This is a genomic window from Streptomyces sp. NPDC048172, assembly GCF_043202595.1.
Lineage (GTDB): Bacteria > Actinomycetota > Actinomycetes > Streptomycetales > Streptomycetaceae > Streptomyces.
This window is the reverse complement of sequence record NZ_JBIDAT010000008.1, coordinates 208631-263955: the sequence shown is the minus strand read 5'-3', so window position 1 is coordinate 263955 and position 55325 is coordinate 208631. Positions and strand designations below refer to the sequence as shown.

The window sequence follows — 55325 nt, the reverse complement described above, 5'->3', positions numbered from 1 at the left end:
TGACCCGGATGCGCCCGGCCATCCACGCCGCCTCGGGCGTCGACCTGGACCCGGCCGCCATGGAGTACGACGGCCGGGGCAGGCTCACGTCACCGTGCTGGTACGTACGCGCGGCCCGGCGGAGCTAAGCGAGCGGCAGCCCCTCCAGCAGGTCCGGAATCCCGATGGGCAGTTCGCGGACGCGGATCCCCGTGGCGTGGAAGACCGCGTTCGCGACGGCGGCGGAGACCCCGAGCGGGCCCAGCTCCCCGATGCCCTTGGCGCCGAGGGGGCTGGCGTACGCGTCGTGGTCGTCGACGAAGAGCACGTCCACCTCGGGGACGTCGGCGGTGACCGGCACCGCGTACCCCGCCAGGTTCTTGCTGGCGAACCGGCCGAACTCGGCGTCGAAGCGGGAGCGTTCGAGCAGCGCGTGGCCGATGCCCCAGGTGAGGCCGCCGGTCATCTGGCCGCGCGCGGCGAGGGGGTTGATGATGCGGCCCGCCGCGTACGCGCCGAGGCAGCGGGCCACCCGGGCCCGGCCGAGCAGCGCGTCGACGCGGACCTCGACGAAGACCGCGCCGTACGCGTGCACGGACATCGTGTCCTTGCGGCCCAGCCCGTCGCCGCCCTCCTGCGGCCCCCAGGTGGCCTCGGCCTCGGCCTCCTCGGCGCCGCCCGCCAGCTTCTCCTTCACCGCGCGCGCCGCGAGCAGCACGGCAGAGCCGAGGCCCATCGTCGCGGAGGACCCGGCCGTCATGCCGGTCGCCGGAAGCCGGGTGTCGCCGAGCACGACCTCGACGTCCTCGGGCCGTACGTCCAGCACCTCGGCGGCGACGGTGGCGAGCACTCCGGGCTGCCCGGTGCCGATCTCCTCGGTCCCGGCCTCGACGCGGACGCGCCCGTCCGCGGTGCGCACGACCCGCGCGGAGGACGGCATGCGGTGCGTCTCCAGGCTGACCGTGGCCATCCCCAGCCCGACCAGCTCGTCACCCTCACGGGTGGCGCGCGGTCCGGGCGCGCGCCGGGCCCAGCCGAACCGTTCGGCGCCGCGCTTCAGGCACTCCCGCAGCCCGTGGCTGGAGAACGGGGCGCCGGTGAGCGCGTCGCGCTCGGGCAGGTTGCGCAGCCGGAACGCGAGGGGGTCGAGGCCCACCGCGTACGCCAGTTCGTCCACGGCCGACTCCAGCGCGAAGAGCCCCGGGCCCTCGTGCGGCGAGCGCATCGGCGTCGGGGTCGCGCGGTCGGTGTGCCGGATGCGGCGGCGCAGCTCGATGTGCGGGCTGGCGTAGAGCGAGGCGCAGGCGTCGGTGGTGGCCTCGGCGTACTGGTCGTACCGCGAGGTCGCGTTGACGCTGTGGTGCCGCAGCGCGGTGAGCCTGCCGTCGGCGTCGGCGCCGAGTGTCACGGTCTGCCGGGTCTCCGGCTGGTGCCCGCAGGAGGTGAACATCTGCGCGCGGGTGAGCGGCAGCCGTACGGCCCTCCCCACGGCCCGCGCGGCGGCCGCGGCGAGCACCTGGTGCGGCCAGATGTACCCCTTGCAGCCGAAGCCGCCGCCGACGTACGGGCAGATGACCCGCACCTGTCCGGGGTCCAGCCCGAAGGCGTTGGCCAGCACCGCCTGGGTCGCCGAGATCGACTGCACCGAGTCGTGCACGGTGAGCTGGTCGCCGTCCCAGCGGGCGAGCGTCGCGGAGGGCTCGATCGGGTTGTGGTGCCGGTCGGAGGTCGCGTACGTCTCGCTGACGACCGTACGGGCAGCAGCGAGCCCCGTGCCGACGTCGCCCGTGCCGTGGTCGGCGGGGCCCATCATCGGCATGCTCTCGACGCTGTCCTCGGCGTCCGCGAAGACGACCGCGGACCGGACGCCCTCGTACGCGACACCGACCAGCTCCGCCGCGTACCGGGACCGCTCGCCGGTGTCGGCGAGCACGAGCGCGACGGGCTGCCCCTCGTACCGCACGACGTGATCCGTCATGGGCAGCACGCTCTGCCCCACGGGCCCGCCCCCGTAGCCCGGTTGCGGCAGCTCGTCGGCCGTGAGCACGGCCACGACCCCGGGCGCCCGGCGCGCGGCCCCGGCATCGACGACGGCCCGCTCGGCGCGCGGTACGGTCGCGCACACGAACGTGCCGACGAGCGCGTCGGCGGCGGGCACATCGGCGACATACCGCGCGGCCCCGGTGAGCTTGGCAGGCCCATCGGGCCGCCGCAGACCCTCGACGGGCGCTGAGACCTGTGGATTCACGAGAGGCTCCCTTCCCGCCCGGCGCCGGAGGCGGCATCGCGGCGAGACGCGTCGCGGATCGCGCGGACGGCGGTGCGGCGGGCGAGTTCGGTCTTGTACGCGTTGCCCCTGCCGTTCGCCCCGCCCGGGAGGGGGCGTGCGGCGGCGAAGTCGCGGGCCAGCGCCGTGTGGACGGCCCCGCCGTCCTCCGGGTCGACGCCGCGCAGGGTCTCCTCGGCGGCGGTCAGGCGCCACGGCCGGTGGGCGACGCCGCCGAGCGCGATCCGCGCGGCGGCCAGCGTCCCGTCGGCCGCGAGCTCCACGGCGGCGGCGGCCGAGACGAGCGCGAACTCGTACGAGGCACGCTGCCGGACCTTCACGTAGTGCGAGAGCGGGGCCGGGCCCGGCACCTCGACGCCCGTGATGAGCTCGTCGGGCGCGAGGGCCGTGTGCCGCTCGGGCGGCGCCTGTTCGGGGGTGAGGTGGAAGGCCCCGGCGGGCACGCGCCGCGCGCCGCGCGGGCCCTCGACCAGCACCGTCGCGTCGAGCGCCGCGAGCGCCACGGCCATGTCGGACGGGTGGGTGGCGACGCACTCCTCGGTCCAGCCGAAGAGCGCGTGCTCCTCGGTCTCCCCCGACCTGAGCACGGCGCAGCCGGAACCGGGGGTGCGCTTGTTGCAGGGCAGGTCCCCGGTCTCGGCGCGGAAGTACGGGCAGCGGGTGCGCTGTTGGAGGGTGCCGCCGACGGTGGCCATGTTGCGCAGCTGCGGCGAGGCGGCCAGCAGCAGCGACTCGGCGAGCACCGGGTAGCCGCGCGCGACCTCGGGGTGCGCGGCGACGTCGCTCATCCGGGCCAGGGCGCCGATCCGCAGGCCGCTCCCGCTCCCGGTCCCGGTCCCGCCGGGCAGCGGCTCGACGGCGCGCAGCGGCAGCGCGGTGATGTCCACGAGCCGCTCGGGCCGTTCGATGCCCTCCTTCAGCCAGTTGAGCATCTCGGTGCCGCCCGCGAGGAGCCGCGTGCCGGGCTCCTGGAGCGCCGTCAGCGCCTCTCCGACGTCGGCTACGGACGTATAACCGAACTCCCTCATGCCGTCGCCCCCTTCGCGGGCCCCTGCGAGGCGACCTCCGCGACGGCGGCCCGTATCTGCGGATACGCCGCGCACCGGCACAGGTTGCCGCTCATCCACTCGCGGATCTCCGCGTCGGAGCCCGCGTGCCCCTCCCGTACGCAGGCGACGGCGGACATGAGCTGGCCCGGCGTGCAGAAGCCGCACTGGAAGGCGTCGTGGGCGTGGAACGCCTCCTGCATCGGGTGCGGGGTCCCGTCGGAGGCGGCGAGACCCTCTACGGTCGTCACCTCGCTCCCCCGCGCCGAGACGGCGAGGGTGAGGCAGGACAGGACCCTGCGGCCGTCCACATGGACCGTGCAGGCGCCGCACTCCCCCCGGTCGCAGCCCTTCTTGGCGCCGGTCAGGGCCAGCCGGTCACGCAGGACGTCGAGGAGGGTGGCCCGCACGTCGCAGGCGGACACCTCTCGTTTCTCGCCGTTGACGGTCAGAAGCAGAGACTGTGCACCGTTGTTGGTGGCCATCCTCTTGTCTTACACATTGGAGAGCACTCCAAGGCAAGACCTCCGGCTGAAGGCCTCCGGCTACAGCGCGGCGAGCGCTCCCAGCGCCTGGGCCGTCGGCTCCACGTCGATCAGCCACTTGAGGTGGCTGCTCGTCAGGGTGCGGACGTCCCACGGATTCCCGGGCGTCAGCTCGTCGCCCTCGCGGATGAGGCGGTCCTGCATGGCGAGCGGCATGCTCACGTCGTCGGACAGCCGCACGAAGGTCCTCGGGACGGTGCCCCAGGTCGCGGCCTGGGCGCGGTCGTCGGAGGTGCCCCCGTCCAGGTTCTCGTCGGGCTGGAAGGTGTTGAGGAAGGTCAGGAACTGCTCGTCGCTGACGTCGGCGAGGAAGAGCCCCTTGACCGCCGCGAGCGTGTCCGGGTCCGCGGTGCGGAAGTTGGTGCGCAGCAGGCCGAGTTCGGCCGGGTTCGCGGCCATCGCCGGGGCGAGCGCGGCGACGTCGACGGAGGCCATCTCCGGCTCGGCGTAGTAGTCGTTGACGTCGAGGGCGAGCGGGCACCAGGCCGAGACGTAGACGAGGCGGTCGAAGAGGTCCGGGCGCGCGTTGGCCGCCGCGGTGAGCGTGATCCCGGCGCGGCTGTGGCCGACGACGATGACGGGCCCGTTCCGCCTGGCCCGCTCCAGTACGGCGATGAGGTGCGCGGCGTTGTCGGCGAGCGTGACGCCCTTGATCGCGCCGGGGGCCGTGGCGAGGGCCGCGAGGTCCTGCGGCGCCTGGTAGGCGTGCGGGTAGGTCGCCGCGAAGCCGTGCCCCGGCAGGTCGACGGCGACCGAACGGTGCCCGAGCAGGCCGAGTTCGGCCTGGAGGGGCGCGAACGAGAAGGAGTTCGCGAAGGCTCCGTGGACCAGGACGAAGGTGGGTTGCATGGCACTGCTCGCTTCCTGTGCAAGGGTGAACGCGCGAACAGCCCCCGTGGCTCCCGCGCGTCCACCCTACCCAGCGGAGATCATTCGCACTAGATTCCGCTTACCGCCCGCCGCCGTGGCCGCCGTGGCCGCCCGAGGGGTGGACGACCATCGCGGAGCCACCTCCCCGCCGGTCGGTCTCGGCCGCCGCGCGCCACCGCCCGTCGGGCAGCCGCTGCACGCCGGTGGCCGCGCCGATCTCCGGGTTCTCCTTGAACTTGTGGCCCAGCGCCTCCAGTTGCTTCCGCACCTTCGCGCTCATCAGCTTCGGCTCCATCTCGGTCTGCTCCGCGTTCCGCTGGCTGGCGCGCGGCGCGGCGATGGCGTCCACGAGGGGCATGCCGCGGTCGAGGTGGTTGGTGAGCGTCTGCAGCACGGTGGTGATGATCGTGGCGCCGCCCGGCGAACCGAGCGCGACGACCGGCTCGCCGTCCTTCAGCACGATCGTCGGCGACATCGAGGAGCGCGGGCGCTTGCCGGGCCCGGGCAGGTTCGGGTCGTGGACGTCCGGCGAGGCCGGGGCGAAGGAGAAGTCGGTCAGCTCGTTGTTGAGCAGGAATCCGCGCCCCGGCACGGCGATGCCGCTGCCGCCGGTCTGCTCGATGGTGAGGGTGTACGCGACGACGTTGCCCCACTTGTCGGACGCGGTCAGATGCGTGGTGTTCGGCCCCTCGTACGTCGTCGGCGCCGCCTTGCCGCCCGCCTCGCACGCCTTGGGGTCGCGCGGGTCGCCGGGCGCGAGGGGGCTGGTGAGCGCCTTGCCGTCGTCGATCAGGCACTCGCGCGAGTCCGCGAACCGCTGCGAGAGCAGGCCCTTGGTCGGCACGTCCTCCTGCGTCGGGTCGCCGACCCAGCGGCCCCGGTCGGCGAACGCGATCCGGCTCGCCTCCAGGTACCGGTGCAGGTACTGCTTCTCGCTCATCCCGCGCAGATCGCTCTTCTCCAGGATGTTCAGCGCCTCGGAGACGCTGGTGCCGCCGGAGGACGAGGGCGCCATCCCGTAGACGTCCAGGCCCCGGTACGCGCTCTTGGTCGGCGCCTGGTCGCGGGTGCGGTACGAACTCAGGTCCTTCGCCGTCATGTCGCCGGGCCGCACCTTCCGTTCGGCCCCGGGCGCGACGGGCGGCTTGCGCACGGTGTCGACGATGTCCTTGCCGATCGCGCCGCGGTAGAGGGGCCCGGTCCCCTTCCGGGCCAGCTCGTCGTACGTACGGGCCAGGTCGGGGTTCTTCAGCGTGGAGCCGACGGCCGGGGGCTTGCCGCCGGGCAGGAAGAGCTTCGCGGTGGCGGGGAAGTCCCGGAACCGCTTCTCGTTGTCGGCGGTCTGCTTGCGGAACGTCTCGTCGACCGTGAACCCGTCGCGGGCGAGCCGGGTCGCGGGCGCGAGGGCGTGCCGCAGCGACTTCTTGCCCCACTTGTCCAGCGCCCGGTCCCAGGTCGCGGGCGTCCCCGGCGTCCCCACGCCGAGCCCGCTGGTGACGGCCTCGTCGAACGGGACGGGCTTGCCGTCCTCGGTGAGCAGGTCCTTGTCCGCGCTGAGCGGCGCCTTCTCGCGGCCGTCGATCGTACGGACCTTCTGCGCGCGGGCGTCGTAGTAGACGAAGTACCCGCCCCCGCCGACGCCCGCCGAGTACGGCTCCGTCACGCCGAGCGCGGCGGCGGTGGCCACGGCGGCGTCCACGGCGTTGCCGCCCTTCTTCAGGACCTCGATCCCGGCGGCGGACGCGTCGGCGTCGACGCTGGAGACGGCCCCGCCGTACCCGGTGGCGACGGGGGTCTTGGCCGGGGTCTCCCGCTCCGGGCTCCCCTGGGCGCCGGGCGTGGCTCCGGTGAGCGCGGCGACAGCCGCGAGCGCGGCCCCCGCACCGAGGATCCGGCGCGTCCCGCGGCGCCGGAACCCGCGCGATCTGGGTGTGCCCATGTCAGACCTCCATCGCTGCGTCGTCGAACCCGCGCAGCCTAGCTGCGAAGAAGTGGCGCGCAAAGCGTGAAACCCGCACCATTCGGCAGGCTGCGGCGCCCCGGAGCCGTACCCCGGGCAGCGGGCCCGGACGGCAGGGCCTACTGTGCGGCGGCATGGATGAGAACCTGCGCGAGATACTCCTCGGCGTCCTGGCCGCGGGGATCACGGCAGCGCTCGGCTGGTTCGCCCGTACGTACCTGTGGCGGCGCAAGCAGCTCCGCAAGCAGCGCTTCTTCGGGCTGCCCGACAACTCCGAGTGCCTGCTCGTGGTGAACCGTGACCCCTCGACGACCGAGTGGGCGGTCCAGCGCAACGACGTGTTCGCGCTGCTGGAGCTGTCCGCGCTCATCAAGGACTGCGGCGCCCACGCCGACGTCGTCCCGCAGGACGGCGCACAGCAGGGCTTCGGCGAGCGCACGGAGTTCTGCCTGGGCGGGCCCACCTCCAACCGGAGGATGGCGGCGCACCTCCAGTCGCTGCTGCCCGGCGTGCAGATCAACATCGACAGGGAGCCGGGCCCGGACAGGTCCGCGTTCACGATCGGCGGCGAGAGCTACCGGCTGGAGCACGGCACCTCCGAGTACGTGCTGCTCGCGCGGCTGACGGCGGGCCAGAGCGGCGACGACGTCCGCCCGGTCTTCCTCTTCTGCGGCCAGCGCGGCGTCACCAACCAGGCCGCGAGCCGCTATCTCGCCCGCCACCACGTCAAGCTCGCCCGCAAGCACGGCCAGCAGGGCAACTTCTGCCTGCTGCTGAAGGTCGTCAACTCCCAGGCGTACGGCCCCGACGTCGTCGAGCTCGTCGCCGACGTCACCCGCGCCGCGACCACCCCGGTCGCCCCCACGAACGGCCGCCGGGGCGCGCACCGGGCCTGACGGTGTCTCAGCGCACGCCCGGGGCGCCCGGCATCGTCGAGCCCGCCTCGGGCGGCGCGACGGCCTGGGCCGTGACCTTCACGCTGCGCCGCTCGTGCCGCGCGACCCAGGTCGCGAACCAGGAGAGCAGCATGCAGAGCCCGATGTAGATCGCGGAGATCACGATGACGACGGGGATGAACGGCATCGTGTAGTCCATGTTGATCGCGATCAGCCGCCCGGCGTGCAGGAACTCCTCGTAGGTGATCAGGTAGCCCAGCGAGGTGTCCTTGAGCGCGACGACGAGCTGGCTGATGATCGTCGGCAGCATCGCCCGTACGGCCTGCGGCACCAGCACATGGACCATGACCTGCGTCTTGCGCAGCCCCAGCGCGTACGCGGCCTCGCCCTGGCCCTTCTCGACGGAGAGGATGCCGGTGCGGAAGACCTCGGCGAGGACCGAGCCGTTGTAGAGGGTCAGCCCGGCGACGAGCGCGGGCAGCGGCTGGACCTGGAGCGCGACGAAGATGAAGAAGATCATCACCAGCACCGGCATGGCCCGGAAGAACTCGACGAGCACCGTGCTGATCCAGCGGACCGGGGCGTGCTCGGAGAGCCGTCCGGCGGCGAGGACCGCGCCGAGCGCGAGGGAGAGCACGGCCGCGAAGGCGAACGCCTTGAGCGTGTTGCCGAGCCCCCGCAGCAGCAGCTCCTGGATGCCCGCGTACGTGAACGGGCGCCACTTCACGCCGGAGAACTGGCCCGTGTCGACAAGGAGATAGATCACCCACCCGGCGAGCGCGAGCAGCGCGGCCGTCGTCAGCAGCCCGTAGGCGAGATGGCGGGCCCTGGCCTTCGGCCCGGGGATGTCGTAGAGCGCGGAGGCGTTGGCCTGGAGCGAACGGGCGCGGCGCGGGGTGCGGGGGGCGCGGGCCGGGCGGGCGTGTGCGGTCATCGGGCGACTCCCCAGCGCCGCTCCATCGCGTGGAAGAGCGCGCTGATCGCGAGGGTGAGGATCAGATAGCCGAGCGCGATCCAGACGAAGGACCAGATCACGCTGTAGCCGTTCTCGTTGAGGGTCTTGTACGTGCTCAGCAGCTCGGTGACGCTGAACGAGCCCGCGATGGCGGAGTTCTTGGCGAGCGCGATGAGGGTGGAGCCGATGGGCGGGATGACGGTGCGGAACGCCTGCGGCAGCACCACGGTCCCCAGCGTCTGGCCGAAGGTCATCCCGAGGCTGCGCGCGGCCTCGCCCTGGCCGACCGGCACGGTGTTGATGCCCGAGCGCACGGCCTCGCAGATGAACGACGAGGTGTAGCAGCCCAGCGCCAGCACCGCGAACAGCTCGAAGGGCAGCGCGATGCCGAACCGCGGCAGCCCGAGGAGCATCGCGAAGAACAGCAGCGTCAGCGGGGTGTTGCGGAGCACCGTCACCCAGGCCGTGCCGACGACGCGCAGCGCGCGGACCGGCGCCACCCGGAAGCCTGCCATGACCACGCCGAGCGCGAGCGCGAGCAGCGAGGCGTAGACGGTCAGCCGGATGGTGCCGAGGAATCCCTCGCCGTACAGCGAGAAGTTGTCTGTGAGGACGTCCATGGGGGCCGCTGCCTTCCTCTCAGCTCGTCAGGGAGCGGTCGATACGGGGAGGCTTCGGGGCCGGCACTCCGGAGAGGCCGAGCGTCGCGTCGTAGGCGCGCTTCCAGTCGCCGTCGCGCACGCGGGCGGTGAGGGCCTTGTCGAGCGTGCGGGCGAGCACCTTGTCGGACCTGGGCACCCCGACCCCGTACGGCTCGGTGGAGAACGCCTTGCCGACGACCTTGAGCTTGGCCGGGTCCTTGGCCGCGTAGCCGAGCAGGATGGTGTCGTCGGTGGTGACGGCGTCGACCTGGTCGTTGAGGAGGTTGTCGACGCAGATCGCGTAGCTGTCGTAGGCGACGGCGGTGGCCTTGGGGTAGTCGGCCTCGACGCGCTGGAGCGGGGTGGAGCCGACGGCCGAGCAGATCTTCTTGCCCGCCATGTCCTGGGGGCCCTTGAGCTGCTTCTCGGCGCGGCGTACGAGCAGCTTCTGGCCCGCGATGTAGTAGGGCCCGGCGAAGCCGACGAGCTTCTTGCGGCCGTCGTTGATGGTGTAGGTGCCGACGTAGAAGTCGATCTGGCCGTTCTGGAGCGCCGTCTCCCGGTTCGCGGAGGCGATGGCCTTGAACTCGATGTCCTTCTCCGGGTCGAAGCCGAGGGAGGCGGCGAGCATCCGCGCGATCTCGATGTCGAAGCCGGAGTAGGCGCCGGTCGCGGGGTTCATCTCCCCCATCCCCGGCTGGTCCTCCTTGACGCCGATGGTGAGGTGCCCGCGCTTCTCGGCGCTCTTCCAGGTCGGGGAGGAGCGCAGCGAGAAACCGGAGTCCACGGCGTAGTGCGGCAGCTTGCCCGGCTGGGGCCCGCGCGCGGGCGGGGATCCCGACCTGCCGCAGCCGGTGGCGGTGAGGCTCAGGACGAGCGCGCCCAGCAGTGCGGCGGCGGCAACGCGGTGCGTACGGAGTGGCACGGCTCTCCCCCTCAGTGCTTCAGGATCTTGGACAGGAAGTCCTTGGCCCGGTCGCTCTCGGGCGCCGTGAAGAACTCCTCGGGGGTGCGGTCCTCGACGACCTGGCCGTCGGCCATGAACACGACCCGGTTCGCGGCGGAGCGGGCGAAGCCCATCTCGTGCGTGACGACGACCATGGTCATGCCGTCCCGCGCCAACTGCTGCATGACCTCCAGCACCTCGCTGATCATCTCCGGGTCGAGCGCGGAGGTCGGCTCGTCGAAGAGGAGGGCCTGCGGGTCCATGGCGAGGGCGCGCGCGATGGCCACGCGCTGCTGCTGGCCGCCGGAGAGCTGGGCGGGGTACTTCTCCGCGTGATCGGCCAGGCCCACCCGTTCGAGGAGTTCACGGGCGCGGCGCGCGGCCTCGTCCTTGTTCTTCCCGCGGACCTTGAGCGGCGCGAGCATCACGTTGGCGAGCACCGTCTTGTGCGCGAAGAGGTTGAACGACTGGAACACCATGCCGACCTCGGTACGCAGCCGGGCCAGCTCCTTGCCCTCGGCGGGCAGGGGGCGGCCCGCCAGGGTGATGGTGCCGGACTCGATCGTCTCCAGCCGGTTGATGGTCCGGCACAGCGTCGACTTGCCGGATCCCGAGGGCCCGATGACGACGACGACCTCGCCCCGGCCGACGGTGAGGTCGATGTCCTTGAGCACGTGCAGAGCGCCGTAGTGCTTGTTGACGCCGCGCAGCTCGATCAGCGCTTCCATAGAAACCATAGAAAGGGGAAAATATCCGCATCATCAGGGCACTTCTGGGATGACACGCAGTAAGCCCGCACAACACGAAAGTGGCCGCTTTCTGGGCCTAGGTACGAAGGACGCCCCTGGGTACCTAGCCTGCTTGCCTGTCAGGCAGGTTGGGGACGCATGGGGAAAGAGGAACCCGGGATGGGAGACACGGGTGACACGAGGCCGGTGTATCAGCGGATCGCCGACGATCTGCGGCGGCAGATCGACGAGGGGACGCTCGTCGTCGGCGCCCGTATCCCCTCCCGCTCGGAGCTGAAGCGCTCCTACGAGGCCAGCGACCAGACCGTGGACCGCGCCGTGCGGGTACTGAAGTCCGCGGGCTACGCGGAGGGACAGTTCGGGCGCGGCGTCTTCGTCACGGACCGCGCCCCGGTCGGCACCCTGCTGCGCTCCACCGGCGCCGTCGACTCGCCCTTCGCCGCGCGGATCGCCGCGATGGGGCGCGAGACGGGCGCCGCGGTCGTCTGGGAGGCGACCTCGACCACCGCGCAGGCCACCGAGCGCGTCGCGTGCCGCCTCGGCGTCGAGCCCGAGGCGCGCGTGATGTGCACCCAGTACGAGTATCTGGCCGACCGCCGCCCGGTCCAGCTCGCGACGAGCTGGGAGCCGCTGGAGATCACCGAGGGCACGGACGTCGTCTTCCCCGAGCGCGGTCCGTACGCGCGCAGGGGCGTGCGCGGACGGCTCGCGGCGATCGGCATCCGCGTGGTGCGCGCCGTGGAGCTGGTGGGCGCCCGGCCCGCGACCAGCCCCGAGGCCGAGTCGCTGGGCTGCTCACCCGGCCAGTGCGTGACGGCCGTCGAGCGGACGCACTACGACGAGGACGGCCGCGCCGTCGAGACCTCCGACATCGTCGTCCGCGCCGACCGCTGGCGGCTGGAGTACGGCATCACGTTCACGGGCTGACGTACGTACATACGTACGCCGACTCGTACCCCCTTCCGCACATCCACCGGTGCCGCCCGCGCGAACACCGGGGAAAGGCCCTCGCGGCACACACCGGAAGGAAGGGCAGGAACCCATGGCCGAGCAGAGCAGGATCGACCTTTCGCGGCTCTCCGAGAGCGAGCTGGACGGCATCCGCAACGACGTGCTGCGCACCCTCGCCGAGCGGGCGCGCGGCGGCGGGGTGGAGAGCATCCTCTACGACCGGCACGGAAGCGGTCACTCCAAGAACACCGACCCCCGGAAGCCGCAGGACTGAGTCGCCGTGCCCGGCAGGCCGTCCCGCGCGGAACACCCGTCGCCCGAGCAGGCGCGGCCTGCCGGGCTGGAGTGGATCGTCCTCAAGATCGCTCAGCGCTGCAACCTCGACTGCGACTACTGCTACGTCTACAACCGGGGCGACACCTCCTGGCTCACCCGCCCCACCTACATCTCCGACCGCGTCACCCGTCAGCTCGCCGAGCGGATCGCCGCGCACTGCGGTGCCCGGGGCCTCACCGAGTTCGTCGTCGAACTGCACGGCGGCGAGCCGCTGTTGCTGGGGCGGGCCCGGATGCAGCGGCTGATCGACACGCTGCGCGGCATCTGCGCCCCCGTCCGCATACGGATCATGCTCCAGACCAACGGGTTGCTGCTGACCGGCGCCTGGCTCGACTTCTTCGCCCGCAACGGCATGACGTTCGGCCTCAGCCTCGACGGCCCGCCGGAGATCGCCGACCGGCACCGGGTGCTGCGCGGCAGCCATGAGGGCACCACCGAACGGCTGCTGGACACCGTGGCCGCGCTGCGCGCCCAGGGCCCGCTCTTCGACGAGCTGCTGGGCGGCGTGCTGTGCGTCGTCGACCCGGCGGCGCACGGCGGCGAGATGGTGCGCTGGTTCGCCGACCAGGGCTTCCCCGACATCGACTTCCTGCTCCCCGACGGCAACCACGTCAACCCGCCGCAGGGCTGGACGGGGCCCGAGCCGTACCGGCGCTTCCTGCTGGAGGCGTTCGACGCCTGGTACGGCGAGGGGCCGCGGGCCGCGCGCGTACGGCTCTTCGAGCTGATGATGATGAGCCTCCTCGGCCGCGAGAACACCCTCGACGCGCTGGGCGGCGACCTGAAGGGCCTGTGCGTCGTGGAGTCCGACGGCTCGATCGGCATCAGCGACGTGCTGCGCATCTGCCTCGGTCCGTACGCGCACGACTCGCTGAACGTCTTCGACCACCCGCTCGACGCGCACGCCGGGCACTACCGCCTCGACGAGCTCCAGCGGCCGTGCGCCACCTGCCTGGCCTGCCCGCACTTCACGAGCTGCCAGGGCGGCTACCTCCCGCACCGCTTCGACGGCACCTCCTTCAGCAACCCGTCCCTGTACTGCGAGGCCCTCTACGCGCTCTCCGCGCGGATGACCGAGGCCCTGGAAGCCGACCTCCCGGCCGCCGCCTGGCAGCCGCGGGCCGCCTGACCCACCACGGGGGGAGACCCATGTCCGACCGCTTACGCTGCCTCGCCATGCCGGGGTCCGGCTTCGACACGGCGCTGATGGACGCCGTGGTCGCGGCGCACGCCGAGGGCGTCGCCGCCGCGTTCCTGCTGCGCCACGGCCGCACGCTCGGCACCGCGCTCTCCACCGCGCTCGCGCCGCCCTGGCATGTCGAGCACGCCTCGGACGCGCTGTGGGACCCGGCCGTCGGCGCCGTCGAACGCCTGCTGGAGACCGGTGAGGGCGACCCCGTCGCCGCCGCCGAGGGGCTCGCCCGCTGTCTGCGCCGCGCGGGCGGTCCGCCGGAACCGGCCCCGGAACGGGGCCCGGACCCGGGCCCGGGCCCCTTCGGAGCCGCCGAGTCCGTACCCGTCAACGGCTCGTCCCTCCGGCTGCTCCCCGAACGGGCGGTGCGCGCGCAGCTCGCCATCGAGGACGACTTCCACTCGATCGTCACGTTCCCCGAGCCGACCAAGGAGCTGGCCCGGTTCTACGCCGACGCCGTGGACCTCCTCCGCACTCGCGCCCCGCGGTACGCGCGCTGGGTGCTGCGCGTCCTGCGCTCCCTCGTGCCCTGCGACAGCGGCGCCTCCCGCACCCGCAGCAGCAGTTGGCGCGAGGCGCCCGGCACCGTCCTCGTCTCGGTCTCGCCGGATCCGGCCGAGGTGGCCGAGATGCTGGTCCACGAGGCGTGCCACCAGTACTTCTATCTGGCCCGGCGGCTCGGCGACGTGACCGACCCGGCGGACACCCGGCAGTACCACTCCCCCGCCGTGGGCCGCTCCCGGCCGCTGGACAAGGTGCTGCTCGCCTTCCACGCCTTCGGGAACGTCCGCCTCCTCCACGAGGAGCTGGGCACCCCCGGCGTCCTGGACCGGATGCGCCGCGACACGGAGACGCTGGCCGCGCCGCTGCGCGGCAACCCCTCGGTCACCCCGCTCGGCCACGCCCTGGTCGACCCGCTGCTGGAGCGGCTCTCATGACACCTCCGAAGCGCCTCACGCTCGACGGCACGGCGGACCTGCTCCGCTGGGAGCCCGGGGCCGGGGCGACGGCCGCGACCGGCGACGAGGTGACCGCGTGGCGGTCGGCGTACGAACGGCGGCTGGAGGAGCGGCTCGGCGAGCGCGTCGCCGCGCACCCCGAGGCGTACGAGGCCGTGGCCCGCGCCCTCGGCGTCCTCCCGGCGCGGGTGCGCACGCGTTTCCTGCGCGCCCCCTCCGTCGCCACGCTCGTCCTCCGCGACAGCGGCGGGACGGAGATCGACGCGGGCCTCCTGGAGGAGGCCCTCGCCAGGGAGCTGACCGTGACGGGACTGCTGGCCCCGCCGCCCTCCGGGCGCACCGTGTGGAACGTACGCGGCGACCGGTCGCTGCCCCAGGTCCCGGACGGGCTCCGCGCGGTGGATCCGCTGCCAGGGCTGGACGTCGCGGTGGACACGGCGAGCCCGTTCCGCTTCCCCGACGGCGCGTTCGGCCTGACGGCGGGCACGGTGCCGTACGGCGAGGAGCGGCTGGCGACGGTCGTGGAGCGGCTGCGCGGCGCCGCCCGTATCCTCACGGGGCTCGGCGGGCCCGCCCGTTACGTCGAGACGTTCGCGCAGGTCGTCGCGGTGCGCCAGGAGCCGGAGGGGGCGCGGAGGTTCCACTCCAGCTCGTTCTCCGGGCTGGCGGGGTGCTGCCGGCTGACCAACGCGCACCTGCCGCACGTCACCCCCGCGCTGCTCGCCGAGGCGCTGGTGCACGAGGCCACGCACGGCAGGCTCTATCTCTACGAGGAGCTGCGCGAGCCCTTCCTGCGCCGCGCCGACGCCAACGACCGTGCCGTGACGTCCCCTTGGACGGGCGCCACCATCCGCCTGCAGTCCTTCCTGCACGCGTGCGCCGTCTGGTACGCCGTGCACTGGTTCTGGGTGCGCTCCCGCGACGCGGGCCTGTGCCCGGAGGCCGAGGCGGACGCCCGTACGGCCCTCGCGCGGACCGGCTTCCGCCGGGACCCCGCGGGAACGCTGCTGCGCGCGCACGCGCCGGTGCTGACCGGCAGCGCCAGGAACCTGCTGGAGCAACTGCGCGCCGCGACCGCCGCGGTGGTCGCGGGCTGAGCCCGCACGGCACGGCGGACGGGCCCCGCCCTCAGCCCTCGCTCGCCTCCGCGTGGACCTGGGAGAGCTCGGGCGAGCCGGTCTCCGCCCAGGTGGCGCCCGCCTCCAGGACGTCCACCTCCACGCCGGAGGGGAGGCGGACGACGGGCTGTCCGTCGGGCCACTGGCGCCACTCGGCGCCGGGGACCGTGCGGACCAGGACCGTGCCGAGGTAGAGGCCCGCGTCGCTGCCGAGCCAGGTGACGACGTCGGGATCGTCGCGCCAGCGCGGCAGGAGCTGGTCGAGCGCGCTCAACGACTCGGCCGTGTCGTCCAGTTGCACCCCTTCTCTCCCGGCGTGGTCGCGGAGCAGCTCGCACTCGGAGAGGAGTTGCGCCGCGCTCTCGGGGTCGCTGGAGAGCGCGTCGGTGAGTGCCGCGCCGTCCGTCTCCCCCCGCCGCTTGAGCCAGTTGTCAAGAAAAGGGATGTGCATGCCGTTCAGCGTGGCATCCGTACCGGCCTCCTCACCATAGGGCGCGCTGTGCGTGGCGTGCGCACTCTGCTCCCGCTTGCCCCGTTGGACACCTTGACGTCGCTTTGCGGCCTCCTTACTTTCACCCCGCCTCGGTCCAATCCGGGGTGCGCACAAGGGTGTTGTAGTCCCACGGGAAGGCGAACGCGTGCACAGACGTCTTAGGACAAGCTCCGTCACGGTCCTGGTGGCCGTCACGGCGACGGCGGTCCCCGCGCTGGCGGGCACCGCCACCGCACGGGACAACGGACCGGGCGGGCCCGGCCGGGGGTCCGCCGCCACCACCGAGCCGCTCCCTCTGGAGCGGCTCTTCGACAATCGGGGGGTGAGCGACGACGCGCGGCCCGGCGCGGCCGACCTCGACGGCGCGGGCCGCTCGCTCTCGGCGGGCGACCTGCGCGCCGCGGGCTGGTCGCCCGGCGCCCGGCTGGACCTCGACGGCGCCTCGCTGCGCTGGCCCGACCGCCGCCCGGGGCGGCCGGACAACGTACGGGCCGACGGGCAGCGCGTACGGCTGCGTGGCAGCGGCAACGCCGTCTCCTTCCTCGTCGCCGCCACCTCGCCCGACGGCCCCGCGGGCCCGGTGAGCGGCTCGGGCACGGTGCGCTACAAGGACGGCTCCCGGAGCACGTACTCCCTCACCGCGCAGGACTGGCGCGGCGGCACACCGGCGACCAAGGCCGTGGCGCTGCCGCACGTCAACACGCGGGACGGCGGGCAACTCGCCGAGAAGGCGAAGCTGTACGCGGTGACGGTGCCGGTGAAGCGGGGCCGCGCGCTCTCCTCCGTCGAACTCCCGCGCGACCCCGGTCCCCGCGCCGACCTGCACGTCTTCGCCGCGTCCGTACGGCGCGACGCCGCGGGCTGGACCGGCAGCTGGTCGGCGAGCACCGGCGGCTACACCGGCACCGGGCTGTGGCGGGACCAGACCATGCGGCTGGTCGTCCACACCTCGGCAGGCGGGCCCCGGGCGCGGATCCGGCTGGAGAACACCTTCGCCTCCGCGCCCGTACGGATAGGCCACGCCTCGATCGCCGTGCAGGGCGAGGGCGCGGCGACGAAGGGGAAGCCGGTGCCGCTGCGGTTCGGCGGGCGCGAGGGGGCGCGGATCCCGGCGGGCGCGCAGGCGTTCAGCGACCCGGTGGGCTTCGACGTGCCCCCCGACACCAATCTGCTGGTGAGCATCCACCTCCCCGACCCGGTCGAGGCGACGCCCGTGCACAGCGAGGCGATCCAGCGCTCGTACCTGAGCGAGAGCGGCAGCGGCGACCGTACGGGCGAGGCGGACGGCGGGGCCTACACGCGCTCGCTGACCATGTGGCCGTTCCTCACCGGCGTCGACGTGGGCGGCGGCCCGGGCTCCGTGGTGACGCTGGGCGACTCGATCACGGACGGGGTCCGCTCGACGCAGGGCGCCAACCGCCGCTGGCCGAACGTGCTGGCGCGGCGCCTCCTGGACCAGGCACCCGGCAGCGGCGTGCCCCGCTACGGGGTGCTCAACCACGGCATCTCCGCGAACCGGGTCGCCTCCGACCGCTACCCCGGCGACGGGGTCTCCACCGACACCGCGGGCGTCAGCGCGCAGAACCGGCTGGAGCGCGACGTGCTGGGCCAGACCGGCGCCCGTACGGTCGTCGTCTTCGAGGGCATCAACGACGTGCGCTGGGGCGCCTCGGCGGACGAGGTGATCGCCGGGCTGCGCTCGATCGCCTCGCGGGCGCGCGAGCGCGGGATGCGGGTGATCGTGGCGACGGTGACGCCCTGCGGCGGCTACAAGGACTGCTCGGCCGAGGTCGACGCGAAGCGACAGGCGGTGAACGCGTTCATCCGGAACAACGGGGGCACCTTCGACGCCGTCTTCGACTTCGACGCGACGGTACGGGATCCGGCCGCTCCGGAACGGATGCGCGCCGAGTACGACTCGGGTGACCATCTGCACCCCGGGGACGCGGGCCTGCGCGCTCTGGCCGAGTCGGTCGACCTGAAGGCCCTGAAGGGCTGATTCCTCTCCCCAACCGCCCCGCGTGGCGCCCTACTTATGGCCAGATCCGTCGATTGGCCGGTGTTTGCCCGACGAGTAGCGTCCTGGGGCATTCCGTGGGGGCGTCCCGCGGAGGGAGGGGGATCACCGTGACGTGGCTGGGTTGGGAGAGTCTTGGCGGGTCATTGACGAGCGCCCCCGGTGTCTCGTCCTGGGCCCCCGGGCGGCTGGACACCTTCGTGCGGGGCACGGACGCCGCCATGTGGCACAAGTGGTACGACCACGGCTGGTCCGGCTGGGAGAGCCTCGGCGGCGTGCTCACCAGCGGGCCCGCCGCGGTCTCCTGGTCCAGCGGGCGCATCGACACGTTCGTGCGCGGCACGGACTCGGCGCTCTGGCACAAGTGGTTCGACGGCAGCTGGTCGGGCTGGGAGAGCCTGGGCGGCGTGCTCTCCTCCGGGCCCGCGGTCTCCAGCTGGGCGGCGGGCAGGCTCGACGTCTTCGTGCGCGGCACCGACTCCGCGCTCTGGCACAAGTGGTACGACAACGGCTGGTCCGGCTGGGAGAGCCTCGGCGGCGTCCTCACCAGCGCGCCCGCCGCGGTCTCCTGGAGCAACGGGCGCATCGACGTCTTCGCGCGCGGCACCGACTCGGCACTGTGGCACAAGTGGTACCAGAACGGCTGGTCCGGCTGGGAGAGCCTCGGCGGCGTACTCTCCTCGGCGCCCTCGGTGGCGAGCTGGAGCAGCGGCAGGCTCGACGTCTTCGTGCGCGGCACCGACTCGGCGCTCTGGCACAAGTGGTTCGACGGCAGCTGGTCGGGCTGGGAGAGCCTGGGCGGCGTCATCACCACCGCGCCCGGCGCGGTCTCCTGGAGCCCGAACCGTATCGACGTCTTCGCGACCGGGACCGACACCGCGATGTGGCACCGCTGGTGGACGCTCGTCCCCACGGTCCGCGTGCACGCCAAGGTCCTCACCGCGCCCAACGTCTCGGTCGACAACGCCATCGCGCGGATGCGCGAGGTCTACGCGACGGCGGGCATAGCGGTCCAGCTCGCCTCGACGGAGAACCTCAATCTGCCCGCGCTCAACGACTGCGACGTCGGCCAGTGCGTACGCGGCCAGACGACGGCCGAGCAGAACCAGCTCTTCGCGAACCGCAACAACGCGACAGCGCAGGACGTCGTCGTCTACTTCGTCCGCTCGACCGTCCCGCCCTTCAACGGCTGCGCCGCGCACCCGGCGGGCCGCCCCGGCGCCGTCGTCGCGCAGGGCGCCACGCAGTGGACACTGGGGCACGAGGTCGGGCACGTGCTGGGCCTCGCGCACGTCAACGACAACGACCGCCTCATGACGGGCAACGGCACGGCGAACATCACCAACCCGCCGCCCGACCTGGTCTCCGACGAGGTGAAGACCATGCTCGACAGCCCGCTCACCCAGGACATCTGAGGAGGCCGCAGTGACTGTCTCGATGCACGACGTGCGCCGGACCCTCGACCCCGAGGAGCCGGACTACGCGTCCGTCGCGCGGCTCGGCCCCGAGAGCCTGCCGCACCTGCGGGCGCTGGTGGGCGGCGACGACGCGCTGCTCGCCTCGAAGGCGGCCTACGCGGCCAGCCTGCTGGACGGCGACACCGGCAAGGAGGTCGTGGAGGTGGCCGCGCGGAGCGAGGACGCGGCTCTGCGGGTCGCGGCGGCGAGCGCCGCGGTGAACCTCCCGGCCGAGTCGGCGGCCACCGTGCTCACCGAACTGGTGACGGACACCGACCACGGCGTCCGCAAGGTGGCCAGGTCGTCCGTCCCCGACGACGCGCCCGCGGCGCTGACCAGCCGGGTCGAGGAGGCCGAACGCGCGGAGCGCGACGGCACCTCCTCCTCCCCCGCCCCCGACGCGGCGCGCACGGCGACGCCGATGCCCGGCGAGCAGCCGGGTCCCTCGGTGATGCCGGGCGAGGGCGCGGCAGGCGGGCTGATGCCCGGCGAACGCCCCGGTGACCAGGGCATGCGCGGCGGCGGCTCCACCGAGGGGACCGCCACCGACGCGCAGCCCGGCACCGGCCGGATGCCCGGCGAGAGCGGCTGACGCGAAGCGGCTCCGCGGGGCCGCGCACCTCCCGGGCCACGGCGCCCCGGACCCGCCCTACACCTCCAGGTCGACCACGACCGGGGCGTGGTCCGAGGCGCCCTTCCCCTTGCGCGCCTCCCGGTCCACGTAGGAGTCCTTGACCGCCTTGCCGAAGGCCGCGTTCCCGTAGACGAGGTCGATGCGCATGCCCTTGTTCTTGGGGAAGCCGAGCTGGCGGTAGTCCCAGTACGTGAACGGCACGTCGTACTTCAGCGCGCGCGGGTAGACCTCGGCCAGGCCCGCTTCCTGAAGCGCGTGCAGCGCCGCGCGCTCGGCGTCCGTGACGTGGGTGGCGCCGTCGAACAGCGAGATGTCCCAGACGTCCTCGTCCTTCGGCGCGATGTTGTAGTCCCCCAGGATCGCGAACGGGAGCGCGCCCGGGGCCGACTTGGCGGCGGTCTCCTTCAGCGCCGCGAGCCACTCCAGCTTGTACGCGTAGTGGGCGTGGCCGACCTCGCGCCCGTTCGGCACGTACACCGACCAGACGCGGACGCCGCCGCAGGTCGCCGCCACGGCCCGGGGCTCCACGGCCCCGTCGTACTCGGGCGCGCCCGGCAGCCCCACCACGGGGTCCTCGACGCCGACCCTGGAGAGCACGGCGACCCCGTTCCACCTCCCGCCCGCGTTGACCACCGACTCGTACCCCAGCTCACGCAGGGCCTCCTCGGGATACGCCTCGGGGGCCACCTTCAGCTCCTGGAGGCAGAGCACGTCCGGCTCGGCGGACGAGAGCCACTCCAGCAGCCGCGGCAGCCGGGCGGTGATCGAGTTGATGTTCCACGTGGCGATGCGCATGCTTCCGAACCTACCGGGTCAGACTGACACTCTCGTCCGCACCGAGGTGCACGTGCTCCGTGCCGTCCGTTCCGGGCCCGCCGGGGCCGAGCTGGCGCTCGAAGAGGGCGATGCCCGTCGCGTTGAGCAGGCCGTCGTGGATGTCGTAGGCCACGCGGGGCTTGACCTCGCGGACGTAGTCGAGGACCTCGGAGAACTTGTTCCAGGGCGCGTGCACCGGCAGCAGCAGCGTCTCGACCGGGCGCTCGGGGACGGTGAGCGCGTCGCCGGGGTGGAAGACGCGGCCGTCCACGACGTAACCGGTGTTCGTGATGCGCGGGATGTCCGGGTGGATCACGGCGTGCAGCTCGCCGTGCGCCTCGACGGCGAAACCCGCCGCCTCGAACGCGTCGCCGTGCCCGACGGTGTGCACGCGGCCCGGGAAGGCCGGGGCGATCTGCTCCGCGACGCTGCGCAGCGTCCAGATCTCCGCCGCCGGGTTGGCCTCCATGGCGGTCCGCAGCCGGCCCTCGTCGAAGTGGTCGGGGTGCTCGTGCGTGACGAGCAGCGCGTCGGCGCCGAGGGCCGCGTCCGCCTCGCTGAAGCCGCCGGGGTCGATGACCAGCGTGCGCCCGTTCCTGGTCAGGCGCACACAGGAGTGGCCCTTCTTGGTCAGTTCGAGAGCGTCCATGCCGGTCATTCTGCTACTCCTCCGGAGTCGTTTCCTCCCGGATCACGCGCTGCGCGACGGCGAACGCGGAGTTCGCCACGGGCATCCCGCAGTAGACCCCGGTGTGCAGCAGCACCTCCTTGATCTCGTCGGGGGTGAGCCCGTTGCGCAGCGCCGCCCGGACGTGCACGGCCAGCTCGTCGAAGTGGCCGCGGGAGGCCAGCGCGGTGAGGGTGACCACCGAGCGGGTGCGGCGGTCGATGCCCGTACGGGTCCACGCCTCGCCCCAGGCGTACCGGGTGACGAAGTGCTCGAAGTCGGCCGTGAAGTCGTCGGTCCCCTCGGTGACCCCGTCCACGTGCGCGTCGCCCAGGACCTCGCGGCGGACCTTCATGCCCACGTCGTAGGAGTCGGTGCGCAGCGAGGCGCGCTCGGCGGACTCCAGCTCGGCGACGGCGGCGGGCTGCGGCGGCGAGGGCGCGATGACGGGCGCGGGCGCCGGGGGTCCGGCGGCGGACTCCTGCCAGGTGGTCGTGAAGTGCCGGATGAGCAGGTCGGTGACGGCTCCCGGCTGCTCGACGGGCGTGAGGTGCGAGGCGCCGGGCACCTGGGCGAGCCGCGCGTCGGGGATCTTCGCGACCAGCGCCCGGGCCTCCGCGGGCGGCGTGAGCTGGTCCTCGGCCCCGGTGACCACCAGCGTGGGCACGCCGATCCCGTCGAGCGAGTGCGTGGCGTCGAAGGAGGCGAACGCCTCGCACGCCGCGATGTAGCAGCCGGGGTCGGTCGTACGGACCATCTGCACGGCCCACTCGACGATCGCGGGCTGCGCGGTGGCGAAGCCGTCGGTGAACCAGCGCTCGGGCGTGGAGCGCGCTATGGGGTCGAGGCCGTTCGTACGGATCACGACGCCGCGCTGGCGCCAGGAGTCCGGCGTCGAGAAGCGGGGCGAGGAGGAGACGAGCGCGAGCGAGGTGACGCGCTGCGGGGCCATGAGGGCGAGCTGGACGCCTATGGCGCCGCCGAGCGAGCAGCCCGCGTAGCCGAAGCGCTCGATGCCCAGCGAGTCGAGGGTGTGCAGCAGCCGCTCGGCGAGCGCCGTGGTGGAGTCGGCCGAGTGCGCCGGGGAGCCGCCGTGCCCCGGCAGGTCGAATCTGAGGACCCGCCAGTGCCGGGTGAGTTCCGGTATCTGCCGGTCCCACATGTGCCAGGTCGTGCCGAGCGCCGGGCCCAGGACGAGTACGGGCGCGTCGTCGGGTCCGTCGGTCCGGTGCTGCAGCGTCTTGGCAGGGGTCGCATCGCTCACCCGGTCACGCTATCGAGAAGCGCAAGCCCGCCACCGCGCGGGGGCGGGCCGGGCTCTTCAGCCCAGCTCAGACCCCGTCGTTCAGAACCTGGTGGTGGACACGACGTACACCCGCGGCCTGGTCTTGTACGTGGTGTCCACGGTGATCGCCAGGTCGGGTTCGCTCTTCTCCTGCTTGTAGACCGCGCCGGAGTAGCGGTGGCCCGGCTCGTCGAGACGCCAGCCGACCTCGCGGGCCTTGGCCTCGCTGATGGTGACGCGGCCCTTCTTGAGCTTGGGCGCGGGCCCGTCGTTGTCGATCTCCTGGAGGAACTCCTTGAGCCGCTTCGGGCTCGTACGGAACTGCACCCACATGGTGCTCTTCTCCCACGAGTTCGCCTCGTAGAAGGCGACCCGGGTGGCCTGCGGCGGGACCGGGACGCTGTAGATGCGCTGGCTGACCTTGGGCGGGCGCTCGTAGGTGAGGCTCGTCGCGGCGGCCGCGCGCTCCTTGTCCTTGCCGCTGTCCCGGCTGACGAACGCCGCCTGGACGAGGAAACCGCCCGGAATCGCGACCAGCAGCACCACGATGAGCAGCACCAGCAGCCGGTGCCGGGGCCGGTACGGCGGGCGCTCGTGCGGATCGCCGCCCGTGGCCTTGTCCGGGGTCCGGGGAGGGGAGGCCGCCGCGGTCACTGGCCCACCGCCCGGCGCAGGTTGTCGGCCGCGCGTTCGTAGCGCTCGTACCGCTCCAGGCGGCGGCGGTTCGCGCGGCGGAAGCGGCGGGCCACCAGCCTTGCGAGGTCGGCGGCCCCGACCATCCCGGCCTCCGGGCCGAGCTGCGCCTTGACGATACGGGCCTCCGGCCGGTAACCCCGGCCGGTGAGGTGGCGGCGGAACGCGTCGCGCGCGGGCCCGATGAGCAGGTCGTCCGCCGCGCTGACACCCCCGCCGATCACGAAGCAGGACGGGTCGAGGGCCGCCGCGAGATTGGCGATGCCGACGCCGAGCCAGGTCCCGATCTCCTGGAGCAGCTCGGTGCACATCGCGTCGCCCTCGCGGGCCAGCTCGGTGATGAGCGGGCCCGTGATGTCGCCGATCTGGCCGCCGACGCGCTCGGTGATCCCGTACGCCACAGGCGACTCGGCGGCTGCCAGCTCGCGCGCCTCTCTGACCAGCGCGTTCCCCGAGCTGTACTGCTCCCAGCACCCTCTGTTGCCGCAGGGGCAGCGGTGGCCGCCGGGGACGACCTGCATATGGCCGAACTCCCCGGCCACCCCGTACTTGCCGCGCTTCACGCGGCCGTCCTCCAGGATCGCGCCGCCGATCCCGGTGCCGAGGGTGATCATCACGAGGTGGTCCTCGCCGCGTCCGGCGCCGAAGCGCCACTCGCCCCAGGCCGCCGTGTTCGCGTCGTTGTCGACCATCACCGGGACGGCGAGGCGGGCCGTGAGGGCGTCCTTGAGCGGCTCGTCGCGCCAGGCCAGGTGCGGGGCGAAGAGCACCCGGGAGCGGTCCGCGTCGATCCAGCCCGCGGCGCCGATGCCGACGGCGTGCACGTCGTGCCGGTCGGACAGGTCGAGCACCAGCTCGGCGATGGTGTCCTCGACGACCTTCGGGCTCTTGGACTTCTCCGGCGTCTCGGCCCGTACCTTCTCCAGGATCACGCCGTCGGCGTCCACGACGCCCGCCATGACCTTGGTGCCGCCGATGTCGATACCGACGGTGGGGACCCGCGGCGCCGACAGATGGGAGCGGCGTTCGCGTGTGCTGACGGTGCGGAGGACGCTCGCGCTGGGCGCCGTCCGGCGCCTGGAGAGCCTGTCGGCTCGTTGCAGGCCGTCCATGCTCATCTGGTCGTCCCTCTGGGGTGTGATTGTCGGGCGCCCCCGATTCTGCCAGGGATCAACGGTACGTCGCCGCCCCGACGGATGAGACCCCGCAGCCCCTGTGCGGGGTTGCCCGGAAGCGGGGCTGAGTCCGGGGAGCCCCGTGCTGTGCATCGCAGGCTGCCCCTGCTTCGCGGCTTGTCGCGCAGTTCCCCGCGCCCCTGAGACGGCCCCTTCGAGACGTGCCCCGTCAGGGGCGCGGGGAACTGCGCGAGCGGCCACAGCGCAGCCGCAGACCGCGAAGTGCGGGCAGGGGCAGCCCCTACCGCTCCAGTTCGTGGCTGAGCTCTTCCAATTCCGAGCCGCCTGCCATCTGGCGGACCAGCTCCTCCAGCTCCAGCCCTGACTTCTCGTAGCTGCCAGCCATGGCGCCCCGCTTGAGCAGCACGAAACGGTCACCCACCAGATACGCGTGGTGCGGATTGTGGGTGATCAGCACCACGCCGAGCCCGGCGTCACGGGCCTTGGCCACGTACTTCAGGACGACCCCCGACTGCTTCACGCCCAGCGCAGCGGTCGGCTCGTCCAGCACCAGCACCTTCGCGCCGAAGTGGATCGCGCGGGCGATGGCGACGGACTGCCGCTCGCCGCCCGAGAGCGTGCCGATCGGCTGGTCGACGTCGCGCAGGTCGATACCCATGCGCAGCAGCTCACTGTGCGTGGTCCGGCGCATCGTCTCGACGTCCATGCGCCGCAGCGGCCCCCAGCCGACGGTGGGCTCGGAGCCGAGGAAGAAGTTCCGCCAGACGGGCATCAGGGGGACGACGGCCAGGTCCTGGTAGACGGTGGCGATGCCCAGGCCCAGCGCCTCGCGCGGCGAGGAGAGCCGGGTGTCCTCGCCCTGGATGCGCAGGGCGCCGCCGTCGTGCTGGTGCAGCCCCGAGATGATCTTGATGAGGGTGGACTTGCCCGCGCCGTTGTCGCCGAGGACGCAGGTGATCTCGCCCGCGTGCACCTGGAGGGAGACCTCGTCCAGGGCGCGGATGTTCCCGTAGAACTTGCTGACGGCGTCCAGCTCGACCAGGGGTCCAGGGCTCGCGTCTGTGACGTCGCTCATCGGTTCGCCTCCGCCCGCTTCCGGATCCACGCGTTGAGCAGGGTCGCGAGCAGCAGCATCGCGCCCAGGAAGAACTTGAACCAGTCGGGGTTCCACTGCGCGTAGACGATGCCCTTGTTCGCCATGCCGAAGATGAACGCGCCGATGGCGGCGCCCACCGCCGAGCCGTAGCCGCCGGTCAGCAGGCAGCCGCCGATGACGGCCGCCGCGATGTAGATCAGCTCGTTGCCGACGCCCTCGCCCGACTGGACGACGTCGTAGTTGAAGAGGAGGTGCTGGCCCGAGATCCAGGCGGCGAAGGCCACGCCCATGTAGAGCCCGATCTTGGTGCGGCCGACCGGGACGCCGACCGCGCGGGCCGCGTCCACGCCGCCGCCGACGGCGAAGATCCAGTTCCCGGCGCGCGTACGGAGCAGGATCCAGGTCGCGACCGCGATCAGCGCCAGCCACCACAGGACGGTGATCTGGATGTCGACGTCGCCGATCGTGAACTGCGAGGCGAAGACGTCCTTCGCGGAGGGGAAGCCCTCCATGTCGCTGATGCTCTTGGTGGAGACGGTGCCGCTGATCACCTTGGTGAGGCCCAGGTTCAGGCCCGTCAGCATCAGGAAGGTGGCCAGCGTGATGATGAAGCTGGGGAGCTTGGTGCGGGTCAGCATGAAGCCGTTGAAGAAGCCGATGGCGAGGGTGACCAGCAGGGACACCGCGACGCCGACCCAGACGTTCGCCGTCATCTGGTAGCTGAACATCGAGGAGACCAGCGCCGAGGACGTCACCATCACGCCCGTCGACAGGTCGAACTCGCCGCCGATCATCAGCAGCGCCACCGGCACCGCCATGATCCCGATCGTCGACGAGAAGTAGAGCACCGTGGAGAGGCTGGAGGCCCGCAGGAAGCTGTCGGCGACCAGCGAGAAGAAGACGAAGAGCGCGACGGCGCCGACGACCGCGCCCAGCTCGGGGCGGCGCATCGCGCGGGCGAGGAACGAACGGTGCACGAGCCGGTCGTCGGCTCCCGATGGTGCGGCGACTGTCATCGTGTCCCCCGCTTCGTCAGCTCTTCCAGCTTGCCCGCGTCCTTCTTGGTGAGGATCTGCGGCCCCGTGAGCACCGGCTTGCCGCCGCCGAGCATGTCCCGGTTGTAGCGGTAGAGCCAGAGCAGGTCGACGGACTCGTAGCCCTGCATGTACGGCTGCTGGTCGACGGCGAAGCCGATGGTGCCGTCCTTGAGGCCGGAGGCGACCTTGGCGTTCAGGTCGAAGGTGTCGACCTCGGCCTTGCTGCCCGCGTCCTTCTTCGCCTCGGCGGCGGTGGCCGCGAAGGGGGCGCCGAGCGTGACGACCGTGTCCACCTTCTTGTCGGACTGCAGCTTGGCCTCGACGGACGACTGGACGCCCGGCATGTTCGTGCCCTCGACGTAGAGGTCCTCGACCTTGCCGTCGAAGGTCTTCTTGATGCCTTCGCAGCGCTGCTCGTGGCCGACGTTGCCCTGCTCGTGGAGGAGGCAGATGGCCTTCTTCTTCCCCCGGTCGTTCAGCTCGCGGCCGACGGCCTCGCCGGCCAGGACCTCGTCCTGGCCGATGTGGGTGAGGGCGCCGAAGTCCTTGGACTCCTCCTGGCCCGAGTTGATCGTGATCACCGGGATGCCCGCCTTGACGGCCTTCTTCACGACCTTCTTCATCGCGGAGGGCTTGGCGAGGGTGACGATCAGGCCGTCGACCTTCTTGTCGATCGCGGCCTGCACGAGCTGGGCCTGGCGGCCGGCCTCCTTGTCGTGCGAGTAGAGGAACTCGATGTTGTCCTTGGCGGCGGCCTGCTTGGCGCCGCTCTGCACGATGTCCCAGTAGGTGTCGCCGTCGCCCGAGTGGGTGACCATCGCGACCTTCCAGCGCGGCGTGGTCACGTTCGCCTTGCCGGAGGCGCCCTGCTCGCGGGCCTCCTCGGCGCGCTTCCCGCCCGTGGAGCTGCACCCGGCGAGCCCCGCCACGACGGCGATGACGACAGCCATCACGGCCCCCCTCGTACGTACGGACGTACGAGACCTCTGCACGCTGGCCACGGTGTTCTGCCCTCTCGGTACGGGGATTCCTGCGACAAATGTCCCGGTTGATCCAGCTTGATCGCCCAGGGCACCGCACAAGTATCCGTCACCTTGGCGAGAAAGCACTCAGCGGGTTCCGCGCTCCGTGTACTTCTCCAGCCTCGGTACGTCGGCCCGCGTGACGATCTCGGGGCCTGTGAGCACGGGCTTGCCGCCGCCCAGGCCGTTGGCGTTGTACTTGTGCAGCCAGAGCAGGTCGACCGCCTCGTACCCCTGCATGTACGGCTGCTGGTCCACGGCGAAGCCGATCCGTTTCGCCTTCAGCTCCTTGACGACCTGCGCGTTCAGGTCGAAGGTGACGACCTCGGCGTCGCTGCCCGCCTTCTCCTTGGCCTTCGCGGAGGTCGCGGCGAAGGGGGCGCCGAGCGTGACGATGGTGTCGATGCCCTTGTCGGACTGGAGCTTGGCCTCGACGGAGGACTGGACGCCCGGCATGTTCGTCCCGTCGACGTTGAGGGTCGTCAGCGCGCCCTTGAACGTCTTCTTCGCCCCGGCGCAGCGCTCCTCCAGCGAGACGTTGCCCTGCTCGTGGATGACGCAGAGCGCCTTCTTCTTCCCGCGCTCGTTCAGTTCCTCGCCGACCGCCTCGCCCGCGACGGCCTCGTCCTGGCCGATGTGCGCGAGCGCGCCCATGTCCGGCGAGAACTGGGCGCCGGAGTTGATCGTGACGACCGGTATGCCCTTCTTGACCGCCTTCTTCACGACGGCGCGGAGCGCGTCCGGCTTGGCGAGCGTGACGATCAGCCCGTCGACGTCCTTGTCGATCGCGGACTGCACGAGCTGCGCCTGCTGACCGCCCTCCTTGTTGTTCGCGTAGTCGAAGTTGATGTTGTCCTTCCGGGCGGCCTGCTTGGCGCCGCTCTGCACGATGTCCCAGAACGTGTCGCCCTCGCCGGAGTGCGTCACCATCGCGACCGTCATCCGCGGCGTGTCCACGCCGCCGCCCTTGCCGCCCTTGTTCTCGTCCTCGTCGGCCTTCTTGCCCCCGGAATCGCTGCACCCCGCCAGCAGGGCGGTGGTGACGAGAAGGGCTGCCCCCATCGATGCCGTACGCCTGTGCGCCATGGGCGAGTTGTAGCGGCGGGGGTGGGGACCGTCAATGCACCGGGCACGCCCCGTCCGCAGGCCTGACGAAGAGCACCCCACAAGGGGCGCGGGGAACTGCGCGCCAAGCCACGACGCGGCGGCAGCCCGCGAAGCACAGCCCGGGGCACCCCGAACCCGGCCCCGTTGCGCGGGACACCCGGCGTGGGGCTGCGCTTGCCAACCCTGCTCCCCCAAGCTCTTCGAGCAGGGGGGACCCCCAGCGCAGACTTCCCAAGCCCAGTGGGGCGGAGGGAGAAGCAGAGGCACCGCCCGCTCGTGCTACGGCCGTACCAGCAGCTGGAAGTCGAAGGAGTACCGGGAAGCCCGGTAGAGGTGGGAGCCGTACTCGACGGGGCGGCCCGTGTCGTCGAAGGTGGTGCGCTGCATCGTGAGCAGCGGCGCGCCCTCCGGCTCACCGAGCAGCTCGCCCTCCGGCGCGGTGGCGGCGCGCGCGCCCACCGACTGGCGTGCGCTGTGCAGCGTGACGCCCGCGCCGCGCATCAGCCGGTAGAGGCCCGTGGACTCCAACTCCTCGCGCTCCGCGGGCAGCAGCTCCAGCGGGAGGTGGTTGCGCAGGTACGCCATCGGCTCGCCGTGCGTGAGCCGCAGGCGCTCGACGACGCGCACCTCCGTGCCCTCGGCGACGGCGAGCGCCGCGGCCACCTCGGCGGTGGCGTCCTCCGTCGCGTACCGCAGCACGCGGGTCGCGGGGCGCTGGCCCGCGGCCTCCAGGTCGTCGTAGAGACTGGACAGCTCCAGGGGGCGCTTGACCTGGCTGTGCACGACCTGCGTGCCGATGCCGCGCCGGCGCACCAGGAGCCCCTTGTCCACCAGGGACTGGATGGCCTGTCTCACCGTGGGCCGCGAGAGGCCGAGCCGGCTCGCCAGCTCGATCTCGTTGCCCAGCAGACTGCCCGGCGCGAGTTTTCCGCGCTCGATGGCGGCTTCTAGTTGCTGGGAGAGCTGGAAGTACAGCGGGACCGGACTGCTGCGGTCCACACTGAGCTGGAGGTCCACCGGATCATTCTTGGCCACGGAGGGAGCGTAGTGCCCTACGGGGGACCACGGGAACCGTACGTTCGATTGTCAGGACGAAAAGACAACCCGTTGACAGCGCTGGTCGCGCGGTCCAGCGTAGGGCCATGCGCATCGGACTCATCGGAACCGGCAGGATCGGCACCCTTCACGCCCGTACCCTCACCGCACATCCCGAGGTCACCGAGGTCGTCGTCACAGACGCGGACGGGATGCGGGCCGTCGAGGTCGCCGCGGCGCTCGACGCGACCTCCGTGCCGACGGTGTCCGAGCTCTTCTCCCTGGACATCCACGCGGTGGTCATCGCCTCCGCGACCTCCTCGCACGCCGAGCTGATCCGCACCGCCGCCGAGCGCGGGCTGCCGGTCTTCTGCGAGAAGCCCGTCGCGCTCGACCTGCCCGGCACCCGGGACGCGCTGCGCGCGGTGGACGAGGCGGGGACGCTGCTCCAGATCGGCTTCATGCGCCGCTTCGACGCGGGGTACGCGGCGGCCCGCGAGGCCGTACGCGAGGGTCGCCTCGGCCGCCTCCACACCATCCGCGCCCTCACCTCCGACCCGGCCCCGCCCCCCGCCGCCTACCTCCCGCTCTCCGGCGGCCTCTACCGCGACTGCCTCGTGCACGACTTCGACGCGGTGCGCTGGGTGACGGGCCGCGAGGTCCTCTCCGTCTACGCCGCGGGGTCCGACGCGGGCCCCGGCATGTTCCGCGCCGCGGGCGACGTGGACACGGCGGCGGCGCTCCTCACCCTGGACGACGGCACGCTGTGCACGGCCACGGCCACCCGCGTGAACGGCGCGGGGTACGACGTCCGGATGGAACTCGCGGGCGAGGCCGACCAGTTCGCCGTCGGCCTCGACGCCCGTACGCCGATCACGTCCCTGGAGCCCACGGCCCCCGCCGCGCCGGACAAGCCCTGGCCCGGCTTCATCGACCGCTTCGGCCCGGCGTACGAGGCCGAACTGGCCGCCTTCGTCCGCGCGGTCCGCGGCGAGATCCCCAACCCCTGCGACGGCCACGAGGCCCTGGAGGCCCTCCGAGTCGCCGAAGCCTGCGAACGCTCCCGCACGACGGGCCTGCCGGTCACCCTCGCGGAGATCCTCTGAGGGACCGGCGCTCCCGGAAGGGAGCGCCGGTCCCCGGGCGGTGACGCGCGGCAACGCGTGCCCGCCGAATGCCCCTGGTCGTACCGGTGGAGCCCGCAACTCTCAGGGAGCGGTGCGGGACTGCTCCCGCACTCCGAAGATGCTCGCAGAGCCGGCGTCACAGAACGGCAAGCGGAGATGGGACTCCGCCGCATCTACGGCGGCCGGGACGGGCGCGTCCGGTCACCGTTTCCGGGTTCCCACTGATCACAGGGGGTCGCGGGGCGATCAGAACCGCTCGTTCTCCCGGGCGAGGCCGGGACAGGCGCGCATCAATTCCGGGGGCGTCCCTTGGGCCCCTGCTTCTGCCCGTGCGGAGTGGCACGATTCAGTTCAGCCGCCGGTGTCGGCAAACACCGGTCGGCCGCAGACACGTGGAGCCCGCAACGCGCCCGGGCACTCCTGCCGGGCGGCAGATCCCAGGAGGCACACCCATGTCCCGTTTCCCCGCGCCGACTTGCTGCGTCGGCCCGGTCCCACCCGCCCGGTTCCGCCCGTCCGGCTCCGACACGGTCGTCATCGTCGTGATCGCCGTGCTCGCGTCCGCGCTGGCCGTCGCCGGACTGGCGCCGTCCGCGATCCTCGACGTGCTCGGCACCGCGGGTCTGGTGGCCCTGGGCACGCTTCTCACCCTGCGCGGCGTGCGCGGCGGCAGCCGTACGGTCCGGCTGCTGATACAGGGCATGCGGGCCGCCACGGCGGCCTGACGGACCCGAAGCCGTGGGACGGAGAGAGAAACCGATCACCACGTCGAACCGTGCGCTGGCCGAGCTGGCCCAGTGGCTGCGCGACCAGCGCACGGCGCGGCGACCGGTCCTGACGTACGCCCAACTGGCCGCCCGTACGGGGCTGCACGCCACGACGCTGCAGCGTGCCGCCTCGGGCGCCTCGGTGCCCACCGCCGCGGTCGTCACGGCATTCGCCCAGGCCTGCGGCGTACCGCCCGAGATCGCGCTCCAGCTCCGGACGCGCGCCCGCCAGGAAGCGCTGCGGGCCGACGGGGACGGGCAGGAGGCGCCCACCCCGGAGGCCGTCAAGGACCCGCCGGAGCTCTCCGCCGCACTCCAGGGCCTGCACGCCGAGGCGGGCGGACCGACCATGCGGGAGATGGAACGGCGCGCGGGCGGCTACGGGAAGCTGCCGCACAACACGGCCCACCGGATCCTGCGCGGCAAGACGGTGCCGAGGGACGAACAGCAGTTCCTCGCCTTCCTCGACGCCTGCGACGTCGCGCCGAGGGAGCGGCAGCGCTGGGTGGACGCGTGGCGCCGGGTCTCGGGCGCCACGACGGGCACCGCCGGAACCGCCGGAACCGCAGACGTCGCAGGCACCCCGGGCAGCGCCGGAACGCCCTCCCCCGAGTGGGAGACACGGCCCGGCAGCCAGACCCGGATCGCCATCCCCGTGCCGCTCCCCCAACCGCCCGTACCGCCCCCGCGCTCGCGGGAAGCGCGCCTGCGCTTCTCGGTCCTCGGGCCCGTACGGGTGTGGCACGGCGACCGCGCCCTGCTGACGGGTTCGCCGCAGCAGCGTGCGCTGCTCGCGGCCCTGCTGCTGCGCGACGGGCGTACGGCCACGGCCGAGGAGCTGATCGACGCGATCTGGGGCGAGGATCCCCCGGACCGAGCCAAGGCGGCGCTCCGCACGTACGCGTCCCGTATCCGCAAGTCTCTCGGCCCCGACGCCGATCTCCTCGCCAGCGAGTCCGGCGGCTACGCGCTCCGGCTCACCGGTGACGAGTCCGTCGACCTGCACAACGCGCAGGGCCTGGCCACGTACGCCGAGAAGGCCGAGACCCTCGGAGACCGCCTCCGCGCCCGCGACCTCTACGACAGCGCACTCGCGGAGTGGGACGGCGAGCCCCTCGCCCACGTCCCCGGGCCCTACGCGGAGACCCACCGCATCCGCCTGGAGGAGTGGCGCCTCGACCTCCTCGAACACCGCCTCGACCTGGACCTCCAGACCGGCGACCACGCGCAGGCGGCCAGCGAGCTGACGGCCCTCACCGCCGCCCACCCCCTGCGCGAACGCCTCCGCGAACTCCTGATGCTGGCCCTCTACCGCAGCGGCCGCCAGGCGGAGGCACTCGCCGTCTACGCCGACACCCGCCGCCTCCTCGCCGACGAGCTCGGTGTCGATCCCCGCCCCGAACTCTCCGAGCTCCAGCAGCGCATCCTGGAGGCCGACGAGGAGCTGGCGTACTCGGCCGACCCCGCGCCCGAGCCCGCCGCACCGGCGGTCATGCGCCCGGCCCAGCTCCCGGCCACGATCGCCGACTTCACCGGCCGTGTCTCCTTCATACGCGAGCTCGGCGACCAGCTCGCCGCCGCCGACGGCACGGCCATGGTCGTCTCGGCGGTCGCGGGCATCGGGGGCGTGGGCAAGACGACGCTGGCCGTCCATGTCGCCCACGCCGCGCGTGACCGCTTCCCGGACGGCCAGCTCTATGTGGACCTCCAGGGCGCGGGGTCCTCCCCCGCCGATCCCGAGGCCGTTCTCGGCGCCTTCCTGCGCGCGCTCGGCACCCCGGACGCCGCCATTCCGGACGGGCCCGTGGAGCGCGCGGCCCTCTACCGGTCCCTGCTCGCGGACCGCCGGGTCCTGGTGGTGCTGGACAACGCCCGGGACGCGTCCCAGGTACGGCCCCTGCTGCCCAGCACGGCTGGCTGCGCGGCCCTGGTGACCAGCCGCGTCCGCATGGTCGACCTCGCCGTCGCCCACCTCGTGGACCTGGACGTCATGAGCCCCGACGAGGCCATGGCCCTCTTCACCCGCATCGTCGGCGAGGAGCGCGTCGGCGCCGAGCGCGAGGCCGCCATGGACGTCGTCGCCGCGTGCGGCTTCCTCCCCCTGGCCATCCGCATCGCCGCGGCCCGCCTCGCCTCCCGCCGCACCTGGACCGTCTCGGTCCTCGCCACCAAGCTCGCCGACGAACGCCGCCGCCTCGACGAGCTCCAGGCCGGCGACCAGGCCGTCAGGGCCACCTTCGAGCTCGGCTACGGCCAGCTCGACACCGAACAGGCCCGCGCCTTCCGCCTGCTCGGCCGCACCCGGGGACGGGACATCCCGTTGCACGCGGCGGCGGGCCTGCTCGACCGCTCCCTGGAGGAGACGGAGGACATCCTCGAATCCCTGGTCGACACCTCGCTCCTGGAGTCGGCGGGCCCGGGGCGCTATCGCCTGCACAACCTCGTCCGGCTCACCGCCAGGACGCGGCTCAGCGGCCAGGAGCCAGGTTCTTCACCATGAACGTGCAGGCGTCGGCGACCCGGTGGGTGACGCCCACGCCGTCCTCGTAGGACCAGCAGTCGAGGTACGGCGTCGTGGGGTGGTAGCCGAGGCGGCGGTAGAGGGCTCTCGCGCGGGGGTTGTTGCGTTCGACGCCGAGGCCGATGCGGGTGCAGCCACGGCCGGAGGCCAGCCGCTCGGCCTCGCGGATCAGCTCGGTGCCGATGCCCAGCGAGCGGAGCGTCTCCGGCCACACCCCGAGCCCGTTGACCTCGGGGCAGTCCGCGTGCACGGCCTGCACCTCGGGCGCCGCGCATCCTTCCCAGCGGACCTCGCAGCTGCCGACCGGCACCTCGTGCCGCCAGGCGACCAGGAATGTGCCCTCTCCGGCGCGCTGGCGCGCGTACCGCCGCTGGTGGGAGGAGACCGCGCCCGGGGACGGCATGTGCTTGTCGAGCAGCTCGACGTCTTCTTCCCGGCACTCGCTGATCCTCATAGGACAACCCTAGAGACTTCGCTCGGCCGTTCGACCCCCCATACCGGTCTCGTCTCCTGGACCCTCACGGAGCCCTCACCAGCGGAACCCGGAGGGGGCCTATCGCGCGTGATGCGGAACCGCATCCTCCAGTCGCTGGAGGAGCTCGGTGACGCGCTTGGTGACCGTCTCGCGGTCGCCCTCGGTGAGCGCGGAGCCCATGCCGCAGGCGGCGGCGCCCGCCGCGATCCACTCCGGCGCGTCCTCGACGGTGACGCCGCCGGTCGGCAGCACGGGGGCCTGCGGCAGCGCGGCCCGTACATCGCGGAGCCAGCGCGGGCTGTGCGCGGAGGCGGGGAAGAGCTTGAGGGCGTCGGCGCCCAGCTCCAGGGCGCGCACCATCTCGGTGGGGCTGGCGACGCCGGGGAAGACCGGCACGCCGTAGCGGTGGCCGGTGCGTATGACCTCGGCGTCCAGGCTCGGCGAGACGAGGAAGCGGGCGCCCGCGTCGACAGCGAGCCGTGCCGAGGCACCGTCCAGCACCGTGCCCGCGCCGATGACCGAGTCGTCGCCGGTCTCCCGGCGGAGCGTGCTGATCGCCTCCAGCGCGAACGGCGTCGTCAGCGAGATCTCCAGACTGGTGACCCCGGCTCCGAGCAGGGTGTCCGCGGCAGCGGTGGCCTTCTCGTAGCTCTCTCCGCGCACGATGGCGAAGACGCGCTGCTCCAGCGCTGCCCTGGTGATCTCCCAGCGGTACACGGCAAGTTCGCCGCCTCTCTTGTTTCTCTTCGGTAGGTCGAGCGTGGTGCCTGTGCCTGGTACGCGGTGCCTGGTATGCGGTGCCTGGTACGTGGTACGTGGTGCCTGTTGTCCGGTGATTGTGGCGGTCGCGGCGTGAACGGGGCGTGACGTCAGCGGTGCACGGAATCGGTGCCCCGGGTGAAGCCCGAGAGCGCCCGGTCACGGGCCGCGGCGGTCGGCAGTCCGTCGGTGTCGGCGGGCGCCTGCACGACGAGCGCCGCCACGCACGCGGCCTCGGCCAGCGCCGTGGGCTCGTCGCGCCCGCGCAGCCACGCCGAGAGCCAGCCCGCGGCGAACGCGTCGCCCGCGCCCACCGGGTCCACCAGCGGCACCTCGAAGGGCGGCTGCTCCCACTGGCCCTCGGCCGTGTGAGCCACCGCCGTGTGATCGCGCCGCTTGACCACGACCGTACGGGCGCGGCCCATCGTCAGCAGCGCCTTCGCGCCCTCCCCCGCGCCGCCGCCGAGCAGCAGCTCCAGCTCGTCCTCCCCCGCGAGGACGAGATCGGCTTCGCGCAGCAGCGGGCCGACGACCCGCATCCAGTCGTGGTCCGTGCCGAGCTTGCGGCGGACGTTGGGGTCGAACGAGACGGCGGCACCGGCCTGCCTGGCCCGCTCGATCAGCGTCCGGGTCGCCTGCGCGGCCTGCTCGGAGAGCATCGGCGTGATGCCGGTGACGTGCACGACCCGGACCCCGGCGAGCGCCTCGGGGGTGATCTGCGCGGGGCTGAGGAGCGAGGCCGCGGAGCCGCCCCGGTAGTACTGGACGTCGATCGCGCGGTGCGGGTGGCTGTCGCGCAGCAGCAGGCCCGTGGGGGCCTGGGGGTCCATCTCGGCGCACGAGACGTCGATCCCGTCGGCCCGCAGCTCGCGCAGCACCGCCTCGCCCGCCGGGTCGTCGCCGACCCTGCCGATCCAGCGCGCCCAGTGCCCGAGCCGGGCGAGCCCGGCGGCGACATTGGACTCGGCGCCCGCCACGGAACGACGGAAGTGCGTGGCACGTTCCAGTGGCATGCCCGGTTCGGCGAGCATCAGCAGCATCGCCTCACCGCACGTAACCGCCTCTGGGCCGTTTCTCACCGGTAACTCCCCATATCTACCGCCGATGCATCACTCTCTGTGGGGAACGTTACCCGCTCAGGACGCCAAAGCCACCCCCGGGGGCGGCTCCCCTTGCCCGATGCGGAACGGAAGCGAGAGGGAGACGGTACAGGTCCCCGGCCCCCGCGAAGGCCAACTTGGGCGCAGACGCCCACCATTCACACAACCGGCGCCCGGGCCACCGCCTCCCACCGCCTCCCACCGCCTCCCCACGCCGCCCGCGCACAGCGAGGACGGCCGCCGCTCCTGTGGGGGTGGGAGCGACGGCCGTCGGGGGGGGGGGGGGAAGGGTCAGCAGGAGTAGTCGACGAGGTCGAACGACTCGTAGTGGTCGGCGGTGTAGTAGTCCTCCTGGTCCTTGTCACCGGTGACGATGCGGCGGGCACCGCGGTCGTCCTCGCCCGGCGTCTTGACCGTGTACTCGTGGTAGTAGCCGTCATCCTGCTGCGGCAGGATGCCCTCACGGTTCTGGAAGACCGTGCCGTCCTGCGGGTACGGGTAGGGGCCGCCCTTCTCGATGAGCTCAAGGGTGTCGTGCGCCTCGGCGGGCAGCTTCGACTGACAGATGTCTCCGACGTCGGCGACCCTCGCGGTCTGTGCCGAGTGTGCCGAGTGTGCCGTCTGCACGGCCGCGACCGGCGTGGGGGCCGGTGCCGCACTGGCGTTGACGAGGGCGGGCCCACCGACCAACAGGCTGGCGGTGAGAGCCCCGAGGGCGCTGACGCGGGCGATACGTGGGGGGAATCTCATGCGTCCCATGGTGACGCGCGTAGATGACATGTCAACGCCAACCACACGAATTTTTCCGGGTGTTCACGTGCCCCGCAGCGCCAGATCCATCAGCCCCGTCGTCAACTCCTGGTCCCGAGCGGGGACGTCCCACTCGCCGCCCGCCCCGGTCCGCACGGCGCCGTTGCTGATCCAGAAGACCATCGTGCGCGTGCCGAGGCCGCGGGCGTAGCGCCCGTACGTCCAGTCGTTGCCGCCGTCGTGGGTCGCGACGCGGTCGCCGCGGTAGGGGATGAGCGACCACCAGTAGCCATAGCTCGATCCGGCCTCGCCGTCGCCTCCGCCCCCTCCGTCCCCTTCCTCCTCCTCGACGTACGGCGTGAAGAGCTTCTTCTTCGCCTTCGCGGAGAGCACCCGCGTGCCCTCCAGGGCGCGGTGCCAGCGGAACATGTCGTGGGGCGTGGAGAGCATGCCGCCGTTGCCGCGCAGATACCAGTACGGACCGTCGGACGCCCACGGGTGCTCGTACGGCCTGCCCTGGCTCCTGCCCTTCTCGTCGAACTCCACCGCGACGCGGTCGCGGGACCAGTGCGGCAGCACGTATCCCGTGTCGCGCATGCCCGCGGGGGCGAAGAGGTGGCGGCGCAGATACGTCTCGTAGCCGACGCCGGACGCCTTCTCCACGACGGCCGCCAGCACGCTGTACCCCAGGTTGGAGTAGTGGTAGGCCGCGCCGGGGCGGGACTGGAGCTTCGAGCGCAGGGCGCGGTCGAGCATCCGGTCGCGGGAGACCGGCTCGTAGTCGTCGCCTATGCCCTCGGCCAGGCCCGAGGTGTGGGTGAGGAGCTGGTGGAGGGTGATGCCCCGCTTGTCCTTCGGTACGCCGTCCACCCAGGCGCCGAGCCTGTCGGTGACGCGCAGGCGGCCCTGCTGCTCCAGCTTGACGAGCGCGGCGGCCGTGAACTGCTTGGTGAGCGAGCAGATGTCGTACACCGTCTCGCAGCCGCCGCCCGCACCGCTGCCCGTACCGCCCCCGCCGAATCCCCGGCAGTGCAGCAGCTTGCCGTCGCGCGCCACGGCCGCTGCCCCGGGGACGCCCCGGGGCAGCTTCTTGTCCAGGAACCGCTGGACCGCCGGATCGGCCGGACCGGCCGGACCGGACGGACCGGCCGGACCGGACGGACCGGCCGGACCGGACGGACCGGCCGAATTCACCGCTCCGGCCGGTCCCGCTCCAGTGACCGGGAGCGCGAGCGCCAGTGCCAGCCCCGCCCCCGTCAGCGCTCTCCACCTCATGGGTCCCAGCGAAGCAGGGCCCGGGTAAGGGTGCCGTCAACTCCGTTTGTCAGCCGCCGAGTTCGGCGTGGCGCGTGGCCAGCCGGCGCGCGCCCTCGTCCGTCAGCGAGCCGTGCAGCCGCAGCCGCGCGATGCCGCCGTCAGGGTAGATGTCCATCCGTACGTGCGTGATTGCGGGCGCGTCCTCCAGGAGGAAGCGGTGCACGGCGTCCGGCTCCAGCTGCGTACGGGGCAGGAGTTCGGTCCACTCGCCGGACTCGCCGTCGCGGCCTGAGAGGGAGACCCAGCCCGCGGCGTTGCCCAGGTAGTAGCCGGTGTCGATCTCCACGGCGCGGATGCGGCCCTGTCCGGCGAGCGCGTAGCGCACCCAGTCGTGGCCGTCGTCGCGGCGCCGCCGGGTCTCCCAGCCGTCGTACATCTTCTGCGAGCGGCCCGGCAGGATCGTGTGCACCGGCGGCGAGAAGAAGCGGTCCGAGGCGTCCTCGGCGACGCCGCCGTTCTCCAGCGCGACGAGGTCGAAGGTGCCCAGCGCGGTGAGCCACGCGGGGTCCGGGACGGCCTCGCCGTGCACCCGGAGCCGGGCGATGCCGCCGTCGGGGTGCTGGCTGACGCGGAGGTGGGTGAAGCGGCGCTCCTCGCCGATGGCGAAGGCGTTCGCCGCGTGCCCGCCCACCGGCGTCCTGGGCACGAGGACCGTCCACTTCACGTCGTCGGCGAGCAGCTCCTCCGGCGAGGGCGTGCCGGGCACGGAGGCGGCCTCGACGGAGACGGACTGCGGGTAGTTGCCGCGGAAGTGGGCGGTGTCGACGACGAGTCCGCGGATGACGCCGGGCGTGCCGAGGCGTACGAGCGCCCAGTCGTGGTCGTCACCTGCCGGGTGCGGGACGGCGGCGGAGGCACCGCGCCTGCGGCGGGTCTCCCAGCCGTCCATGATCTTGCCCTTGTGCCCGAAGGCGTTCGGGTCGAAGACGGGGCGCTCGGGCCGCAGCATGTTCTCGCGCTCGGCGAAGAACTCGTCATTGGCGGCGACGACGGCGGCGCCCATCCTGCGGTCGGCGAGGTCGGGGAGGTGGGCGAAGGGCAGCCCCCCTTCCGGAGCGCGGTAGTCGGCGTACGGGTCGCCGCCGCCGTACGGGTTCGCGTCTCCTTCGTAGCGGGGTATGCCGGAGCCAGAGGTCGCCGCTGCCATTCAGTCAGCCTTCCTTTCGATCAGTCGTCCACTGCGCTGTACGGGAATCCCGTGGTCCGCGACGCGCTCGCCGCGCAGCCAGGCCGAACGGACGACGCCGTGCAGCGTCTTCCCCGCGTACGCGGTGACCTGGTTGCGGTGGTGGAGCCGCGCGGGGTCCACGGTGAAGGTCTCTTCGGGGGCGAGGACCGCGAAGTCCGCGTCGTTCCCCGGGGTGATCGCGCCCTTGCCGGTCACGCCCGCGAGGCGCGCGGGCGCCGCGGACATCCAGCGGGCCACGTCGGCGAGCCCGTGGCCGCGCCGCCGGGCCTCGGTCCAGACGGCGGGCAGACCGAGCTGGAGGGAGGAGATGCCGCCCCAGGCCGTGCCGAAGTCGGGCGTCTTGAGGTCGGTGGTGCACGGCGAGTGGTCGGAGACGACACAGTCCAGGACACCCTCGCCGAGGGCGGTCCACAGCGCGTCCTGGTTCTCCTTCTCGCGGATGGGCGGGCAGCACTTGAACTCGGTGGCGCCGTCCGGCACCTCCTCGGCGGTGAGCGTGAGGAAGTGCGGGCAGGTCTCGGCGGTCACGCGGACGCCCTCGCGGCGGGCCTCGGCGAGCAGCGGGAGCACGCCCTCGGAGGAGACGTGCAGGACGTGGACGCGGGTGCCGTGCTCGGCGGCGAGGGCGACGAGCCGTGCCACGGCCTCGTTCTCGGCGTCGCGGGGACGGGAGGCGAGGAAGTCGGCGTAGGCGGGGCCGCCCTTCTGCGGGGCGCTCGCCAGCAGCCCGGGGTCCTCGGCGTGCACGATGAGCAGGCCGTCGAAGGAGGCGATCTCGATCATCGCGTCCTTCAGCCCGGCCGGGTCCAGCTCGGGGAACTCCTCGACGCCGGACGGCGAGAGGAAGCACTTGAAGCCGAAGACGCCCGCCTCGTGCAGGGGCCGCAGCTCGCGGACGTTCCCGGGGATCGCGCCGCCCCAGAAGCCGACGTCGGTGTGGGCCTTGTCGCGGGCGACGTCGCGCTTGACGGCGAGGTGGCCGGCCGTGGTCGTCGGCGGGAGGGAGTTGAGCGGCATGTCGAGGAGGGTGGTGATGCCACCCGCCGCCGCGGCGCGCGTCGCGGTCCAGAAGCCCTCCCACTCCGAGCGCCCCGGGTCGTTCACATGGACGTGGGTGTCGACCAGGCCCGGCAGCAGCGCGTCGTCACCGACATCGACCAGCTCGGCGCCGCGCGGCACCTCCGCGTCGTGCGGCAGTACGGCCGCGATCGTGCCGTCCGGGGCGACGGTCACGGTGGCGGGGCGTACGCCGTCGGGGAGCACGGCGCGGCGGGAGCGCAGGACGAGCGGCACGTCGCGGGAGACGTCGGCGGGCACGTCGGGGGCACCGTTCAAGCGGACCTCCTTCAACAGAACGTTGAAGGCATAGTCACCTCAGGGACCTGGGCAGTCAAGGGTTGACACCCTGGAGAAGTCCACAAAATGGAACTAGTATTTCGGAATGCAGAAGGGAAGCCCGCCCGGCAGGCCACCGCCGACCGGATACGATGCGCCCCCAGGAGAACGAGAGGAACGCGACGTGCCGCCGTCCCCCGAGCAGAAGACCCCGGTGCAGAAGACCAGCCCCCCGGCCGCCTCCGGCGGGGTCCAGTCCCTGGAGAGGGCCTTCGACCTCCTGGAGCGCATGGCCGACGCCGGGGGCGAGGTCGGCCTGAGCGAGCTCTCCGCCGCCAGCGGCCTGCCTCTCCCCACGATCCACCGCCTGATGCGCACCCTGGTCTCCTGCGGCTACGTCCGCCAGCAGCCCAACCGGCGGTACGCACTGGGCCCCCGCCTCATCCGCCTCGGCGAGAGCGCCTCCCGCCTCCTCGGCACCTGGGCCCGCCCGTATCTCGCACGCCTGGTCGAGGAGACCGGCGAGACCGCGAACATGGCGCTGCTCGACGGCGACGAGGTGGTCTACGTCGCGCAGGTCCCCTCCCGCCACTCCATGCGGATGTTCACCGAGGTCGGCCGCCGCGTCCTCCCCCACTCCACCGGCGTCGGCAAGGCGCTGCTCGCGCACACCCCCGACGCGCAGGTCCGCGCCCTCCTCGCCCGTACGGGCATGCCCGCGGCCACCGAGAAGACGATCACGACCCCGGACGGCTTCCTCGACGCGCTCGCCCAGGTCCGCGCGCAGGGCTACGCGACGGACGACAACGAGCAGGAGGTCGGCGTCCGCTGCATCGCCGTCTCCGTCCCGGACTCCCCCACCTCCGCCGCCCTCTCCATCTCGGGCCCGGCGGGCCGCGTCACGGACACGGCGACGGACAAGTTCGTCCCCCTCCTCCAGGAAATCGCCGCGGACCTCTCCACGGCCCTGGCGAACAACGGGACGGCGCCGTAAGCCGGTCCGGTCCGCTCAGCGCGGGGCCACCCCGAAGAGGTCGATGGCGCTGCGGACCTCGCCGAGGGGGCGGGTCAGGGCGCTGACCGAGCCGAGGGCCGCGGTCAGGAGCAGGAGGGCGCGGCGGAGGGTCTCCACGTCGAGGGCGCCGGTGCGCGCGGCGGCCTCCAGCGCGTCCAGCTCGCGCTCCGCCTCGCGGCGGTCGCGCAGGTCCGCCGGGTGCGCGTCCAGTTCGGCGCGCAGCCGGGTGACCGCGCGGCGGAGGGTCTCCACGCGCGGATCGTCCCTGTCACCCCGGGACGCCGCCATCGCGGCCGCCCCATCTCGCATTGTTTCGCTCTGCACGTTCTCCCCCACACGGGCCCACACACCGCACTCCCCACAAGTGCCCAGTTCCCCTGAGGAGTTGGTCAGACTCCAAAAGGGGTTCGCACAGTAAACGACACTCTCCGTACAGCGCGCCACACGCACGGCGGAATTCGGGAGTGTTTTGCCTCTCAGCCCCACACTCAGCCGCACACGGTCGCACGCCGGCCTCCATTGTGCGCCACATGCGGTAAGCAGGCCGTATGACCGATCTCTCCCCTTCCACGCCCCGTGTCGCCGGGCTGCTGCTCGCCGCGGGGGGCGGGCGGCGGCTGGGCGGGCGCCCCAAGGCGCTCCTGTCCCACCGGGGGCGCCCGCTGGTCGAGCACGCCGTGCGCGCCCTGCGCGAAGGCGGCTGCGCGCCCGTCCATGTGGTGCTGGGCGCGGCGGCGTACGACGTACGCGCACGGGCCGCCCTCTCCGGCGCCGTGCTCCATGACAACCCCGACTGGGCGGAGGGCATGGGGAGTTCGCTCCGTACGGGCCTCGCGGCGCTGAGCGCGGAAGGCGACGTGGGCGACGTGGACGCCGTGCTCGTCTCGCTCGTCGACCAGCCCGGTATCGGGCCAGCCGCCGTCGCGCGCGTACGGGCGGCCTGCGCGTCACGCGAGACGCTCGCGGCGGCGGCGTACGAGGGGCGGCGCGGGCACCCCGTCCTCTTCGGCGCCGCGCACTGGGCCGGAATCGCCGCCTCCGCCGAGGGGGACCAGGGCGCCCGCGCGTATCTGCGCACCCACGCCGCGGACCTCACGCTCGTCGAGTGCGGCGATGTCGCGGACCCGGCCGACATCGACACCCCGGACGATCTGGCGCTGCTGGAGCCGCAGGGCCCCGGCGGCGCGGCCGCCTGGCACGGCGGGCCACCGGAGGGCCATATTCCGGGGTGAGAGATATCTCGACGTCAACAAAGTATTGAAGTTCCACCATGAGGAAACTAATCTCCACTGATCAGAAGCGCATTCTCGGCGCGCGGGCGGCACCGCCCCGTACCGAGCGCTGCGCCCTGTCGGCGGCACCCCGTGCCGCGCGTGCCTGCACCGCCCGCAGAAGGAGTGACCCACCATGTCCGCACCAGCGCACTCGCCGGTGGCCGTCGTCGGCGTCGAGCCCGGGCAGCGCCCCGCCCGGCAGGACGAGGTTCTGACCGACGCCGCGCTCGACTTCCTGGCCGCCCTCCACCGCCGGTTCACTCCCCGCCGCGACGAGCTGCTCGCCCGGCGGGCCGAGCGCCGCGCGGAGATCGCGCGGACGAGCACGCTGGACTTCCTGCCCGAGACCGCCGACGTGCGCGGCGGCGACTGGAAGGTCGCCGACTGCCCGCCCGCGCTCCAGGACCGCCGCGTGGAGATCACCGGCCCCACCGACCGCAAGATGACGATCAACGCGCTCAACTCCGGCGCGAAGGTCTGGCTCGCCGACTTCGAGGACGCCTCGGCCCCCACCTGGGAGAACGTCATCGGCGGCCAGCTCAACCTCACCGACGCCTACGAGCGCCGCATCGACTTCACCGACCCGGCCTCCGGCAAGTCCTACGCCCTCAAGTCCGCCGCCGAGCTGGCCACCGTCGTGGCCCGCCCCCGTGGCTGGCACCTGGACGAGCGCCACCTGGAGTGCGACGGCACACCCGTTCCCGGCGGGCTGGTCGACTTCGGCCTCTACTTCTTCCACAACGCCCAGCGCCTGCTGAACCAGGGCAAGGGCCCGTACTTCTACCTGCCGAAGACCGAGTCGCACCTCGAAGCGCGGCTGTGGAACGACGTGTTCGTCTTCGCGCAGGAGTACTGCGGCATCCCGCACGGCACCGTCCGCGCCACCGTCCTCATCGAGACGATCACCGCCGCGTACGAGATGGAGGAGATCCTCTACGAGCTGCGCGACCACGCCTCCGGGCTGAACGCGGGCCGCTGGGACTACCTCTTCTCCATCGTCAAGAACTTCCGCGACGGGGGTTCGAGGTTCGTCCTGCCCGACCGCAACGCGGTGACGATGACGGCCCCGTTCATGCGCGCGTACACCGAACTCCTCGTCCGTACGTGCCACAAGCGCGGCGCGCACGCGATCGGCGGCATGGCGGCCTTCATCCCCAACCGCCGTGACCCGGAGGCGAACGCGGCGGCGCTGGAGAAGGTCAAGAACGACAAGGACCGCGAGGCCGCCGACGGCTTCGACGGCTCCTGGGTCGCGCACCCGGACCTGGTGCCGGTCGCGCGCGCCTCGTTCGACGCCGTGCTCGGCGACCGTCCGCACCAGAAGGAGCGGCTGCGCGAGGACGTCGACGTCAAGGCGGCCGACCTGATCGCGGTCGACTCGCTGGAGGCCAGCCCGACGGCCGCCGGGCTGCGCAACGCCGTCCAGGTCAGCATCCGTTACACCGAGGCGTGGCTGCGCGGCCTCGGCGCCGTCGCCATCTTCAACCTCATGGAGGACGCGGCGACCGCCGAGATCTCCCGCTCCCAGATCTGGCAGTGGATCAACGCGGGCGTCGTCCTCGACGACGGCGAGGCCGTCACCCGCGACCTCGTCCGCCGCGTCGCCGCCGAGGAACTCGCCGCGATCCGCGAGGAGACGGGCGAGTCCGCCTTCACCTCCGGCAACTGGCAGCAGGCCCACGACCTGCTGCTCCGCGTCGCCCTGGACGAGGAGTACGTCGACTTCCTGACGCTCCCCGCCTACGAACTGCTGCGCGGCTGACGGCCCCCGCCCGGCCCCGGGCCCCTGTCCAGCACACCCCTGGACAGGGGCCCGAGTCGTGGATACGGTCCCGGACCACTGATCACCGTCCTGGCCCTCGCCGCCACGCTCGCCCTCGGAGCGGGCGCGGTGCTCGCGACGACGGGAACGGCCCAGGCGGGACCGTCCGGTGACGGCGCCGGTGCCGGTGCCGGTACGGGCGCCCGTACCGGATGGCACTCCGTCGGCGACGGCACCAAGGCCGGGGTCATGGGCCGACCGGGGCGACAACGGCCCCTTCGACTCGGCGGTCTACCGGGCCGGGCCGGGCGGGTGTCGGTCGACGGCGCGGGACGCGTGAGCCTGCGTACGGAGCGGCACCCCGAGGTCGTACGGAAGTTCGCGGGCCACAAGGTCGAGGGGCTGGCCTGCGTGCCGGGAAATCCGGCGGTACGAGAACGCGGGCGGCGCGGTGACCGCCGTCGTACGGCTCTGCGGCCGCTGACGTCACATCTATTGACGCAGATTCAAACCGCCCAGTAACTTCCGAGCACCCCACCACTCCGTGCTGCTCAGGGAGCATCAATGGCGATCCGCACCCGTGCACGTCAGCTCGCGGCGGTCTCGGCGGTGGCCGCGACCGCCGCGCTCGGCCTCACCGCCCCCGCCCACGCCGCCCCCGCCGCACCGGCGCCCTCACCGGCCGCCGACCCCCTCCCCTACGTCGCCCTCGGCGACAGCTACAGCGCCGGGTCCGGCATCCTTCCCCTGGACCCCAAGGCCCCGCTGCTCTGCGCGCGTTCGAGCCTCAACTACCCCCACGTCCTCGCGCAGAAGACCGGCGCCCAGCTCAAGGACGTCACCTGCGGCGGGGCGCAGACCAAGCACTTCACCGAGTCCCAGTACCCGGGCGTGGCCCCGCAGCTGGACGCCGTGGACAAGGACACGAAGCTGGTCACGCTCACCATCGGCGGCAACGACAACAACACGTTCATCAGCGCGATCCTCGCCTGCGGCTCCGCCGGGATCGTCACGGGCGGCCAGGGCAACCCGTGCGAGAAGCTGTACGGCGACAAGTTCACCGACGCCATCGACGCCAAGACGTACCCGGCGCTCAAGTCCTCGCTCGACGCGATCAAGGCCAAGGCGCCGAACGCCCGTATCGGCATCCTCGGCTACCCCTGGATCGTGCCCGCCAAGGCCCAGCCGGGCTGCTTCGCGAAGATGCCGATAGCCGACGGCGACGTCCCGTACCTCCGGAACCTCCAGTCCCACCTGAACGGCGCGATCGAGAAGGCCGCCGAGGAGACCGGTACGACGTACGTCGACATGGCCGCCGCCTCCGAGGGCCACGACGCCTGCCAGCCCCAGGGCACCCGCTGGATCGAACCCGTCTTGTTCGGCACGGACTTCGTGCCCGTGCACCCCAACGCGCTCGGCGAGTCCAAGATGGCGGACCAGGCGGCGAACGCGCTCGTCCGCTGACCCGCCGCTACTGTGCGGAGCCCTTGTCGAAGGTGATCCTGTCCGCTCCGTCGGCGAGCCGGAGAGTACGGCCGTCGGCGGAGACGGAGAGGCGGTTGTCGCCGGAGAGGGTGCCGAGGAACTTCTTCTGGAAGGCGGTGCTCTCGTCGTCGAGGCACGCCTCCATCGTCATCGTGTAGCCGGAGACGCGCATGCGCTCCTTGTCGAGCGCGGCCGTGCCCCAGAAGCGGTTGCAGCCGCCCCGGCCGTCGATCTTCCCGCCGCCCCGCCGGGCGGTGGCGGCGCTGAGCTCCATCTCGACGCCCTCGGGGGCCGGATACGTCCTGCCGTCCACCGTGACGCTCCTCGCCTCCCAGGGCACGTTGGTGACGGCCAGCGACCGGCGCCCCTCGCCCGTGTCCGTGCCTGTGCCCGTACCGCAGGCGGTGAGTACGAGGAGGGCGAGGGCGTACGGGGCCGCGTGCGTGGGCTTCATGCGGATGGGACGTACGCACAAAAATCCGGTTCCGGTGCAGGGAGGGGCTTGTTAGCGTGACCGGATGGTCGCGATCGGGGCACGGGACGTAGGACGGATGGGGTTCGGGGCCATGCGGCTCCCGGCGGATACGGACGCGGAGCGTGAGAGCTCCCTCGCCGTCGTACGGCGGGCCGTGGAGCTCGGCGTCACGCTGCTCGACACCGCGTATCTCTACGGAGGCGGGGCGAACGAGGAGCTGCTGGCCGAGGCCCTGCACCCGTACCCCGAAGAGCTGCTGATCACCACCAAGGTCGGCCTCGCGCCCTCCGGGCCCGGCGAGGAGTGGAAGATCGACGGGCGCCCCGAGATCCTGCGCGAGCAGGTCGACGGCGCCCTGGTCAGGCTGCGCGTCGACCGCCTCGAACTGCTCCAGCTGCACCGTATCGACCCGGAAATCCCCCTCGCCGAACAGCTCGGCACGCTCCGCGAGTTGCGGGACGCGGGGAAGATCGCGCACATCGGGGTCTCCGAGGTGACCGTCGAGCAGCTCGCCGAGGCGCGGGCGGTGGTCGACATCGCGAGCGTGCAGAACCGCTACAGCATGCTGGACCGCGAGCACGACCCGGTGCTGGACGCCTGCGAAGCCGCCGGCATCGCGTTCCTGCCGTGGCGCCCGGTCGCGCCCGCGACGACGGCTGACGACAAGGAGATCCGCGCCGTCGCTGCCGAACTCGGCGCCACCCCCACGCAGCTCGCCCTCGCCTGGCTGCTGGACCGCTCCCCCGTCGTCCTGCCGATCCCCGGCACCACACGGATCGCCCACCTGGAGGAGAACGTCGCCGCGGCCGGTCTCCGCCTGACGGACGCCCACCGCGACCGGCTCGACCACCTGACCGCCTGACCGCCGTCCCCCCGTGCGAGGATCCCTGGCAGACGGCACTGGCAGACGGCACTGGTGCGAACGGGGAGGACGACGACGATGTACGCGATACCGCTCGGCGAGGACGGCGCGGAGCTGCGCCCGCTCGAACCGTGGCAGGCCGAGGAGTTCCTGGGCCACATGAACCGCGGCCGCGAGTTCATCGGCGCCCGCAACCCGCTCCCCGACATCGTCACGGACCTGGAGTCCAGCCGCGCCTACCTCCAGGCGTACGCCGACAAGGCGGCCTCCGACTCCGGCCGTATCTGCGGCATCTGGAACGACGGCAAGCTGGTCGGCGCCGTCATCCTCCGCACCATGGACGTCGCCCAGGGCACCGCCGAGGCGGGCTGCTGGCTGGAGCCCTCGGCCGTCGGCAGGGGCCTGGTCACCCAGGCCGTACGCGTCCTCATCGACTGGGCCGTCGAGGAGCGCGGCATCCACCGCGTGGAATGGATCGTCGCCTCCACGAACGGCCCCAGCATCGCCGTCGCCCGCCGCCTCGGCATGACCAAGGACGGCGTCCTCCGCGAAAGCGACCCGCACCGCGGCGAACGCCTCGACATGGAGGTCTGGTCCGTCCTGGCCCCCGAATGGCGCGCGAACCCCCACCCGATCTCCTGACGAACGGCCTCCTGACGAACGGCCTCCTGACAACCGGCCCCGCTACGTCAGCACGGCCCCCAGCGCGACAAAGCCGCAGATCAGGGCGGCCAGGAGGGCGAGCAGGGGCCAGACGAAGCGGAGGTACTTGTCGTAGCCGACCTTCGCGAGGGAGACGCCGCCCATGATGACCGCCGTCGTCGGGACCCAGAGGTTCATCCAGCCGCTGGCGGCGGCCCAGGCGGTGACGACGACGGCGCGGGAGACGTTCGCGAAGTCGGCGAGGGGGGCCAGGATCGGCATCGCGAGGGTGGCGTGGCCGGAGGTGGAGGGGATCAGGAAGGCGAGGGGGAGGTTGACGGCGAAGACCATGATGCCGAAGAGCGCCGAGGGGGTGCCGGAGACGACGCCCTCGATGGAGTGCAGGACGGTGTCCGTGATCTTCGCGTTGTTCATCAGGACCGTGACGCCGCGCGCGAGGACGATCACGAGGGCCGGGGAGATGAAGTCGGCGGCGCCCTGCACGACCGTCGAGGAGATCTTGTCCTCGCCCATCCGCGTCAGCAGGCCCACCAGGACGGCGGCGCAGAGGAAGAGGGCCGCGAGGTGGGGGAAGGACCAGCCGAGTTCCCAGCTGTACGGGGCGGCGTCGGCGTCGCCCGTGAGGGCGCTGGCCCAGGGGATCACCGAGAAGATCATGAAGGCGAAGACGAGCCCGACGGTGCCGAGGACCAGCTTGTGCAGGCCAGTGAGCGGCGCCGGTTCCGCCGCGTGCCGGGCCTGCTCCTGGTCGCCGGGGCGGAAGCCGGAGAGGGAGCGCGAGGGGTCGGCGCGCACGCGGCGCGCGTAGCGGACGACGTACGCGGTCGTGACGCCGGTGAGCACGATCCACATCACGGCGCGCAGCGCGATCCCGTCGCCCAGCGAGATGTCGGCGGCGGACGAGGCGACGCCCGTCGCGAAGGGGTTGACCGTCGAGCACAGGACGCCGATGCCCGAGCCGAGGATGATGGCGCCGGTCGCGACCATACGGTCGAAGCCGAGCGCCAGCATCAACGGGACGATCAGGCCGTAGAAGCCGAGCGTCTCCTCGGCGAAGCCCTCGACCGTACCGAGCAGCGAGAAGACGGCCATCACGCCGACGATGAGCAGCGCGCCCCGGTCCCGCAGCCGGTGGGCGAGGCGGGCGATGCCCCGGTCCATGGCGCCGGTCGCGAAGACGACGGTGATGAAGGCGCCGATGGCGAGGACGAAGAGGAAGACGCCCGCGCTGCCGTAGAGTTCGCCGACCTTGTCGGGCCCGACCTGGCCGGTCTTGCTGTCCTGGACTCCGTAGAGCCCGTTGACCGGGGAGAGGAAGAGGTCGGTGAGGCGGTCGAGGAAGCTGAGGCCGGAGTCCTCGCGGTGGTACGTGCCCTGGACGGGGGCGCCGTCGGCGTTCCGCTTGTAGGCGCCGGAGGGGACGACGAAGGCGAGGATCCAGACCGCCAGCGTGACCATGACGAGGACGGTCAGGGCGCTGGGGAAGTGGAGTTTCCTTTTGCCGTCCGTGTCCTCGGGGGCCGTGCTCATGAACCGCTCCCCCGGGTGCCGGATCCGTACGCCGCCGCGTACTCGCTCAGGAAGACCGCCTCCGCCAGCACCGCCGCGCGCAGCTCGGAGTAGAGCACGCGTTCGTTCGGGCCGTGCAGCCCCGACATGTTGTCCTCGGCGCCGAAGAGCAGGACCTCGGCCTCGGGGACGGCGCGCGCGAGGCCGTTGACGAGGGGGATCGAGCCGCCGGTCGCCGCGTGCACGGGCTCGCTGCCCCAGGCGCGGCGCAGCGCGGTGGTGGCGGCGCGGTACGCGGGACCGCCCGTGCGGGCCTCGAAGCCGGGGCCCGCGTCGCCGGGCGTGACGGTGAGCGGGACGCCGAACGGACGCTGGGCCTCCAGATGCCGGACGAGGGCCCGCATCGCCTCGGCCGGGTCCTGCTGGGGGTGGACGCGGAGGTTGAGCTTCGCGCGGGCGTACGGGACGACGGCGGAGGCGCCCTGGTCGACGGAGGGCGCGTCGACGCCGATGACGGTGATCGCGGGGCCGCTCCACAGCCGTTCGCCGAGCCCGCCGGTGCCGACGAGGGGCATGCCGTCGAGGACGCCGCCGAGCGCGCGGAACTCCTCGTCGGTGTAGGCCGTGCCGTCCCAGGGCTCGCGGCGCAGCCCCTCGACGGCGACGTCACCGTGTGCGTCGTGCAGCGTGGCGAGGGCCTGGACGAGGGCGAGCAGCGCGTCGGGCGCGGCGCCGCCGTACTCGCCGCTGTGCACCGCGTCCTTCAGCGTCCGTACCTCGACGGTGAGTTCGGCGACGCCGCGCAGCGCCGTGGTGAGGGTGGGGGTGCCGGGGCGGAGGTTGCCGGTGTCGGCGATGACCATGGCGTCGCAGGCGAAGCGCGCGGGGTCGGTGGGCGGATAGTCGTCGAACGGGCTCCCGTACTCCTCCTGGCCCTCGAACGCGATACGGATCCCCGTCGGCGGCCGTCCGCCGAACGCCCGCAGGGCCCCGAGGTGGACGATCAGATTCGCCTTGCAGTCCGCCACGCCCCGCGCCCGCAGCCCGAGCCCGTCCTCGGTCTCGGTCGGCTCGAACGGCGGCGACCGCCACAGCGACTCGTCGCCGGGCGGCTGGACGTCGTAGTGCGCGTAGAGCAGCACGGTCGGGTCCCGCGGGCCGGGCGGGGCGATGTGCCCGGTGATGACGGGCGCGGTGCCGGGGAGGACGAGGTCCTCGGTGGCCGTCACGCCCGCGTCCCGCAGCAGACCGGTCATCAGCTCGTGCGCCTCGCGCACGGGTTCGGGCGGATAGCCGGGGAAGGCGATCGAGGGGATGGCGGTGAGCCGTCTGAGATCCGCGACCAGCCCGTCCATCAGCCCGTCGACGACGGCTTCCATGTCTTGACTGCCCATCCCACTCCTCGACCCCTGTTGCGCACACACCGGAGGCGTGGAGCATAACGGGCACAAGGCGCTTAACGGGCGTAGCGGCGCCGAGGTCAGACGGTCGGTCAGACCACGCGCACCCCATGGCGGACGATCGCGTCGAAGAGGTAGCCCTGTTCGTTGAAGACCGTCCCGACGGGCTGGCGGGTGCCGTCGCTGTCCGTCGTACGGGCCAGGAGCGCGGCGGGGCCCGGGTGGCGGGGGCGCCAGGGGAGGGACCAGCGGACCCAGTCGGCGGTGCGCGGGTCGTCGTGCAGGCGGGCGCGCGCCCAGGAGCTCGCGCCCCAGCCCCTGCCCCCGCCCCCGCCCCCGGTCTCCGTGCGGACGTGGACCGCCGTGACCCGCCCCCGGCCCGACCAGGCGCGGCCCGTGAGGTGGTGGGTGCGGCCCGCGCGCAGCTCGGCGCCCTCGGGCAGTTCGAACGCGGACTTGAGGGTCTGGCGGGTGAGCGGCGCGCTGCCCTCCGGGGAGGGGTAGGCGGGGCCGAAGAGGCGGTAGAAGTCCGTGTTCCAGGGCGAGGCGAGCGGCCGGTCGGCGACCTCGATGTCCCCCACCCACTTCACCGAGGCGACGCCGACCCAGCCGGGGACCAGGACGCGCACCGGGTACCCGTGGTCGTACGGCAGGGGCTCGCCGTTCATCTCGTACGCGAGCAGCACGTCGTCCATGGCCTTGCCGATGGGGAGCGGGCGGCGGACGTGGCCCAGGTTCTCGCCGTCGGAGACGAACGCGGCGTCGAGGCCGGTGGGTTGGACGTCCACCGCCTCGGGACGTACGCCCGCCAGGCGCAGCACGTCCGAGAGGCGCGCGCCGCGCCAGCGCGCGCTGCCGATCGCGCCGAGGCGCCAGGCCGTTCCGGTCACGGCCTGGCCCTGCTGGCTGTCGAAGAAGCTGCGGCCGTTGCCCGCGCACTCCAGGAACGCCGACCGTTCGACGGCGGGCAGCGCCTTCAGCTCGGCCAGGGTGAACGCGCGCGGCGCGGCGACCCCGCTGCCCCGGATCCGCAGCCGCCAGGTGCGCGCGTCGAGGCGGGGCGTGGCGGTGTGGTTCCGTACGAAGAACCGGTCGAGCGGGGTGTGGAAGCCGGTGCCGCGCAGCGCCTCGAACCGCGTCTCGGCGTTGGTGCCGCGCACCGTGAACAGCTCGGGCGGGAGCGGCTTGACGATCCCCGGGGCGGGTGCGGCGGACGCCCGGTGAGCGGCACCGAGAACGCCGACGGCGCCAATGCCCGTGGCCGCGAACAGCTTGACCGCGTGACGTCGCGTGTAGGGACTGGACATGCCGTTCATCCTCCGGCGGGGGCCGGGTGAACGCCATTTCAGGCGTACGAAATGGGTGTGAACGCGCCCCTCGCGGGTGACCGGTTCCGCGCCCCTCGTAATGTGCGTCCATGAGCGATCACACGGAGGACGCGGTAAAGGACGCGGTAGCGGTGGCGACCCGGCTGGCCGACGAGGTGCTCTTCCCTCGCGCGACAGCGGTGGACACCGGAGAGCGGAACCTGACGGAGAACCTGGACGTGCTCGCCGAGCACCGCTTCTACGGCGGGGTCCTGCCGGTGGAGGCGGGCGGCCTGGGCGTCGATCTGCCCACCGCCGCGCTGCTGGGGGAGATCCTGGCGGGCGGCTGCCTCAGTACGACGCTGACGCTCGGTCAGCACCAGGGCATCACGGGCGTGGTGGCGGGCAAGGGCAGCGCGGAGCAGCGCGAGCGCTGGCTGCCGGGGCTGGTGAGCGGCAAGATCCGCAGCGGCGCCGCCTTCACGGGGGCGATCCCCGGGCCGCCGCGGCTGACGGTGCGTGAGGCGCCGGACGGCGGCGGCTACGTGCTCAACGGTACGGCCCCGTGGGTCAGCGGCTGGGGCATGGTGCACGTACTGGGAACGGCCGCGCGCGACGCCGACGACAACATCGCCTGGCTCCTGGTGGACGCCGAGGAGTCCGCCACCCTGCGCGTGGTTCCCCAGCACATGCTGGCGGCCGACGCGACGCGCACGGTCACCGTCGACTTCACCGACCACCCCGTGCCCGCCGATCGGCTTATCACGGTGGGCACCCAGGCCGAGCACGCGGCGGGCGAGCCCGTCACCAAGCGGCTCAACGGCTCCCTGGTGCTGGGCGTGGCCCGGCGCGCCGTCCTCCTGCTCGACGACCCGGCGTGGACGGCGGAGCTGGACGCCTGCCGCGCGGACCTGGACGCGATGGAGGACATCGACGCGGCGCGGGCGCGGGCGGGCGAGTTCGCGGTACGCGCGGCGACGGCGACCGTGGTCAAGGGAGCGGGGCGCGGCGTCCTGACGGACGCCACGCCCCAGAGGCTGTTGCGCGAGGCGGGCCTGATGCTGGTCTTCAGCTCCCGGCCCGCGATCCAGGCGGACCTGCTGCGACGGCTGAGCAGGCCCTGAGCCCGGCTGACCTGTTGACCGGTAGACCGGCTGACGGCTAGGAGTGGTCCTCGACGATGCTGACGGCGATGCCGTCCTTGATCTGCACCTTCGCCGAGACGCCCTTCTTCGACGCCGCCTCCAGCTCGGCCTCGGTGCACTTCGTGGCCGCCTGGCCCTCGGCGTCGCCGCAGATCTCGCCGGCGCCCTGGATGTCCGTGTCCGTGGACGTGAAGAACTGCTGCTCCACGCCCTTCATGTCGGACACCGTGTACTTCCCGGGGGCCAGGTAGGCGACGTTGCCGAACCAGGTGCCGTTGACGCCCTTCTTGCCGCCGCCCCCGTTGCCACCACCGGTGCTGCCGCCGTTGCCGGAACCGCCGGTGCCGCCGTTGCCGCCGGAGCCGCCGCTGCTGGAGTGGTCCTCGACGACGCTGACGGCGATGCCGTCCTTGATCTGCACCTTCGCCGAGACGCCCTTCTTCGACGCCGCCTCCAGCTGGGCCTCGGTGCACTTCGTGGCCGCCTGGCCGTTGGCGTCGCCGCAGATCTTCCCCGCGCCCTGGATGTTCGTGTCCGTCGAGGTGAAGAACTGCTGCTTCGTGCCCTTCATGTCACTGACCGTGTACTTGCCCGGGGCCAGGTACTCGACGTTCCCGAACCACGTTCCGTTGACGCCCTTCTTGCCCCCCTTGCCGGAACGTGCCTGCGCGTCGCCGCCCCCACCGCCCGACTGCTCCTTCGAGGCGTTGGAGGAGTCCGAGGAGGAGGAGCCTCCCGACTTCTTGCCGTCCGAGTCACCGCCGCTGTCCTGGCAGGCGGTGAGCAGAGCGGTGCTGGCCAGGAGGGCGACGGTGGCGAGGGCGGTCTTGCGGTAGGACGTACGAAGCATGGTCGGGATCCCCCTGGATCAGGTGTGTCATGAGCGCTTGCTTGGTCGATCATCATCTTGATCCACGCCATGACCTCGGGGGAAGGGCGGTTACGAACCGATGACACACCCACCGTCGGGACGGGACACCTGGTACCGGTTACGCCGTGTCCGGCGGGCTGCTGGACAGGGGCTGCCCCTGCCTGCATGTCGCAGACTGCGGGCTGGGGGTGGTCGCTCGCGCAGTTCCCCGCGCCCCTGAGGCCTCAGGGGCGCGGGGAACGGCGCGCCAACCCCCCACCCCACCCCCCCCCCGCCACACCAGGCACCGGGC

At 72.6% G+C, this 55325-nt stretch carries 53 protein-coding genes (1 of these 53 cut by a window edge); 20 read left to right on the top strand and 33 right to left on the bottom strand.

Going from position 1 to position 55325, the window contains the following annotated elements; genetic code table 11:
- Positions 1 to 128 carry the 3' end of a class I SAM-dependent methyltransferase gene (locus ACGF3A_RS33025; protein WP_393734098.1) on the top strand. The gene continues 646 nt to the left of window position 1, outside the view, so the window shows 128 of its 774 coding nt (coding positions 647-774); its start codon lies off the left edge, out of view; it ends in the stop codon at positions 126 to 128.
- On the opposite strand, the gene ACGF3A_RS33020 is transcribed toward ACGF3A_RS33025, so the two are convergent.
- The 5 genes from ACGF3A_RS33020 to ggt all read right to left on the bottom strand — a co-directional run bounded on the left by ACGF3A_RS33020 (position 125) and on the right by ggt (position 6666).
- Positions 125 to 2227, bottom strand: coding sequence for a xanthine dehydrogenase family protein molybdopterin-binding subunit (locus tag ACGF3A_RS33020; protein ID WP_393734097.1), 2103 nt, complete (start codon positions 2225 to 2227; stop codon positions 125 to 127). The two genes, ACGF3A_RS33025 and ACGF3A_RS33020, sit on opposite strands and share 4 nt — an antisense overlap.
- Positions 2224 to 3294 (bottom strand): FAD binding domain-containing protein, encoded by a 1071-nt coding sequence (locus ACGF3A_RS33015; protein WP_393734096.1) that lies wholly within the window; start codon positions 3292 to 3294, stop codon positions 2224 to 2226. Before ACGF3A_RS33015 ends, ACGF3A_RS33020 begins: the two co-directional genes overlap by 4 nt.
- On the bottom strand, positions 3291 to 3797 hold the full coding sequence (locus ACGF3A_RS33010; protein WP_393734095.1) for a (2Fe-2S)-binding protein: 507 nt from the start codon (positions 3795 to 3797) through the stop codon (positions 3291 to 3293). Before ACGF3A_RS33010 ends, ACGF3A_RS33015 begins: the two co-directional genes overlap by 4 nt.
- 60 nt (positions 3798 to 3857) lie before the next feature.
- On the bottom strand, positions 3858 to 4706 hold the full coding sequence (locus tag ACGF3A_RS33005; protein WP_393734094.1) for an alpha/beta fold hydrolase: 849 nt from the start codon (positions 4704 to 4706) through the stop codon (positions 3858 to 3860).
- A 100-nt stretch (positions 4707 to 4806) separates the two neighbouring features.
- The gene (ggt, locus tag ACGF3A_RS33000) at positions 4807 to 6666 is read right to left on the bottom strand and encodes a gamma-glutamyltransferase (RefSeq protein WP_393734093.1); all 1860 of its coding nucleotides are present in this window, start codon (positions 6664 to 6666) and stop codon (positions 4807 to 4809) included.
- A gap of 155 nt (positions 6667 to 6821) precedes the next feature.
- Between ggt and ACGF3A_RS32995 the strand changes: the two genes are divergently transcribed.
- Positions 6822 to 7583, top strand: coding sequence for a hypothetical protein (locus tag ACGF3A_RS32995; protein ID WP_393734092.1), 762 nt, complete (start codon positions 6822 to 6824; stop codon positions 7581 to 7583).
- A gap of 7 nt (positions 7584 to 7590) precedes the next feature.
- Here ACGF3A_RS32995 and ACGF3A_RS32990 read toward each other — a convergent pair whose 3' ends face one another.
- The 4 genes from ACGF3A_RS32990 to ACGF3A_RS32975 are packed head-to-tail and all read right to left on the bottom strand — an operon-like array spanning position 7591 to position 10853.
- Positions 7591 to 8517, bottom strand: a complete 927-nt coding sequence (locus tag ACGF3A_RS32990; RefSeq protein ID WP_393734091.1) for an amino acid ABC transporter permease — start codon at positions 8515 to 8517, stop codon at positions 7591 to 7593.
- Positions 8514 to 9158, bottom strand: coding sequence for an amino acid ABC transporter permease (locus tag ACGF3A_RS32985; RefSeq protein WP_393734090.1), 645 nt, complete (start codon positions 9156 to 9158; stop codon positions 8514 to 8516). Before ACGF3A_RS32985 ends, ACGF3A_RS32990 begins: the two co-directional genes overlap by 4 nt.
- A gap of 19 nt (positions 9159 to 9177) precedes the next feature.
- On the bottom strand, positions 9178 to 10104 hold the full coding sequence (locus tag ACGF3A_RS32980) for a glutamate ABC transporter substrate-binding protein (protein WP_393734089.1): 927 nt from the start codon (positions 10102 to 10104) through the stop codon (positions 9178 to 9180).
- A gap of 11 nt (positions 10105 to 10115) precedes the next feature.
- Complete coding sequence (locus ACGF3A_RS32975; RefSeq protein WP_393734088.1) at positions 10116 to 10853, bottom strand: amino acid ABC transporter ATP-binding protein; 738 nt, start codon at positions 10851 to 10853, stop codon at positions 10116 to 10118.
- Positions 10854 to 11033: 180 nt separating this feature from the next.
- Between ACGF3A_RS32975 and ACGF3A_RS32970 the strand changes: the two genes are divergently transcribed.
- The 5 genes from ACGF3A_RS32970 (at position 11034) to ACGF3A_RS32950 (ending at position 15409) form a co-directional block, all read left to right on the top strand.
- Positions 11034 to 11801 carry a GntR family transcriptional regulator gene (locus ACGF3A_RS32970; RefSeq protein ID WP_393734087.1) on the top strand — a complete coding sequence of 256 codons (768 nt, stop codon included), beginning with the start codon at positions 11034 to 11036 and terminating at the stop codon, positions 11799 to 11801.
- 115 nt (positions 11802 to 11916) lie between these two features.
- The gene (locus ACGF3A_RS32965) at positions 11917 to 12099 is read left to right on the top strand and encodes a hypothetical protein (protein ID WP_393734086.1); all 183 of its coding nucleotides are present in this window, start codon (positions 11917 to 11919) and stop codon (positions 12097 to 12099) included.
- A 6-nt stretch (positions 12100 to 12105) separates the two neighbouring features.
- Entirely contained in the window at positions 12106 to 13290 is a 1185-nt protein-coding gene (locus ACGF3A_RS32960) for a radical SAM protein (protein WP_393734085.1), read from the top strand.
- Positions 13291 to 13310: 20 nt separating this feature from the next.
- Positions 13311 to 14291, top strand: coding sequence for an aKG-HExxH-type peptide beta-hydroxylase (locus ACGF3A_RS32955; protein ID WP_393734084.1), 981 nt, complete (start codon positions 13311 to 13313; stop codon positions 14289 to 14291).
- Complete coding sequence (locus tag ACGF3A_RS32950) at positions 14288 to 15409, top strand: aKG-HExxH-type peptide beta-hydroxylase (RefSeq protein ID WP_393734083.1); 1122 nt, start codon at positions 14288 to 14290, stop codon at positions 15407 to 15409. Before ACGF3A_RS32955 ends, ACGF3A_RS32950 begins: the two co-directional genes overlap by 4 nt.
- Before the next feature lie 31 nt (positions 15410 to 15440).
- On the opposite strand, the gene ACGF3A_RS32945 is transcribed toward ACGF3A_RS32950, so the two are convergent.
- Positions 15441 to 15881 (bottom strand): DUF6278 family protein, encoded by a 441-nt coding sequence (locus ACGF3A_RS32945; RefSeq protein ID WP_393734082.1) that lies wholly within the window; start codon positions 15879 to 15881, stop codon positions 15441 to 15443.
- Between the two features lie 187 nt (positions 15882 to 16068).
- On the opposite strand from ACGF3A_RS32945, the gene ACGF3A_RS32940 reads away from it, so the two are divergent.
- From ACGF3A_RS32940 to ACGF3A_RS32930, 3 genes are all read left to right on the top strand, one after another.
- The gene (locus ACGF3A_RS32940; RefSeq protein WP_393734081.1) at positions 16069 to 17922 is read left to right on the top strand and encodes an SGNH/GDSL hydrolase family protein; all 1854 of its coding nucleotides are present in this window, start codon (positions 16069 to 16071) and stop codon (positions 17920 to 17922) included.
- A gap of 164 nt (positions 17923 to 18086) precedes the next feature.
- Positions 18087 to 19355, top strand: a complete 1269-nt coding sequence (locus tag ACGF3A_RS32935) for a hypothetical protein (protein ID WP_393734079.1) — start codon at positions 18087 to 18089, stop codon at positions 19353 to 19355.
- Positions 19356 to 19365: 10 nt separating this feature from the next.
- Positions 19366 to 19989 (top strand): hypothetical protein, encoded by a 624-nt coding sequence (locus ACGF3A_RS32930; protein WP_393734078.1) that lies wholly within the window; start codon positions 19366 to 19368, stop codon positions 19987 to 19989.
- A gap of 57 nt (positions 19990 to 20046) precedes the next feature.
- On the opposite strand, the gene ACGF3A_RS32925 is transcribed toward ACGF3A_RS32930, so the two are convergent.
- The 10 genes from ACGF3A_RS32925 to ACGF3A_RS32880 form a co-directional block, all read right to left on the bottom strand.
- Complete coding sequence (locus ACGF3A_RS32925; protein WP_393734077.1) at positions 20047 to 20826, bottom strand: exodeoxyribonuclease III; 780 nt, start codon at positions 20824 to 20826, stop codon at positions 20047 to 20049.
- 10 nt (positions 20827 to 20836) lie between these two features.
- Positions 20837 to 21496: an MBL fold metallo-hydrolase gene (locus tag ACGF3A_RS32920; RefSeq protein WP_393734271.1), complete on the bottom strand. Its 660-nt coding sequence runs from the start codon at positions 21494 to 21496 to the stop codon at positions 20837 to 20839.
- Positions 21497 to 21509: 13 nt separating this feature from the next.
- On the bottom strand, positions 21510 to 22778 hold the full coding sequence (locus ACGF3A_RS32915; protein ID WP_393734076.1) for an alpha/beta fold hydrolase: 1269 nt from the start codon (positions 22776 to 22778) through the stop codon (positions 21510 to 21512).
- 81 nt (positions 22779 to 22859) lie between these two features.
- Positions 22860 to 23453, bottom strand: a complete 594-nt coding sequence (locus tag ACGF3A_RS32910; protein ID WP_393734075.1) for a hypothetical protein — start codon at positions 23451 to 23453, stop codon at positions 22860 to 22862.
- Positions 23450 to 24604, bottom strand: coding sequence for an ROK family glucokinase (locus tag ACGF3A_RS32905; RefSeq protein WP_344533849.1), 1155 nt, complete (start codon positions 24602 to 24604; stop codon positions 23450 to 23452). Before ACGF3A_RS32905 ends, ACGF3A_RS32910 begins: the two co-directional genes overlap by 4 nt.
- A 304-nt stretch (positions 24605 to 24908) precedes the next feature.
- Positions 24909 to 25703: an ATP-binding cassette domain-containing protein gene (locus ACGF3A_RS32900; protein ID WP_393734074.1), complete on the bottom strand. Its 795-nt coding sequence runs from the start codon at positions 25701 to 25703 to the stop codon at positions 24909 to 24911.
- Positions 25700 to 26740 (bottom strand): ABC transporter permease, encoded by a 1041-nt coding sequence (locus ACGF3A_RS32895; RefSeq protein WP_393734073.1) that lies wholly within the window; start codon positions 26738 to 26740, stop codon positions 25700 to 25702. Before ACGF3A_RS32895 ends, ACGF3A_RS32900 begins: the two co-directional genes overlap by 4 nt.
- The gene (locus ACGF3A_RS32890) at positions 26737 to 27711 is read right to left on the bottom strand and encodes a substrate-binding domain-containing protein (RefSeq protein ID WP_393734072.1); all 975 of its coding nucleotides are present in this window, start codon (positions 27709 to 27711) and stop codon (positions 26737 to 26739) included. The genes ACGF3A_RS32895 and ACGF3A_RS32890 overlap by 4 nt, the downstream gene beginning before the upstream one ends.
- 159 nt (positions 27712 to 27870) lie before the next feature.
- Positions 27871 to 28869 (bottom strand): sugar ABC transporter substrate-binding protein, encoded by a 999-nt coding sequence (locus ACGF3A_RS32885; RefSeq protein ID WP_393734071.1) that lies wholly within the window; start codon positions 28867 to 28869, stop codon positions 27871 to 27873.
- A 300-nt stretch (positions 28870 to 29169) separates the two neighbouring features.
- Positions 29170 to 29907: a GntR family transcriptional regulator gene (locus ACGF3A_RS32880; RefSeq protein WP_393734270.1), complete on the bottom strand. Its 738-nt coding sequence runs from the start codon at positions 29905 to 29907 to the stop codon at positions 29170 to 29172.
- Between the two features lie 125 nt (positions 29908 to 30032).
- Between ACGF3A_RS32880 and ACGF3A_RS32875 the strand changes: the two genes are divergently transcribed.
- The 3 genes from ACGF3A_RS32875 (at position 30033) to ACGF3A_RS32865 (ending at position 34319) form a co-directional block, all read left to right on the top strand.
- On the top strand, positions 30033 to 31031 hold the full coding sequence (locus ACGF3A_RS32875) for a Gfo/Idh/MocA family oxidoreductase (protein ID WP_393734070.1): 999 nt from the start codon (positions 30033 to 30035) through the stop codon (positions 31029 to 31031).
- A 473-nt stretch (positions 31032 to 31504) separates the two neighbouring features.
- Complete coding sequence (locus ACGF3A_RS32870) at positions 31505 to 31777, top strand: hypothetical protein (protein WP_393734069.1); 273 nt, start codon at positions 31505 to 31507, stop codon at positions 31775 to 31777.
- A gap of 13 nt (positions 31778 to 31790) precedes the next feature.
- Positions 31791 to 34319, top strand: coding sequence for a BTAD domain-containing putative transcriptional regulator (locus tag ACGF3A_RS32865; protein WP_393734068.1), 2529 nt, complete (start codon positions 31791 to 31793; stop codon positions 34317 to 34319).
- On the opposite strand, the gene ACGF3A_RS32860 is transcribed toward ACGF3A_RS32865, so the two are convergent.
- The 7 genes from ACGF3A_RS32860 to allB form a co-directional block, all read right to left on the bottom strand.
- Complete coding sequence (locus ACGF3A_RS32860; RefSeq protein WP_393734067.1) at positions 34288 to 34794, bottom strand: GNAT family N-acetyltransferase; 507 nt, start codon at positions 34792 to 34794, stop codon at positions 34288 to 34290. The genes ACGF3A_RS32865 and ACGF3A_RS32860 overlap by 32 nt on opposite strands.
- A 99-nt stretch (positions 34795 to 34893) precedes the next feature.
- Positions 34894 to 35532: a bifunctional 4-hydroxy-2-oxoglutarate aldolase/2-dehydro-3-deoxy-phosphogluconate aldolase gene (locus tag ACGF3A_RS32855; RefSeq protein ID WP_393734066.1), complete on the bottom strand. Its 639-nt coding sequence runs from the start codon at positions 35530 to 35532 to the stop codon at positions 34894 to 34896.
- A 152-nt stretch (positions 35533 to 35684) separates the two neighbouring features.
- Positions 35685 to 36614 (bottom strand): sugar kinase, encoded by a 930-nt coding sequence (locus ACGF3A_RS32850; RefSeq protein WP_393734269.1) that lies wholly within the window; start codon positions 36612 to 36614, stop codon positions 35685 to 35687.
- Positions 36615 to 36965: 351 nt separating this feature from the next.
- Complete coding sequence (locus tag ACGF3A_RS32845; RefSeq protein WP_393734065.1) at positions 36966 to 37424, bottom strand: ribonuclease domain-containing protein; 459 nt, start codon at positions 37422 to 37424, stop codon at positions 36966 to 36968.
- A 63-nt stretch (positions 37425 to 37487) separates the two neighbouring features.
- Positions 37488 to 38699 carry a serine hydrolase gene (locus ACGF3A_RS32840; RefSeq protein ID WP_393734063.1) on the bottom strand — a complete coding sequence of 404 codons (1212 nt, stop codon included), beginning with the start codon at positions 38697 to 38699 and terminating at the stop codon, positions 37488 to 37490.
- A gap of 49 nt (positions 38700 to 38748) precedes the next feature.
- Positions 38749 to 39888 (bottom strand): allantoicase, encoded by a 1140-nt coding sequence (gene alc / locus ACGF3A_RS32835; protein ID WP_393734062.1) that lies wholly within the window; start codon positions 39886 to 39888, stop codon positions 38749 to 38751.
- Positions 39889 to 41265, bottom strand: a complete 1377-nt coding sequence (allB, locus tag ACGF3A_RS32830; protein ID WP_393734061.1) for an allantoinase AllB — start codon at positions 41263 to 41265, stop codon at positions 39889 to 39891. It lies immediately after the preceding gene.
- A gap of 184 nt (positions 41266 to 41449) precedes the next feature.
- Here allB and ACGF3A_RS32825 point away from each other — a divergent pair, with 184 nt between their 5' ends.
- A complete protein-coding gene (locus ACGF3A_RS32825) occupies positions 41450 to 42259 on the top strand; it encodes an IclR family transcriptional regulator (protein ID WP_393734060.1) in 810 nt (269 codons plus the stop codon).
- 15 nt (positions 42260 to 42274) lie between these two features.
- Here ACGF3A_RS32825 and ACGF3A_RS32820 read toward each other — a convergent pair whose 3' ends face one another.
- Positions 42275 to 42568, bottom strand: coding sequence for a DUF5955 family protein (locus ACGF3A_RS32820; protein WP_393734059.1), 294 nt, complete (start codon positions 42566 to 42568; stop codon positions 42275 to 42277).
- 260 nt (positions 42569 to 42828) lie between these two features.
- Between ACGF3A_RS32820 and ACGF3A_RS32815 the strand changes: the two genes are divergently transcribed.
- The 3 genes from ACGF3A_RS32815 to ACGF3A_RS32805 all read left to right on the top strand — a co-directional run bounded on the left by ACGF3A_RS32815 (position 42829) and on the right by ACGF3A_RS32805 (position 46780).
- A complete protein-coding gene (locus tag ACGF3A_RS32815) occupies positions 42829 to 43512 on the top strand; it encodes an NTP transferase domain-containing protein (RefSeq protein WP_393734058.1) in 684 nt (227 codons plus the stop codon).
- A gap of 175 nt (positions 43513 to 43687) precedes the next feature.
- A complete protein-coding gene (gene aceB, locus ACGF3A_RS32810; RefSeq protein WP_393734057.1) occupies positions 43688 to 45316 on the top strand; it encodes a malate synthase A in 1629 nt (542 codons plus the stop codon).
- Positions 45317 to 45880: 564 nt separating this feature from the next.
- Complete coding sequence (locus tag ACGF3A_RS32805; protein WP_393734056.1) at positions 45881 to 46780, top strand: SGNH/GDSL hydrolase family protein; 900 nt, start codon at positions 45881 to 45883, stop codon at positions 46778 to 46780.
- A 7-nt stretch (positions 46781 to 46787) separates the two neighbouring features.
- Here ACGF3A_RS32805 and ACGF3A_RS32800 read toward each other — a convergent pair whose 3' ends face one another.
- Complete coding sequence (locus ACGF3A_RS32800; RefSeq protein ID WP_393734055.1) at positions 46788 to 47255, bottom strand: META domain-containing protein; 468 nt, start codon at positions 47253 to 47255, stop codon at positions 46788 to 46790.
- Between the two features lie 64 nt (positions 47256 to 47319).
- Between ACGF3A_RS32800 and ACGF3A_RS32795 the strand changes: the two genes are divergently transcribed.
- Both ACGF3A_RS32795 and ACGF3A_RS32790 read left to right on the top strand, forming a co-directional pair.
- A complete protein-coding gene (locus tag ACGF3A_RS32795) occupies positions 47320 to 48138 on the top strand; it encodes an aldo/keto reductase (RefSeq protein WP_393734054.1) in 819 nt (272 codons plus the stop codon).
- Between the two features lie 78 nt (positions 48139 to 48216).
- Positions 48217 to 48780, top strand: a complete 564-nt coding sequence (locus tag ACGF3A_RS32790) for a GNAT family N-acetyltransferase (protein WP_393734052.1) — start codon at positions 48217 to 48219, stop codon at positions 48778 to 48780.
- A gap of 42 nt (positions 48781 to 48822) precedes the next feature.
- Here the strand turns inward: ACGF3A_RS32790 and ACGF3A_RS32785 are convergent, their stop codons facing one another.
- From ACGF3A_RS32785 to ACGF3A_RS32775, 3 genes are all read right to left on the bottom strand, one after another.
- On the bottom strand, positions 48823 to 50331 hold the full coding sequence (locus ACGF3A_RS32785) for a YfcC family protein (RefSeq protein ID WP_393734051.1): 1509 nt from the start codon (positions 50329 to 50331) through the stop codon (positions 48823 to 48825).
- On the bottom strand, positions 50328 to 51704 hold the full coding sequence (locus ACGF3A_RS32780; RefSeq protein WP_393734050.1) for a M20/M25/M40 family metallo-hydrolase: 1377 nt from the start codon (positions 51702 to 51704) through the stop codon (positions 50328 to 50330). The genes ACGF3A_RS32785 and ACGF3A_RS32780 overlap by 4 nt, the downstream gene beginning before the upstream one ends.
- 98 nt (positions 51705 to 51802) lie before the next feature.
- A complete protein-coding gene (locus tag ACGF3A_RS32775; protein ID WP_393734049.1) occupies positions 51803 to 53017 on the bottom strand; it encodes a sulfite oxidase in 1215 nt (404 codons plus the stop codon).
- Positions 53018 to 53127: 110 nt separating this feature from the next.
- Between ACGF3A_RS32775 and ACGF3A_RS32770 the strand changes: the two genes are divergently transcribed.
- Complete coding sequence (locus ACGF3A_RS32770) at positions 53128 to 54141, top strand: acyl-CoA dehydrogenase family protein (RefSeq protein ID WP_393734048.1); 1014 nt, start codon at positions 53128 to 53130, stop codon at positions 54139 to 54141.
- Positions 54142 to 54178: 37 nt separating this feature from the next.
- On the opposite strand, the gene ACGF3A_RS32765 is transcribed toward ACGF3A_RS32770, so the two are convergent.
- Positions 54179 to 55012 (bottom strand): hypothetical protein, encoded by an 834-nt coding sequence (locus tag ACGF3A_RS32765; protein WP_393734047.1) that lies wholly within the window; start codon positions 55010 to 55012, stop codon positions 54179 to 54181.
- Between the last annotated feature and the right edge of the window lie 313 nt (positions 55013 to 55325).

Excerpts from the sequence above, each read along its gene's own strand:
- ACGF3A_RS33015 (WP_393734096.1), bottom strand. The coding sequence starts at position 3,294 with ATGAGGGAGTTCGGTTATACGTCCGTAGCCGACGTCGGAGAGGCGCTG.
- ACGF3A_RS33010 (WP_393734095.1), bottom strand. The coding sequence starts at position 3,797 with ATGGCCACCAACAACGGTGCACAGTCTCTGCTTCTGACCGTCAACGGC.
- ACGF3A_RS33005 (WP_393734094.1), bottom strand. The coding sequence starts at position 4,706 with ATGCAACCCACCTTCGTCCTGGTCCACGGAGCCTTCGCGAACTCCTTC.
- ggt (WP_393734093.1), bottom strand. The coding sequence starts at position 6,666 with ATGGGCACACCCAGATCGCGCGGGTTCCGGCGCCGCGGGACGCGCCGG.
- ACGF3A_RS32995 (WP_393734092.1), top strand. The coding sequence starts at position 6,822 with ATGGATGAGAACCTGCGCGAGATACTCCTCGGCGTCCTGGCCGCGGGG.
- ACGF3A_RS32990 (WP_393734091.1), bottom strand. The coding sequence starts at position 8,517 with ATGACCGCACACGCCCGCCCGGCCCGCGCCCCCCGCACCCCGCGCCGC.
- ACGF3A_RS32985 (WP_393734090.1), bottom strand. The coding sequence starts at position 9,158 with ATGGACGTCCTCACAGACAACTTCTCGCTGTACGGCGAGGGATTCCTC.
- ACGF3A_RS32975 (WP_393734088.1), bottom strand. The coding sequence starts at position 10,853 with ATGGAAGCGCTGATCGAGCTGCGCGGCGTCAACAAGCACTACGGCGCT.
- ACGF3A_RS32970 (WP_393734087.1), top strand. The coding sequence starts at position 11,034 with ATGGGAGACACGGGTGACACGAGGCCGGTGTATCAGCGGATCGCCGAC.
- ACGF3A_RS32965 (WP_393734086.1), top strand. The coding sequence starts at position 11,917 with ATGGCCGAGCAGAGCAGGATCGACCTTTCGCGGCTCTCCGAGAGCGAG.
- ACGF3A_RS32955 (WP_393734084.1), top strand. The coding sequence starts at position 13,311 with ATGTCCGACCGCTTACGCTGCCTCGCCATGCCGGGGTCCGGCTTCGAC.
- ACGF3A_RS32950 (WP_393734083.1), top strand. The coding sequence starts at position 14,288 with ATGACACCTCCGAAGCGCCTCACGCTCGACGGCACGGCGGACCTGCTC.
- ACGF3A_RS32945 (WP_393734082.1), bottom strand. The coding sequence starts at position 15,881 with ATGCACATCCCTTTTCTTGACAACTGGCTCAAGCGGCGGGGGGAGACG.
- ACGF3A_RS32925 (WP_393734077.1), bottom strand. The coding sequence starts at position 20,826 with ATGCGCATCGCCACGTGGAACATCAACTCGATCACCGCCCGGCTGCCG.
- ACGF3A_RS32920 (WP_393734271.1), bottom strand. The coding sequence starts at position 21,496 with ATGGACGCTCTCGAACTGACCAAGAAGGGCCACTCCTGTGTGCGCCTG.
- ACGF3A_RS32905 (WP_344533849.1), bottom strand. The coding sequence starts at position 24,604 with ATGGACGGCCTGCAACGAGCCGACAGGCTCTCCAGGCGCCGGACGGCG.
- ACGF3A_RS32900 (WP_393734074.1), bottom strand. The coding sequence starts at position 25,703 with ATGAGCGACGTCACAGACGCGAGCCCTGGACCCCTGGTCGAGCTGGAC.
- ACGF3A_RS32895 (WP_393734073.1), bottom strand. The coding sequence starts at position 26,740 with ATGACAGTCGCCGCACCATCGGGAGCCGACGACCGGCTCGTGCACCGT.
- ACGF3A_RS32890 (WP_393734072.1), bottom strand. The coding sequence starts at position 27,711 with ATGGCTGTCGTCATCGCCGTCGTGGCGGGGCTCGCCGGGTGCAGCTCC.
- ACGF3A_RS32885 (WP_393734071.1), bottom strand. The coding sequence starts at position 28,869 with ATGGCGCACAGGCGTACGGCATCGATGGGGGCAGCCCTTCTCGTCACC.
- ACGF3A_RS32875 (WP_393734070.1), top strand. The coding sequence starts at position 30,033 with ATGCGCATCGGACTCATCGGAACCGGCAGGATCGGCACCCTTCACGCC.
- ACGF3A_RS32870 (WP_393734069.1), top strand. The coding sequence starts at position 31,505 with ATGTCCCGTTTCCCCGCGCCGACTTGCTGCGTCGGCCCGGTCCCACCC.
- ACGF3A_RS32860 (WP_393734067.1), bottom strand. The coding sequence starts at position 34,794 with ATGAGGATCAGCGAGTGCCGGGAAGAAGACGTCGAGCTGCTCGACAAG.
- ACGF3A_RS32850 (WP_393734269.1), bottom strand. The coding sequence starts at position 36,614 with ATGCTGCTGATGCTCGCCGAACCGGGCATGCCACTGGAACGTGCCACG.
- ACGF3A_RS32845 (WP_393734065.1), bottom strand. The coding sequence starts at position 37,424 with ATGAGATTCCCCCCACGTATCGCCCGCGTCAGCGCCCTCGGGGCTCTC.
- ACGF3A_RS32840 (WP_393734063.1), bottom strand. The coding sequence starts at position 38,699 with ATGAGGTGGAGAGCGCTGACGGGGGCGGGGCTGGCACTGGCGCTCGCG.
- alc (WP_393734062.1), bottom strand. The coding sequence starts at position 39,888 with ATGGCAGCGGCGACCTCTGGCTCCGGCATACCCCGCTACGAAGGAGAC.
- ACGF3A_RS32820 (WP_393734059.1), bottom strand. The coding sequence starts at position 42,568 with ATGGCGGCGTCCCGGGGTGACAGGGACGATCCGCGCGTGGAGACCCTC.
- ACGF3A_RS32815 (WP_393734058.1), top strand. The coding sequence starts at position 42,829 with ATGACCGATCTCTCCCCTTCCACGCCCCGTGTCGCCGGGCTGCTGCTC.
- aceB (WP_393734057.1), top strand. The coding sequence starts at position 43,688 with ATGTCCGCACCAGCGCACTCGCCGGTGGCCGTCGTCGGCGTCGAGCCC.
- ACGF3A_RS32805 (WP_393734056.1), top strand. The coding sequence starts at position 45,881 with ATGGCGATCCGCACCCGTGCACGTCAGCTCGCGGCGGTCTCGGCGGTG.
- ACGF3A_RS32800 (WP_393734055.1), bottom strand. The coding sequence starts at position 47,255 with ATGAAGCCCACGCACGCGGCCCCGTACGCCCTCGCCCTCCTCGTACTC.
- ACGF3A_RS32795 (WP_393734054.1), top strand. The coding sequence starts at position 47,320 with ATGGTCGCGATCGGGGCACGGGACGTAGGACGGATGGGGTTCGGGGCC.
- ACGF3A_RS32790 (WP_393734052.1), top strand. The coding sequence starts at position 48,217 with ATGTACGCGATACCGCTCGGCGAGGACGGCGCGGAGCTGCGCCCGCTC.
- ACGF3A_RS32785 (WP_393734051.1), bottom strand. The coding sequence starts at position 50,331 with ATGAGCACGGCCCCCGAGGACACGGACGGCAAAAGGAAACTCCACTTC.
- ACGF3A_RS32780 (WP_393734050.1), bottom strand. The coding sequence starts at position 51,704 with ATGGGCAGTCAAGACATGGAAGCCGTCGTCGACGGGCTGATGGACGGG.
- ACGF3A_RS32775 (WP_393734049.1), bottom strand. The coding sequence starts at position 53,017 with ATGTCCAGTCCCTACACGCGACGTCACGCGGTCAAGCTGTTCGCGGCC.
- ACGF3A_RS32770 (WP_393734048.1), top strand. The coding sequence starts at position 53,128 with ATGAGCGATCACACGGAGGACGCGGTAAAGGACGCGGTAGCGGTGGCG.
- ACGF3A_RS32765 (WP_393734047.1), bottom strand. The coding sequence starts at position 55,012 with ATGCTTCGTACGTCCTACCGCAAGACCGCCCTCGCCACCGTCGCCCTC.